General features: G+C 71.2%; 40 protein-coding genes and 2 pseudogenes (2 of these 42 cut by a window edge). 33 read left to right on the top strand and 9 right to left on the bottom strand.

The window, feature by feature from the left end:
- The 16 genes from IE118_RS29400 to IE118_RS29475 all read left to right on the top strand — a co-directional run.
- On the top strand, nucleotides 1-434 hold the 3' end of the coding sequence (locus IE118_RS29400; protein WP_189561128.1) for a condensation domain-containing protein. The gene continues 1,360 nt to the left of window position 1, outside the view; only the last 434 of its 1,794 coding nucleotides appear in the window; the start codon falls outside the window, past its left edge; its stop codon occupies nucleotides 432-434.
- Nucleotides 431-1,393, top strand: coding sequence for an NAD-dependent epimerase/dehydratase family protein (locus IE118_RS29405; RefSeq protein ID WP_189561129.1), 963 nt, complete (start codon nucleotides 431-433; stop codon nucleotides 1,391-1,393). Before IE118_RS29400 ends, IE118_RS29405 begins: the two co-directional genes overlap by 4 nt.
- Nucleotides 1,386-2,942: a glycosyltransferase family 2 protein gene (locus IE118_RS29410; protein ID WP_189561130.1), complete on the top strand. Its 1,557-nt coding sequence runs from the start codon at nucleotides 1,386-1,388 to the stop codon at nucleotides 2,940-2,942. The genes IE118_RS29405 and IE118_RS29410 overlap by 8 nt, the downstream gene beginning before the upstream one ends.
- 4 nt (nucleotides 2,943-2,946) lie before the next feature.
- Nucleotides 2,947-4,860 carry an asparagine synthase (glutamine-hydrolyzing) gene (asnB, locus tag IE118_RS29415; protein ID WP_189561131.1) on the top strand — a complete coding sequence of 638 codons (1,914 nt, stop codon included), beginning with the start codon at nucleotides 2,947-2,949 and terminating at the stop codon, nucleotides 4,858-4,860.
- Nucleotides 4,853-12,775, top strand: a complete 7,923-nt coding sequence (locus IE118_RS29420) for a non-ribosomal peptide synthetase (protein ID WP_189561132.1) — start codon at nucleotides 4,853-4,855, stop codon at nucleotides 12,773-12,775. The genes asnB and IE118_RS29420 overlap by 8 nt, the downstream gene beginning before the upstream one ends.
- Nucleotides 12,756-15,308: an AMP-binding protein gene (locus IE118_RS29425; RefSeq protein WP_189561133.1), complete on the top strand. Its 2,553-nt coding sequence runs from the start codon at nucleotides 12,756-12,758 to the stop codon at nucleotides 15,306-15,308. The genes IE118_RS29420 and IE118_RS29425 overlap by 20 nt, the downstream gene beginning before the upstream one ends.
- Nucleotides 15,305-16,408 (top strand): TauD/TfdA family dioxygenase, encoded by a 1,104-nt coding sequence (locus tag IE118_RS29430; RefSeq protein ID WP_189561134.1) that lies wholly within the window; start codon nucleotides 15,305-15,307, stop codon nucleotides 16,406-16,408. The genes IE118_RS29425 and IE118_RS29430 overlap by 4 nt, the downstream gene beginning before the upstream one ends.
- Nucleotides 16,405-17,817, top strand: coding sequence for a condensation domain-containing protein (locus tag IE118_RS29435; RefSeq protein ID WP_189561135.1), 1,413 nt, complete (start codon nucleotides 16,405-16,407; stop codon nucleotides 17,815-17,817). Before IE118_RS29430 ends, IE118_RS29435 begins: the two co-directional genes overlap by 4 nt.
- Nucleotides 17,814-18,425 carry an MbtH family protein gene (locus IE118_RS34780; protein ID WP_189561136.1) on the top strand — a complete coding sequence of 204 codons (612 nt, stop codon included), beginning with the start codon at nucleotides 17,814-17,816 and terminating at the stop codon, nucleotides 18,423-18,425. Before IE118_RS29435 ends, IE118_RS34780 begins: the two co-directional genes overlap by 4 nt.
- Complete coding sequence (locus IE118_RS29445; RefSeq protein ID WP_189561137.1) at nucleotides 18,422-19,582, top strand: glycosyltransferase family 9 protein; 1,161 nt, start codon at nucleotides 18,422-18,424, stop codon at nucleotides 19,580-19,582. Before IE118_RS34780 ends, IE118_RS29445 begins: the two co-directional genes overlap by 4 nt.
- The gene (locus tag IE118_RS29450) at nucleotides 19,579-21,207 is read left to right on the top strand and encodes a carbamoyltransferase C-terminal domain-containing protein (RefSeq protein WP_189561138.1); all 1,629 of its coding nucleotides are present in this window, start codon (nucleotides 19,579-19,581) and stop codon (nucleotides 21,205-21,207) included. Before IE118_RS29445 ends, IE118_RS29450 begins: the two co-directional genes overlap by 4 nt.
- A complete protein-coding gene (locus IE118_RS29455) occupies nucleotides 21,204-21,470 on the top strand; it encodes an acyl carrier protein (protein ID WP_189561139.1) in 267 nt (88 codons plus the stop codon). The genes IE118_RS29450 and IE118_RS29455 overlap by 4 nt, the downstream gene beginning before the upstream one ends.
- Nucleotides 21,467-22,960, top strand: coding sequence for a D-glycero-beta-D-manno-heptose 1-phosphate adenylyltransferase (gene rfaE2, locus IE118_RS29460; RefSeq protein ID WP_189561140.1), 1,494 nt, complete (start codon nucleotides 21,467-21,469; stop codon nucleotides 22,958-22,960). The genes IE118_RS29455 and rfaE2 overlap by 4 nt, the downstream gene beginning before the upstream one ends.
- The gene (locus IE118_RS29465) at nucleotides 22,960-24,231 is read left to right on the top strand and encodes a coproporphyrinogen-III oxidase family protein (protein WP_189561141.1); all 1,272 of its coding nucleotides are present in this window, start codon (nucleotides 22,960-22,962) and stop codon (nucleotides 24,229-24,231) included. Before rfaE2 ends, IE118_RS29465 begins: the two co-directional genes overlap by 1 nt.
- A gap of 71 nt (nucleotides 24,232-24,302) precedes the next feature.
- Nucleotides 24,303-24,848 carry an ankyrin repeat domain-containing protein gene (locus IE118_RS29470; RefSeq protein ID WP_189561142.1) on the top strand — a complete coding sequence of 182 codons (546 nt, stop codon included), beginning with the start codon at nucleotides 24,303-24,305 and terminating at the stop codon, nucleotides 24,846-24,848.
- A 61-nt stretch (nucleotides 24,849-24,909) separates the two neighbouring features.
- Entirely contained in the window at nucleotides 24,910-26,259 is a 1,350-nt protein-coding gene (locus tag IE118_RS29475) for a condensation domain-containing protein (protein ID WP_189561143.1), read from the top strand.
- A gap of 18 nt (nucleotides 26,260-26,277) precedes the next feature.
- On the opposite strand, the gene IE118_RS29480 is transcribed toward IE118_RS29475, so the two are convergent.
- Complete coding sequence (locus IE118_RS29480; protein ID WP_189561144.1) at nucleotides 26,278-28,053, bottom strand: non-ribosomal peptide synthetase; 1,776 nt, start codon at nucleotides 28,051-28,053, stop codon at nucleotides 26,278-26,280.
- Between the two features lie 317 nt (nucleotides 28,054-28,370).
- Here IE118_RS29480 and IE118_RS29485 point away from each other — a divergent pair, with 317 nt between their 5' ends.
- The 11 genes from IE118_RS29485 (at nucleotide 28,371) to bioB (ending at nucleotide 38,952) form a co-directional block, all read left to right on the top strand.
- Entirely contained in the window at nucleotides 28,371-29,279 is a 909-nt protein-coding gene (locus tag IE118_RS29485) for an aspartyl/asparaginyl beta-hydroxylase domain-containing protein (protein ID WP_229846989.1), read from the top strand.
- On the top strand, nucleotides 29,269-31,200 hold the full coding sequence (locus IE118_RS29490; protein ID WP_189561146.1) for a condensation domain-containing protein: 1,932 nt from the start codon (nucleotides 29,269-29,271) through the stop codon (nucleotides 31,198-31,200). Before IE118_RS29485 ends, IE118_RS29490 begins: the two co-directional genes overlap by 11 nt.
- Entirely contained in the window at nucleotides 31,197-32,468 is a 1,272-nt protein-coding gene (locus tag IE118_RS29495) for a non-ribosomal peptide synthetase (protein WP_189561147.1), read from the top strand. Before IE118_RS29490 ends, IE118_RS29495 begins: the two co-directional genes overlap by 4 nt.
- Nucleotides 32,465-32,731, top strand: coding sequence for a phosphopantetheine-binding protein (locus IE118_RS29500; protein WP_189561148.1), 267 nt, complete (start codon nucleotides 32,465-32,467; stop codon nucleotides 32,729-32,731). Before IE118_RS29495 ends, IE118_RS29500 begins: the two co-directional genes overlap by 4 nt.
- A gap of 2 nt (nucleotides 32,732-32,733) precedes the next feature.
- Entirely contained in the window at nucleotides 32,734-34,332 is a 1,599-nt protein-coding gene (locus tag IE118_RS29505) for a class I adenylate-forming enzyme family protein (protein WP_189561149.1), read from the top strand.
- A complete protein-coding gene (locus IE118_RS29510; protein WP_189561150.1) occupies nucleotides 34,329-35,108 on the top strand; it encodes a thioesterase domain-containing protein in 780 nt (259 codons plus the stop codon). Before IE118_RS29505 ends, IE118_RS29510 begins: the two co-directional genes overlap by 4 nt.
- Nucleotides 35,109-35,169: 61 nt before the next feature.
- On the top strand, nucleotides 35,170-35,751 hold the full coding sequence (locus IE118_RS29515; protein ID WP_189561151.1) for a biotin transporter BioY: 582 nt from the start codon (nucleotides 35,170-35,172) through the stop codon (nucleotides 35,749-35,751).
- Between the two features lie 6 nt (nucleotides 35,752-35,757).
- Nucleotides 35,758-36,438 (top strand): energy-coupling factor ABC transporter ATP-binding protein, encoded by a 681-nt coding sequence (locus tag IE118_RS29520; RefSeq protein WP_189561152.1) that lies wholly within the window; start codon nucleotides 35,758-35,760, stop codon nucleotides 36,436-36,438.
- Nucleotides 36,432-37,031, top strand: a complete 600-nt coding sequence (locus IE118_RS29525) for an energy-coupling factor transporter transmembrane component T family protein (RefSeq protein ID WP_189561153.1) — start codon at nucleotides 36,432-36,434, stop codon at nucleotides 37,029-37,031. Before IE118_RS29520 ends, IE118_RS29525 begins: the two co-directional genes overlap by 7 nt.
- Nucleotides 37,032-37,162: 131 nt before the next feature.
- Nucleotides 37,163-37,645 (top strand): hypothetical protein, encoded by a 483-nt coding sequence (locus IE118_RS29530; RefSeq protein ID WP_189561154.1) that lies wholly within the window; start codon nucleotides 37,163-37,165, stop codon nucleotides 37,643-37,645.
- A 110-nt stretch (nucleotides 37,646-37,755) separates the two neighbouring features.
- The gene (gene bioB / locus IE118_RS29535) at nucleotides 37,756-38,952 is read left to right on the top strand and encodes a biotin synthase BioB (protein ID WP_189561155.1); all 1,197 of its coding nucleotides are present in this window, start codon (nucleotides 37,756-37,758) and stop codon (nucleotides 38,950-38,952) included.
- An 85-nt stretch (nucleotides 38,953-39,037) separates the two neighbouring features.
- Here bioB and gmd read toward each other — a convergent pair whose 3' ends face one another.
- Nucleotides 39,038-40,051, bottom strand: coding sequence for a GDP-mannose 4,6-dehydratase (gmd, locus tag IE118_RS29540; RefSeq protein WP_189561156.1), 1,014 nt, complete (start codon nucleotides 40,049-40,051; stop codon nucleotides 39,038-39,040).
- Nucleotides 40,052-40,266: 215 nt separating this feature from the next.
- On the opposite strand from gmd, the gene IE118_RS29545 reads away from it, so the two are divergent.
- The gene (locus IE118_RS29545; protein ID WP_189561157.1) at nucleotides 40,267-43,479 is read left to right on the top strand and encodes an AMP-binding protein; all 3,213 of its coding nucleotides are present in this window, start codon (nucleotides 40,267-40,269) and stop codon (nucleotides 43,477-43,479) included.
- Here IE118_RS29545 and IE118_RS29550 read toward each other — a convergent pair.
- The 3 genes from IE118_RS29550 to IE118_RS29560 all read right to left on the bottom strand — a co-directional run bounded on the left by IE118_RS29550 (nucleotide 43,416) and on the right by IE118_RS29560 (nucleotide 47,172).
- Complete coding sequence (locus IE118_RS29550) at nucleotides 43,416-45,095, bottom strand: amidohydrolase (RefSeq protein ID WP_189561158.1); 1,680 nt, start codon at nucleotides 45,093-45,095, stop codon at nucleotides 43,416-43,418. The two genes, IE118_RS29545 and IE118_RS29550, sit on opposite strands and share 64 nt — an antisense overlap.
- A gap of 284 nt (nucleotides 45,096-45,379) precedes the next feature.
- The gene (locus tag IE118_RS29555; RefSeq protein ID WP_189561159.1) at nucleotides 45,380-46,048 is read right to left on the bottom strand and encodes a response regulator; all 669 of its coding nucleotides are present in this window, start codon (nucleotides 46,046-46,048) and stop codon (nucleotides 45,380-45,382) included.
- Nucleotides 46,045-47,172 carry a sensor histidine kinase gene (locus IE118_RS29560; RefSeq protein ID WP_189561160.1) on the bottom strand — a complete coding sequence of 376 codons (1,128 nt, stop codon included), beginning with the start codon at nucleotides 47,170-47,172 and terminating at the stop codon, nucleotides 46,045-46,047. The genes IE118_RS29555 and IE118_RS29560 overlap by 4 nt, the downstream gene beginning before the upstream one ends.
- A gap of 229 nt (nucleotides 47,173-47,401) precedes the next feature.
- Here IE118_RS29560 and IE118_RS29565 point away from each other — a divergent pair, with 229 nt between their 5' ends.
- Nucleotides 47,402-47,776, top strand: a complete 375-nt coding sequence (locus IE118_RS29565; protein WP_189561161.1) for a DUF6223 family protein — start codon at nucleotides 47,402-47,404, stop codon at nucleotides 47,774-47,776.
- Nucleotides 47,777-48,916: 1,140 nt separating this feature from the next.
- On the opposite strand, the gene IE118_RS29570 is transcribed toward IE118_RS29565, so the two are convergent.
- Both IE118_RS29570 and IE118_RS29575 read right to left on the bottom strand, forming a co-directional pair.
- Entirely contained in the window at nucleotides 48,917-50,095 is a 1,179-nt protein-coding gene (locus IE118_RS29570; RefSeq protein WP_189561162.1) for a Cmx/CmrA family chloramphenicol efflux MFS transporter, read from the bottom strand.
- A gap of 493 nt (nucleotides 50,096-50,588) precedes the next feature.
- On the bottom strand, nucleotides 50,589-51,401 hold the full coding sequence (locus IE118_RS29575; RefSeq protein ID WP_189561163.1) for an alpha/beta fold hydrolase: 813 nt from the start codon (nucleotides 51,399-51,401) through the stop codon (nucleotides 50,589-50,591).
- Nucleotides 51,402-51,726: 325 nt separating this feature from the next.
- Between IE118_RS29575 and IE118_RS29580 the strand changes: the two genes are divergently transcribed.
- Nucleotides 51,727-52,680, top strand: coding sequence for an alpha/beta fold hydrolase (locus IE118_RS29580; protein ID WP_373303241.1), 954 nt, complete (start codon nucleotides 51,727-51,729; stop codon nucleotides 52,678-52,680).
- A 54-nt stretch (nucleotides 52,681-52,734) separates the two neighbouring features.
- Here IE118_RS29580 and IE118_RS29585 read toward each other — a convergent pair.
- Nucleotides 52,735-52,899 (bottom strand): annotated as a pseudogene (locus tag IE118_RS29585) (aldo/keto reductase); the annotation flags it as partial.
- 564 nt (nucleotides 52,900-53,463) lie between these two features.
- Here IE118_RS29585 and IE118_RS29590 point away from each other — a divergent pair.
- Nucleotides 53,464-53,769 (top strand): annotated as a pseudogene (locus IE118_RS29590) (zinc ribbon domain-containing protein); the annotation flags it as partial.
- Nucleotides 53,770-53,846: 77 nt separating this feature from the next.
- Here IE118_RS29590 and IE118_RS29595 read toward each other — a convergent pair.
- Complete coding sequence (locus IE118_RS29595; RefSeq protein WP_373303242.1) at nucleotides 53,847-54,572, bottom strand: aldo/keto reductase; 726 nt, start codon at nucleotides 54,570-54,572, stop codon at nucleotides 53,847-53,849.
- Nucleotides 54,573-55,149: 577 nt separating this feature from the next.
- Between IE118_RS29595 and IE118_RS29600 the strand changes: the two genes are divergently transcribed.
- Nucleotides 55,150-55,758 (top strand): hypothetical protein, encoded by a 609-nt coding sequence (locus tag IE118_RS29600; protein ID WP_189561164.1) that lies wholly within the window; start codon nucleotides 55,150-55,152, stop codon nucleotides 55,756-55,758.
- 788 nt (nucleotides 55,759-56,546) lie between these two features.
- Nucleotides 56,547-57,671, top strand: partial view of a hypothetical protein gene (locus IE118_RS29605; protein WP_189561165.1) — the 5' portion only. It continues 675 nt past the right edge of the window; the window shows 1,125 of its 1,800 coding nt (coding positions 1-1,125); its start codon is at nucleotides 56,547-56,549; its stop codon lies beyond the right edge, outside the window.

Below are 57,671 nucleotides of genomic sequence, written 5' to 3' on the forward strand. Positions count from 1 at the left end.
GGGTGCTGCGTCGGTCGGGGTACGACCGCCTGTTCGACTCCCTGCTCGTGGTCGAGAACTTCCCCACCTGGCTGGGGCCGGGCACCAGGGTCGCAGGACTGGTCGTCGACCACGTCGACGTCGTCGTCGACGAGGGTTACCCCCTGGTCGTCGAGGTGGCGACGCACAAGGGCCTGGTCGTACGGCTGCGGCACGATGCTGCGAAGGTCTCCGTCGCACAGGCGGAGGACATCGTCGGGGACCTGCGCGCCTGTGCGCAGCTGCTGGTCACGGGGGCCGCCCCTGCTCCCGCCGGGGTGCGTGCCGCGCTGACGGACCGCCTCGCCGCCGCCCGCGACCGGGCCGTCCTCGCCCGCCGCGCCAAGGCACGGGACCTGCTCGGCGCGGCGCGTCGGCGTCCTGCGGACCACGACGCACGAGAGGGCGGGACATGACCCGGGTTCTGGTCACCGGAGCCTCCGGCTTCATCGCCGGCCGACTCGTCGAACGGCTGCGCCGTGACGGTCACCGGGTGCGGGCCGCGGGCCGCCGTCCCGCGGTCGCCGACGAGTTCGTCCAGGCCGACCTGCGCGACGCGGAGCAGTGCAGGCGGGCCGTCGAGGGAACCGACGTGGTGTTCGCCCTCGCCGCCAACATGGGCGGCATAGGGTGGACCCACCACGCTCCCGCGGAGATCCTCCGGGACAACCTGCTCATCACCACCCAGACCGTCGAGGCGGCCCGGGCCGCGGGCGTCACCACGCTGGTCTACGCGTCTTCGGCCTGCGTCTACCCTCGCTACCTGCAGACTCGTCCGGACAGCCCCGCCCTGCGGGAGGACCAGGTCTTCCCCGCGGACCCCGACATGTCGTACGGCTGGGAGAAGCTCACCGGCGAGACGCTGTGCGAGACCTACCGCGACGCCTACGGGATGGACATCAAGGTCGCACGGCTGCACACCGTGTACGGGCCTGGTGCCGCCTGGTCGGGCCCGCGTGCGAAGGCACTGATGGCGCTGTGCGCGAAGGTCGCCGCCATCGACGGGAACGCCGGGACGATCGAGGTCTGGGGCGACGGCACGCAGACCCGCTCCTTCTGTCACGTCGACGACTGCGTGGAGGGCCTGACGCGACTCGCCGCCTCCGGTGTCACGGTGCCGGTGAACATCGGCTCGGACGAACGCGTCACCATCGCGGACGCCGTACGGCTGATCGCGGACGCCGCCGGCAAGGAGGTCACGATGAGCTTCGCGCCGCACCAGCCGGTGGGACCGCTGGGCCGCAGCTCCGACAACACCCTGTGCGGCGAGCTGCTCGGCTGGACTCCCGGTGTTCCGCTGGCGGAGGGCATCCGCGAGACCTACCACTGGGTCGCCACGCGGGTGGCGGGAGAGAGGAGTCGAGCCGGTGTCTGACCACGACCGCACACGCCCGGAGCGGACGCTCGCCCGGCTCCTGCTCGGCCACCTTCCGGGCCGGCGTGACAGGAGCCTCCAGGACCTGGCGACCGCCTTGCTGCGCGACCGGGAAGGGCACAGCCCGGTCCTCGACGCCGTCAACACCACACTCGCCGTGCGCCGCGACCTCACTTACTGGCTGCGGCTCGAACCACGGCGCCACTGGTCCCGGCTGACACACCGTCCGGTGCCGCACGCCGGACCCGACCGCCCACTGTCCCTGCTGTGCCCGAGCCGGGGTCGCGTCGGTAACCTGGGCTCCTTCCTGCGCAGCGTCCACCGCACCGCCGTCAAGCCCGGCCGGGTCGAGGTGATGGTCTATGTCGACGAGGACGACCCCGCGCTGCCCGCGTACCGCCGGATGTTCGCCCGCACCGCGAAAATCTGGCCGGGTCTGGGCGCGTGCCGTCTGCTCGTGGGTCCACCCGAGGGCGTACCCCAGGCATGGAACGCGCTCGCGGCGCGGGCCAGGGGCGATCTGCTGATGATGGCCAACGACGACCAGCTCTACGTCGACCACGGCTGGGACACCACCCTGGACAACCGGGTGACGCAGCTGGCCGCCCTGCACGGCGACGACGTGCTGTGCCTGTACTTCGACGACGGCCAGTACACCGACGGGGGGCGCGACTTCCCGATCGTCACCCGCAGTTGGTACGACACCCTCGGCTACTTCACCCCGACCGTCTTCCAGCAGTGGGAGGTGGAACGGTGGGTCTTCGACATAGCCCTGCGCCTGGAGCGCTGCCACCCGGTGCCAGGGGTGTTCGTGGAGCATCGCCACTACCAGGACTACAAGGCGCCCTTCGACGAGACCTACCAGCGTCACCGGGTGACCCGGGAGAAGTCCCTCGCCGATCACGCCCTGTTCCTCGCCACCGAGTCGCAGCGCGCTGCCGAGGCCGAACGGCTGCGCCGGGTGATGGCTCCCGCACCGGGCCAGGGTTCCGCCCCGACCGCGGGCCCCGCCGTGCCCGGCACGGCCGATCCGATCCCCGCCCGTACCGCGGCGCCCGCGACCGTACTGCCCGATCCCTGGTTCGCCGGCCGGCTGGCGGCGTCCCGAGCCCGGATGGCGGCCGAGGCGACCGCCTGGCGCGACCGCGTCGCACCCGGTACGGCCCCCCACGCGCTGCCGTTGTGGACGGACGGGCGGCCCGCGACCGGCAGCGAGGCGAACTTTCCGGCCACCCTGGACGTGCTCGCCGCGATTCCCGAGATCGGCGCGGCCCGGGACGGGACCGCGGTCCTCGAGTGGTGGCCCGCCGGCAGCGACGCCGCCACCTCCGGGGGTGCCCCGCAGCGGTCGACCACCCTGCTCGCCCTCTCCGGCACGCCGGGCGTCCGCCTCCGGCTCGACGGGTGCGCCCACCCCTTGCCCGCGGACGGCTGTCTGACGTACGAGGCCGCCTCGAACCGGGAGACACGGAACGACGGTCCGGACGGTGCGCTCCTGCTCGCCCTGGGCACCGCCCGAGCGGACGCCGACCACCGGAGCGAAGGATGACGCCGTGTGCGGAATAGTCGCCGCAGTGGACTTCGACGGCTCGCTCGGCGCGGACGCCGTGGCACCCGCCCTGCGGGTGCTGCGGCCGAGGGGCCCTGACGGCGAGGGGACGTGGGTCTCACCGACGGGCCGGGCCGTGCTGGGCCACACCCGCCTGGCCGTCAACGACCCCGCGGGCGGGGCCCAGCCCATGGGCGTCGCCGACGGCGGCCTCTGGATCGTCGCCAACGGCGAGTTCTACGGGCACCGTGCGCTGCGCGAGCGGCTGCGACGCCGTGGCGTGGCGGTGCGCAGCGGCAGCGACAGCGAGGTCGCCCTGCACCTGTTCCACGCGCACCGCGAACGGGCCCTGGACGAACTGCACGGCGAGTTCGCGTTCGTCGTCTGGGACGAGCGGCGGGCGGAACTGACCGCCGTGCGCGACCGCTTCGGCGTGAAGCCGCTCTACTACGCGCGCCTGGGCCGCCGGCTCCTGATCGCCTCCGAGATCAAGGCGCTCCTCGCCCTCGGCGTGTCACCCGAATGGGACACGGCGGCGTTCGCCGATCACCTGAACCTGGCGATGGGGCCGGACGCCACGCCCGTACGGGCGGTGCGCCAGGTGCCCCCGGGCTGTCTGCTCCACGCCGACGCCGGCGGACTGCGCCTGCGCGAGTACTGGGACATCGACTATCCCCGCGCGGAGGAGCACGCCGACGTCCGCGAGGAAGACCGGTCCGCCCACCTGGACGCGGTGGAGACCGCCCTCACCCAGGCCGTGCTCCGGCGCACGGACGTCGACGGGCCCCTGGCCTGCCACCTCAGCGGAGGGCTGGACTCCTCCTCCGTCCTCGCGCTGGCAGCCCGTACCCGTGACATCACCGCCTTCACGGTGGCATTCGAGGGCTCCGGCCTCGACGAGAGCGCCCTCGCCCGCCGTACCGCCGACCACCTCGGTGTCCGTCACGAGGTCGTCCACCACACCCCCGACGGCCACCTCGATCGGCTGGTGCGGACCCTGCATGCCGGTGAGATGGTCCAGGAGAACCCGCACGGCGTGGCGCGGTTCGTGCACGCGGGCGCCATCGCCGCGGCGGGCCACAAGGTCGCCCTGGCGGGGGAGGGCGGCGACGAAGTCCTCGCCGGCTACCCGCAGTTCGGCAAGGACCTGGCCTTGACGCTGGATCCGGCACAGCGGGCGCGCACACGCGCCGCATACGCGCAGCTGGCGGACACCGCCGACCTGCCCCGCCATCTGCGCACCCTCGTGGCGGATCTCGGCTTCGTCCCTTCCTGGATCGTCGAACGCCATGCGACCGTCGCCCGGCCGATCGCCGCCCTGCTCACCCCCGACTTCGCCCGGCTGACCCGCGAACGCGACAGCGCCGCCGCGCTCCTGGCCCGGGCCGGGGACCGGCTCGTCGACCGCACACCACTGCACCGGTCCCTTTACCTGTTCGCCCGCAGCCGGTTCGCGAACTACATCCTGATGGCCGAACGGCTCGACGCCGCGCACGGCGTCGAGGTCCGGCTTCCCTTCCTCGACGACGGGCTCTTCGACGTGCTCCGGCGCACTCCGCCCCAGTGGTACGCCCACGACGGCCGCACCAAGCACCTCCTGCGCGCCACGGTCGGCACCCAGATGCTCACCGCCGAGGTCCGAAGCGGCCGCAAGCGCGGCTTCATGGCACCGCCCGCGATCGGCGACGAGGCGGCCTTCGCCGCCCTCCGCGGCGCCATCACCCCGGCCGCGCTCGACGACAGTCCGTTCTTCGACCGCCGGGCCGTCCTGGCCTGGCTCGACCGGTTACGTGCCCTGCCCGCGGCGCGACGCGCGGTCCACGACCCGATCGTGCAACTGGTCGCCGGGGCGCTCCTCCTGACGGACGTCTTCCGGCAGGCCGGGCGCGCCGCCCACGAAAGGAGCGTCCGTGTCTGACGGCACCACCGCCGACGACCTCCGCACCCGCATCGCGGCGCTGCCCCCCGGACGGCGCGAACTGCTGGAGGCACTGCTCCGGCAGCGGCAGGAGGAGAACAGCGCCGGCATCCCGCGCCGTCCCGACCCGGCCCGTCCCGCCCCGCCCTCCTTCGGCCAGGAGCGGATGTGGGTGTTGTCCGAACTCGGCCAGCACGCCTACCGGTACGGCGCCGCCGTACGGTTGCGCGGCACGCTCAACCCCGCCGCCCTGCGTACCGCTGTCGACCACCTCGTGCGCCGGCACGAGGTACTGAGGACCGTCTTCGACGCCGAGGGCCGCCAGGTCGTGCGGCCCGTGGCCCCGCAGGACCTGCCCCTGGTCGACATGGCCGCCGCCGCGGGCGGACCGTCGCCCGAGGCGTTCCTCACCCAGGTGCTGCGCGCCGCCTCCCTGCACCCCTACGACCTCGCCGCGGGACCACTGCTGCGCCCCGTCCTGTTCCGGCTCGCCCCACGCGAGCACGTCCTGCTGCTCGCCGCGCACCACGCGGTCACGGACGGCTGGTCGCTGGGCGTGCTCGTGGCTGAGTTCGCCGCGCACTACCGCGAGGCTCTGGCCGGACACCCCTGCGCACTGCCCGAACCGCCCGTCCAGTACGCCGACTACGCGATCTGGCAGCGCCGGCGGGCCGGCGGAGCCGAACGGGAACGACTGCTGGACTTCTGGCGTCCCCGGATCGCCGAGCACGCCGTACCCCGACTGCCCTGGGACCGCGCCAAGCCGGACACCCCGCGGGCCGGCGGCGGCACCGAGGTGCGGACGGTCACCGGCCCCCGCCTCGACGCGCTGCGGGCCGTCGCCGCCGCCGAGGGCGCCACCGCCTTCATGGTCGCCACCACGGCACTGCTGACCGTGCTGGCCTCCGTGACCGGCCGGCGCGATCTGGCCGTCGGCACCCTCGTCGCCGGTCGCACACGACCGGAACTGCGCGGTCTCATCGGCTACTTCGCCAACGTGCTGCCCGTGCGGCTGGATACCGGCTCGCATCCCACCCCCCGCCGGCTGCTGCGCGCCGTGCGCGACGAGACGCTGAACGTCCTCGCCCACCAGGAACTGCCGTACGAGGTGTTGCTGGAGGAACTGTGGCGCACCGGCGACCGCGCCGCATTCGCACGTCCCCTGAACGTCCTCTGTGTGGGGCAGCAGCCTGTGGCAGCCGTCGACCTGCCCGGGCTGCGCGCGGAACCGGTCGACATCCCCCTGGGCGCGGCGGAGTTCGATCTCACACTGGAGCTCCGTGACCACGACGACGCCTGGCAGCTCGCCCTTCAGTACGACCGAGACCTGTTCGACCCCGCCACCGCGCGCGCCCTCGGCGCCCGTCTGATGACCGCCCTGGACGCCCTCGTCGACGCGCCGGACGAGCCGACGACCGGGGCGGTCCGCACGGCGCGTGCCGCCGGCGCCCCCGACGGGACGGACCACACCGCCGTCGTCCACCGGATCTTCGAACGGCGGGCCGCGGAGGTCCCCGACGCCGTGGCCGTCGTGGACGGCACCCGCCACCTGACATACCGCGGCCTGAACGGCGCGGCCAACCGCCTCGCCCGTCTGCTGCGCCGGCACGGCGTCGGCCCGGAGGACCGGGTGGCGCTACGACTGGAACGCTCCGCCGAAAGCGTCCTCGCCATGCTGGCCGTGCTCAAGGCGGGGGCCGCTTTCGTCCCCCTGGACCCCGGCTTCCCGGCACGGCGCGTCACAGCCCTGCTCCGTGACGCCCGCCCCTCCTGCCTGATCACCACCGAGGCGCTCGCCGCCGGCTGGGACGGTCCTGAAGCGGCACTGCCCAGCGTGCTGCTCGACACCCACCGGGCCGAGCTCGACCGGCTCCGGGTGGACGACCTGCGACTGCCCGTCCACCCGGCCCAGGCCGCCTACGTGATCCACACCTCGGGTTCCACCGGCGAGCCCAGGGGTGTCGTGGGCCTGCACTCCGGCCTCGTCAACCGCTGCCGCTGGGCGGCCCGGACGATGCCGTACGCTCCCGACGACACATGCGCGGTCCGAGCCCCCCTGGGCTTCGTGGACTCCGTGGCCGAGGTCTTCGCGCCCCTGCTGGACGGCGCCCGCTTGGACATCGTCGGGCCGGACAGCGGCGCCGACCCCACCGCCCTCGCCGACCACCTGGCCACCCGGCGGGCCACCCGGTTGCTGACCGTGCCCTCCCTGCTGGAACCGCTCCTGGCCACGGTGCCCGACCTGGCGACGCGGCTCGCCCCGCTGCGCCTGTGCGTCACCAGCGGCGAGGCACCCGGACCCACCCTGGCGCGCCGCTTCGCGCATGCCGTTCCCGGAACGCGGCTGTTCAACCTCTACGGCAGCGCCGAGGTCGCGGCGGACGCCACCGCCGTCGAACTCGCTCCCGACACCCCGTACGCGGTCGTGCCGATCGGAAAACCGGTCGACGGCGTCCGGGTACACGTCACTCACCCCGCGACAGGGCACCACGTCGACGATCTCGTCCCGGGCGAACTGCTCGTCGGCGGTGCGGGACTGGCGCGCGGGTACCACGGACGGCCCGCTGCCACGGCCGAGCGCTTCGTGCCCGACCCGGCCGGAACGCCCGGCGCCCGTGCCTTCCGCAGCGGTGACCTGGCCCGCCGCCGCCCCGACGGAATCCTGGAACACCTCGGCCGCACCGACGACCGGCTGAAGATCCGTGGCATGCGTGTGGAACCCGCCGCCGTCGAAAGGGCGCTGTGCACCCTGCCCGGCATCCGCGAGGCCGCCGTTCATCCCGCCCTGGACGCCGATGGCGTGCTGATCCTCGCGGCCCTGCTGATCACCGACGGACCGCTCGACCGCACAACGGTGCGCCGCGCCCTGGCACGCCGACTGCCCGCACACGAGGTCCCCTCCCGGCTGCGGGCCGTCGACGCCCTGCCGCGCACCCCCAGCGGGAAGCTGGACCGTGCCGCCCTGGCCGCCGCGGACCCCGCGCCGGGCCGCCCCAGCCGGTCCGGCCCCGCCGGCCGGACGACGGGAACACCGCACACCCACGACACGGCCCCCTCCGCGCCGCGCACCTCCCGGCTGGTGTGCGAGGTCTTCGGCGCCCTGCTGCCGGACGCCGACGGCCACGTGGGCCCCGACGAGGACTTCTTCGAGCTGGGCGGCCACTCGGTCCTGGCCGTGCGTGCCGTCCACCGGCTGCGCGCCCGCACCGGGGCCCGTATCGCACTGCGCGACCTCATTGAGGCACCCACCCCCCGCGCTCTGGCCGCACGCATCAGCGCCATGATCCGCCACGCCTCTCCTGCGGGCGCGAAAGCGGAGCCCGTGCCCACGGCACCCGACGACCACCACGCGCCCTTCCCGCTCACCGAGGTGCAACAGGCCTACTACATAGGCCGCTCCGCCGACATGGAGCTCGGCAACGTCTCGACCTACGGCTATGTGGAGATGACGACCCAGGGCCTCGACGTGCCGCGCTTCAACCGCGCGCTGCACCGGATCATCGAACGCCACCCCATGCTGCGCGCCGTGATCGACGCCGACGGCACCCAGCGCGTCCTGCCGACGGTTCCCGCCTACGAGGTCGTCACATACGACCTGCGCGGCCTTCCGGAGGCCGAGGCCGAAGAGGCACTGCGCGCCACCCGCGCGGTCATGTCGCACCAAGTCCTGCCCGCCCACCGCTGGCCCCTGTTCGACGTCCGGGCCTCCGTGCTGCCCGGCACCACCACCCTCCTGCACATCGGCCTCGACTCCCTGGTCTGTGACGCTCACAGCTTCGGCCTGCTCCTGGCCGAACTGGCCGACGTCTACCGGGCTCCCGACACCCCGCTCCCGCCGCTCGCCCTGACCTTCCGCGACTGCGTCCTCGCCCGCGCCGCCGAACGGGACGGTACGGAACACCGGCAGGCCGCCGCCTACTGGCGCGACCGCCTCCCCGACCTGCCACCCGGGCCGGAACTCCCGTTCGCCCGTGCCCCCGAGGACGTCGACCGACCCGTGTTCCACCGCCGCGCCGCGCGCCTGGAACCGGCGCGCTGGGCACGGCTGAAGCAACGCGCCCTGCGGCACGGCCTCACCCCGTCCGGCGTGCTGCTCGCCGCCTTCGCCGAGATCGTGACCCTCTGGAGCCGTCGGCCTCACTACACTCTGATGCTCACCTTCTTCGACCGGCTGGTCGAGCACCCCGACGTGGACGCCGTCATCGGTGACTTCACCTCCCTCATCCCCCTGGAGGTCGACCACCGCGAGCGGGGCGCCTTCGCCGGACGCGCCCGGCGTATCCAGCACCGTCTCTGGGACGACCTCGACCACGCCCAGGTCAGCGGTGTCACCGTGATGCGCGAATGGCTCAGGGAACACGGTGAGGAACCCAGGGCCGTCACGCCGGTCGTCTTCACGTCGAACCTGGTGACCTCCCGCCCCCGCCCTGGACGGGCCGAGCCGGGTACCGGTCAGCCCTTCGGCCCGGTGGTGTACGCGGTCAGCCAGACACCCCAGGTGGCCCTGGACCACCAGGTCGCCGAGGTGGACGGTGCGCTGGAGTACAACTGGGACGCCGTCGACGCCCTCTTCCCGAGCGGCCTCCTCGACGAGGCCTTCTCCGCCTACGCGGCCTTCCTGGACCGGCTGTCCGATCCCGAGCACCCCGACTGGGACGCGCTGCCGGCACCGGAGCCGCCGGCCGGGCAGACCGCCCGCAGGGCCGCCGTCAACCGCACCGAGGCGCCCGTCCCCGACGTTTGTCTGCACGACCTGGTGAACGAAAAGGCCCGCACCCGTCCCGACGACCCGGCGGTGATCACCGACACCGTGCGGCTGACCTACCGGGAACTCGTCGACGCCTCCCTCGCCGTGGCCCGGGCTCTGCACAACCGGGGCGTGCGCCCGGGGGACCTCGTCGCCGTGGCCGCACGCAGGGGATGGCAACAGGCCGTCGCCGCCCTCGGAGTGCTCCAGGGCAAGGCTGCCTTCCTGCCCCTCGACCCGGACCAGCCGGCTCAGCGCACCAGACGTCTGATCGAGGACAGCGGTGTCCGGCACGTCCTCGTCGAACGTGCCGGAGGGGCCGGGTTCCCCGGCACCGGCGGCGTCGGCGTCATCGCCGTGGAGGACTGTCTGACCACCGCCGGCTCCGGCGGCGCGCCCGGCGAGCCCTGCACGCCCGGCGACCTCGCCTACGTGATCCACACCTCCGGCTCCACCGGCGTTCCCAAGGGCGTCGTCATCGATCACGCGGGCGCCGTCAACACGATCGTCGCCGTCAACCGCCGTTTCGGCGTAGGCCCCGCCGACCGCGTGCTGGCGGTGTCCTCCCTCCACTTCGACCTCGGCGTGTACGACCTGTTCGGCACCTGGGCCGCGGGCGCGGCGGTCGTTCTGCCCGAACACGGTCGCCGCACCAGTCCGGCCCACTGGACCGACCTGATGCGGCGTCACGGAGTGACCGTGTGGAACTCAGTGCCGGCCCTTGCCGGCCTCCTCGTGGAGTACGCCGAGCACGCCGACGGCTCGGCGGCCACCGCCCCGGCCGGCCTGCGCGTGGCGCTGCTCAGCGGCGACTGGATTCCGCTGGACCTCCCCGGCCGGCTGCGATCGGTCGCACCCGACTGCCGAGTCATCGGTATGGGGGGCGCGACAGAGGCGTCCATCTGGTCCGTGTGGTACCCCGTGGAACACGTCGACCCGGCCTGGCGCAGCATTCCCTACGGCCTGCCCCTGGACAACCAGACCGTGCACGTCGTCGACGACCACGGCAGGCCCCGTCCCGACTGGGTGCCCGGCGAGCTGCAGATCGGCGGCCGGGGCGTCGCGCTGGGCTACTGGCGTGACCCGCAGCGCACGGCGGAAAAGTTCCCGCAATGCCCCACCGGATCCGGTGCTGTGGAACGCCGTTACCGCACCGGCGACATCGTGCGCTTCCTCCCCGACGGCCTGCTGGAGTTCCTCGGCCGTGAGGACACCCAGGTCAAGATTTCCGGCCACCGAGTGGAACTCGGTGAGATCGAGACCGCCCTCTCCCGGGTCCCGGGCGTCCGCGCCGCCGTCGTGGTCGCCCCCAGCACGGCTGACCGGCAACGCAGACTGGTCGGTTACTACCTGTCCGACCCCGGAGCCACCCCGGGCCCCGCCACGGTGCGCGAGCGGCTCCTTGAGGTGCTTCCCGGCCACGCCGTCCCACCACGCCTGATCCCGCTGGAGCAGTTCCCGCTGACGACCAACGGCAAGGTGGACCGGGGGCGGCTGCGCGACCTGCCCGTCAGCCACGCGGCCGGCGCCCCCCGGCGCCGGGCGGACGCGTGGGAGCGACGCGTCGCCGCCGTCTGGGCGGAGGTGCTGCGCGTGGACGACGTCGCCCCGGACGACGACTTCTTCGCCCTCGGCGGAACCTCCCTCGCGGCGATGCGTCTGACGACCAGGATCCAGTCGGAGTTCGGCGCCCGGCTAAGCCTCCTCGACCTCTACCGGGCCCCGACCGTCGCCGCCACCGCGCAGCGCCTGGCCGCCGCCAAGGACGCCCCCGCGTCCGCGGCACCCGGCCAGGCGCCCGACCCGGCCCTCGAACTGCGCCCCGACCCGCTCGGCCGGCACGACCCCTTCCCCCTCACCGATGTCCAGCATGCCTACTGGCTCGGCCGGCTGGCCTCGGCCGAACTCGGGCGTGTCGCCACCCACACCTACGCCGAACTCGATCTGGAAGAGCTGGAGGTCGACCGGCTGGAGGAGGCCGTGCGTCGGCTCGTGGCCCGCCACGACTCGCTGCGGACGGTGATCCTGCCCTCCGGCCGGCAACGCGTCCTGGAGCACGTGCCCGACTATGCCGTGGACCACCTCGACCTGCGCGGCCGAAGCCCCGAGGACACCGCGGAGCTTCACGCCCACACCCGCGAAGAACTGTCGCACCGCGTCGCCCCCGCCGACCGGTGGCCGTTGTTCGCGCTGCGCGCCCACCGCCTCGACGAGGGCCGCACCCGGCTCTTCGTCAGTCTCGACCTGCTGATCGCGGACGCCCACAGCGTCCACGTACTGACCGCCGAACTCCTCACCCTCTACCGGGACCCTCAGCGAGAACTGCCCCCGCTCGGCGTGACCTACCGGGACTACGTCCTGGCCGCCGAACGGGCCCGCACCTCACCGCAGCGCGCTCGGGCCCTGGAGTACTGGCGAGCGGAAGCCCACCGGCTGCCCCCGGCCCCCGAACTCCCGCAGCGCGTCCACCCGCGCTCCGTGGACCGGCCCCGCTTCGAGCGGCTCACCACGTCCTTCGGACCGGAGGTGTGGGGCACGCTGGTCCGGCGCGCCGCGGCGGCCGGTCTCACGCCCTCGGTGGTGGTGTGCACCGCCTTCTGCGACGTGCTGCGCACCTTCAGCGGCAGGGAGGGGGGCTTCACCCTCAACCTCACCACCTTCAACAGGGAGCGGGTGCACCCCGACATCGATCAGGTGATCGGCGACTTCACTACGCTCACCCTGCTCGCCGTAGGCCCCTCGCTGCCCCGTTTCCGCGCCCGTGCCCAGGACCTGCAACAGCGGCTCTGGGAACGGCTGGAACACCGCGCGGTCAGCGGCGTGGAGGTACTGCGCATGCTGCGCGAGGACGCCCGTCGCCGGCACGACAGCATGATGCCCGTCGTCTTCACCAGCATGCTGATGCCGGAGCTGATGGCGGACGGTGAGGAACCCGTCCCGTGGCGCGGCGAGACCGCGTACGCGGTCAGCCAGACGCCGCAGGTGCTCCTGGACCACCAGATCAGTGAGCGCGCCGGGATCCTCACCTGCACCTGGGACTACGTGGTCCAGGTCTTTCCGGACGGCCTCGTCGAGGCCGTGTTCCACGCCTTCGACGAGCAGATGCGACGGCTGGCGACCGACGACGACGAATGGGGAACGGACACGCATGTCCAGTACGACGCGTAACCAGCACGACCCGCTGCCGGCCGGACCGGTCGGCCATGAGGCCGCGGGACCGGCGCAACCGCCGTCGGTGACCGCCCTCCTCCACGCGGCGTCCGTCCGGTGCGCCGACCGGACCGCCCTGATCAGTTCCCGTGCCACCCTCACACACCGCGAGCTGGGTGCACGCGTCACGGGGCTCGCCCGGCGCATCGCGGACGCGGGTGCCGGGCCGGGCAGCCGGGTCGCCGTGTGCGCCGAACCGGGCTGGGAGCACGTCGTCGGAGCGCTCGCCGTGCTGTGGACCGGGGCGACGTACGTACCGGTGCCCCCGGATCTGAACCGTGCGGCCCGCTGGCAGCGACTCGCCGCCGTGGGCGCGGACGTCGCCGTCACCCAGCCCTGGTTGCGCGAACGGATGGACTGGCACGCCGACGTCACCGTGCTGACCGTAAACGGCGCGGACTCTCCCGAAGCGGTCGGGCCCGTCGAGCCCCCCTCTGCCCACGGCGGCACCCTCGCGCTGATCGGCGCGCCGGAGAGCGGCACGGTCCCGTTGAGCCTGTCCGTGGCAGCGGTCGCCCGTACCGTCGAGGACGTCAACCGACGCCTCGGCCTCACCTGTGAGGACCGTCTCCTCGGCGTGACCCCGTTGGCCAGCGAACGCGCCCTCTACGACATGCTGGGACCGCTCACGGTCGGCGGCGCCCTTGTCCTGCCCGACGACATAGATCTGCGTAACCCGGCCGCCTGGGTCGCTCTGGCGGCCGGCCACACGGTGACGGCCTGGTCCGCCACCCCCACCCTGACCCGCATGTTCCTCGACTTCGCGGAGGGAGCCGACGGCACACTGCCCGTCCCGCCACGCCGTTACGCGATCAGCGGCGAGCCGCTGCCCCGTGCCACGGCCGAACGGCTGCGGGCCCTCGCCGGCCCCGGCGGCCGGGTGCTCTACCTGGGGGAGGGGGCCGATCCCGGCATCTGGGCCACCTGCATGCCGGTCGGGGATCTGGACGACGACTGGGGCTGGGTCCCGCTGGGCGGAGCGCTGACCCACCGCGAGGTGCGCGTCCTGTCGGACTCCCTCGCCCGCTGCCCGGTCTGGGTGACCGGCCGCGTGCACCACGACGACCCGGACGCGTCCGCCCCGGACGGGCGGCTACTGCCCAGTGGCTACTTGGGGCGCGAACTGCCCACCGGAATCGTCGAGTTTGCCGGTGACCGGGCGGCCCGCATGTGGCTCAACGAACGCCCGCTGAACCTGCTCGACGTCGAACTGGCCCTGTGGCGACATGCCTCGGTGGCCGCGGCCGTCGTCGTCAGCCCCACCGGCACCGGGACCGTGGCCCACGTCAAACCGGAACGGGGCGCCGCGATCAGCGGCGAGGAACTGCGCGCGTACCTGCGGCGCATGGTCTCTCCCTACCTGCTGCCCGAGCGTGTCGAACTCGTCCTCGACTTCCCGACGACGCCGGACGGACGCGTCGACCGGGCCGCCCTCGCCTCCTCCGCCCCCACCGCACCCCTCCCCGGCACCGGTGCCGACACCGCCGTGACCGCTCCGGCACCCGACGCCGAACTCCTGGAACGGGCGGCGTCGGTGGCGACCCGGCTGCTCGGTGTGAGCCCCATCGAACCGCACATGAACCTCCTCGACCTGGGGGCGACCTCTGTCGACCTGGTGCGGCTGGCCACCGTCGTGGAGGAGGAGCTGGGCATTGTCGTGGACATGCCAGAACTGCTCCAGTTCCCCTCCCTCGCCGTCCTGGTCAGCGGACACAGCACACGCGACGCCGACGACACTGACACCCCGGACACCCCGGACACCGCCTCGGCCTCCGTCGCGGACCCGTCCGCGATTCCGGTCACGGACGACGTACTGCACCGTCTGCAGGACCGCCAGGCCTTCAAGGACCGGCGCCCGGGCCTGCGGCACGACCTCGACGACGCCGAGGGCATTGACCTGGCCCCCGAACACACGGAGCGCATAGCACTGCGCCGCACGGTCCGCCGCTTCGGCAGCGGACCGGTGCCCGCCGCCGCCCTCGGGGCGCTCCTCGCCGCGCTGCGCGAAACCGACACCGGCGAGGGACCCCACCGCGCCTATCCCTCCGCGGGCGGCGCCTATCCCGTCCAGGTGTACGCCGTGGTCAGAGCCGGCGCAGTCGACGGACTGCCCGGCGGCTGCTATTACCACCATCCTGTGCGCAACCGACTCATTCCCCTCACCCCCGCCCACGCCCTGCACCCCGAGGACCACCACGAGGTCAACCGCGCGGTCGCGGAACGGGCCGGATTCGCCCTCCACCTGGTCGGTCGCACCCAGGCCGTCACGCCTCTCTACGGCGAACTCGCCGACCACTTCACCGCGTACGAGGCGGGTGCCATCGGCCAACTCCTCATGACGCTCGCGGCGGAACACGGCATCGGCCTGTGCCCGGTGGCCGGCGTACGCCCCGGCGCTCTCGTCGGGGCGCTCGACCTCGCCGTCGGCGACGTAGTGCTGCACACCCTCCTGGGCGGCCCCGCCCCCGACACGGACGGTGACGCCCAGTGAACCTGCGCCACGGCCCGGGACGGGTGCCCCGCCGCCCGGTCGAAGAGCGGCCTGCCGCCCTGGTGCAGACCGGCTCCACCCCTGCCGGCCGCACCCTGCCGGTCGTCGTGGAGGCTGTCGACGACGCCGTCGACCCGGCCGCGTGGGCCGCCCGCGACACCGGCCGGCTGCGCGATCTGCTGGACCGTCATGGAGCGGTGCTGCTGCGCGGCTTCCAGACGACGCCGGGCGACCTGCCCCGCCTGCTGCGACCGCTGGGCGGGGACCCTCTGCAGTACCGGGAGCGCTCCACGCCGCGCACCGCGCTGGGCGGCGGTGTCTACACCTCCACCGACCATCCGGCCGACCAGGTCATCGCCCTGCACAACGAGAACGCCTACCAGTCGGCCTTCCCGGGGCTGCTGGCCTTCCAGTGCACCGTGCCGGCGCGGGCCGGGGGCGGTACCCCCCTCGCCGACTGCCGGCGCGTGCTCGCCCGGCTCGCCCCGGCCGTCGTCGAACGCTTCGTCCGCACAGGGGTGTGCTACCTCCGCACCTACCACCCCGGCGTCGGCCTGTCCTGGCAGGACGCGTTCGGCACCGACGACCGCGACGAGGTGAGCAGCTACTGTGCCCGCGGAGGCATCGAGGCCCACTGGCGCCCCGGCGGCACGCTCCACACCCGCCAGACCCAGCCGGCCCTCGCCCGCCACCCCCGCACCGGGGAGGACGTCTGGTTCAACCACGCGGCGTTCTTCCACCCGGACGGTCTGGACCCCGCCCTGCGCGCGGCGCTGCGCGCCCGCTACCCGCGCGAGGAGGACCTGCCCCACCACGTCACCTTCGGCGACGGCGGCCCGATCCCCGCCGCAGACCTCGCCCACATCCGCGCCGCCTACGCCGCCGAAGCCGGCGTCGTCCCGTGGCGCGCCGGGGACGTCCTGCTGGTGGACAACCTTCTCGCGGCACACGGCCGCGAGCCCTACCGGGGCGAACGACGGGTCGCCGTCGCCATGGCCGGCCTGCTGGACCGCCAGGCCGTCCGCGCGGACCGCCGGACCGTTCGCGAGGGCCGCCAGGTCATTCGGGAGGACCGCCAGGCGGGAGAGGCCGCACCATGAGCCACCACTCGCCGGCGCAGGCCCTCTGGCCGCTGCAGAGCCGCTACTGGCCCCTGCTGGAGGAGACCTCCTCCGGCACCCCCGTGCGCTGCCGCGCGCTGCTCCTCACCGGTCACGTCGACGTGCCCCGGCTGGTGGAGGCCGTGCGACGCGTCGTCGACCACCACCCCGTCCTGCGGGCACGACTGTCCGACGACGACGGCACCCTGCGGCTGCGCACCGCCGCCACGCCGGCACCCGTCGCCGTGTGGAGCGCGGACCGCGCCGACTGCGCCCGCGCCCTGCGGGAGGCCGCCGCGACTCCCCGTGACCCGCGGCGGGATCCCCTGGCCACGTTCGACGTCGTACGCATCGGGCCCGACCAGTTCGTCCTCGCCGTGACCGCGCACTTCCTCGTGGCGGACCTCGGTTCGCTCTACGCCACCCTCGGCTCCGTCCTGCGCGCCTATTTCGGACGCCACCGGCCCGGGGGCGTTCCCCAGCAACCGCCCGCCCTCGGTCCGGTGCCACCCGCCCGGAAGGCCTGGTGGGCTCGGCGACTGGCGCGGTGGCAGGGTCAGGGCACACTCGCTGCCGCCCTCGGCGCCCGACCGTCGGACCGCCGGATCACCGCCACGCAGGTTGAGCCCGTGTCCGGTGCCGCGTGGAACCGCCTGGCCGCACGGGCCGCGGACGCCGGCTGCAGCCCCGATCTGGCAGTCGTCGCCCTGCTCGCCTCCTGGCGCGCCATGATGGCACCGGACATCACAACCGCCGTGTTCGCCGCCTGGACCGACCTGCGCCACACCCACGGAGGAGACGGGCTCATCGGCCCGCTCTCCGACCAGATCGCCTTCGGCGTCGAACTGGAGCGCCACGCCGGGATGACGTTCCCGGACCTGCTGCGCCGCACCCATGCCGGGCTGCTCGACACCATGGTTCGCCACGTCCCCTACGACGAACTGCGCCACCTGCACCGCGCGGAGCACCCCGGCGCCCTCCCGGTATGGGACACCCGCGTGCACTTCTGCCGCATCCCGCCGCGCAGTTCGCTCACCCGTGACGAGCCGTCACTCGCAGAACTCGGCCTGTCCGTCGAGTTGTTCGACGAAAGCCGGTTGCTCCCCGTCGCACCCCCGGCCGACGGTGCCGCCTGGGACGGGGTCAACGCCGACCTCCACCTCACCGAACACGGCGTGGACGACGTGGCGTTGACCCTGCACTACAACGCAACGGCCCTAGACGATCGCGCCGTTCGCTTGATGCTGCGCTCCATCTCGGACATGATCACCGAGGTCGGCGAGGCTACCGAGCAACGCCTGCCCGACCTCTGGCGGTCCCTTGGAGTGCCCGGTCACGGCGGGCGGGATCGCCAGGAGGCGCCGACGTGCGCCGTGCCCCCACACCCAGCGAAGGGACACAACCGATGACAGCCATCTCCGAGGACGAGGACAACCGCGCGTACGCCGTGGTGGTCAACCACGAGGAGCAGTACTCGATCTGGCCCGTCGACCAGGACCTTCCCACCGGATGGCGGACCGAGGGCACCACAGGTAGCAAGGATGCCTGTCTCGACCACATTGAGCGAGTGTGGACCGACATGCGCCCGCTCAGCCTGCGGCTGTTCATGGAGGAGCAGGCCCGCCGCCTGGAGGCGGACGAACCGCACGACCAGGATCTGGAGGAGGACGAGGTGCCCTCCCTGCTGGACCGACTGGCCACGGGAGACCACCCGGTGGAGCCCGGACTGCGTCCGGAGCGCACCGCCGTGGCGCTGCGCGAAAGCCTCGAACGCGGCTACGTCCTCGTACGGTTCACCGAGACCCGCGGCGGCAGCGAACTCGGAGTCACCGTCGACCCCGAGGCCACGGACACCTCCGCCGCCGACTTCGACGCGGGCACCGGGACGTTGCGTCTCGTCGGTGACCTCACCCTCGACTTCGAGTCCGCCCGCTGCCACGCCGACATCGATCTGGCCACTCTCCAAGGCCACGGCCGGCTGGAACGGACGGCTCCCGTGGGGCAGCCCCTGACATGAGCCGTATGGGGCCCGAACGCGCCGGGAGCGTCCGACGGCTGTGCGTCTTCGCGCGGCTGGACGCTCCGGGCATGGGCGACCTCGTCCAGCGCAACATCTTCCTGAAACTGCTGCGCGAGGCCCATCCGCACGCCACGCTCACCCTGGTGGTGGGTGAGACCGTCGCCCGTGTCCACCGCACCCTGCTGGAGCGCCACGGCTACGCGGACGACCTCCTTGCCTGCCCCGACCCGGTCCACGCCCCCGGTGATCCGGCGCCGCCGCCCGCCTTCCTGCGGACGCTGCGCGACCGGGCGTTCGACCTGTGCCTGGTCGACCCGGACAGCACCGGCCTGGACGCCTTCCACGCCCGCGCCGCCGGCATACCGCGCCGCATCGCTCTGCCCACGGGCGGACCGGGGGACGCCTCCATCACTCATCCGGTCCGCCTGCCGCCCCCGCTGCTGGGCCGCTCCGACCTGTACGAGTACGCCACCGGCCTGGCAGCCGCCCTCGGTCTGCCCACCCCTCTGCGCGCCGCGAGGGTTGTCCCGCCGTTCCCGTACACCCCGGTCGCCGACCCGTTCCCGACCGGGGACGGGAGACGGGTCGTCGTCCATCCTGGCGGCGCCCCCCACTGGAACCGACGCTGGCCCGCCGGACGGTACGCGGAACTGTGTGATCGGCTGCTGGCGGAAGGCGCCCGGGTGGCACTCATCGGCTCGCCGGACGAGCGCAGTGAACTGGAGGCACTGCGGGACACCTGCGCGTCCGGGGGCGAGCGTCTCCTGATCCTGGTGCCGCACAGCCTCGACGCCCTGGCCACGGCCCTGGCCTCGGCACGACTCGTGGTCGGCAACGACTCCGCCCCGGCGCACATCGCCGCCGCGCTGCGCGTACCCACGGTCGTCATCTACGGACCGACCGCCACCGAGTACCTCTGGTCCCGCATCTACCCCCTGCACCACGGGGTGTCCTTGCGCTACCCCTGCCGCACCTTGCGGCGCTCCGCCCACGACCCAGCGGCCACTCGCTGCGACCGCGGCTGTGCCACCGCCTACCGTCCGGACGGCGGATACCCCCACTGCCTGACGGACCTGGACGTCTCCACCGTGTGGCCCGTCGTCACCGCCCGGCTCGGCACCTCAGACGAGCACGAGAGGGAAGCAACGCCATGACCGAGGGACCTCCGCCCGGTTCCGTGCGGACGCTGCTGTCCGTCAACTTCAACCACGACGGCGCCGCCGTTCTGCTGACCGACGGCCGAATACGGGCCTTCGTCACCACCGAGCGCCTCTCCCGCCTCAAGAAGCACCCGGGGTTGCGCGAGGAGGATCTCGACGAACTGCTCGACCAGGCCGGTGCCGACATCGGCGACATCGACCATGTGCTGCTGTGCAATCTCCATCTCATGGACTCGCCTGACATCGCCACCCTGCACGGCAGCGACCTCAAGGACACCTGGCTGGAATTCTGGGTCAACCAGCGCAACGACACCGTGCTGTTACGGGGCCGGCGCATCCCCTGCACGGTCAATCCGGATCACCACCTGCTGCACGCCGCCGCCGCGTTCTACACTTCACCGTTCCCCTCGGGGGTCAGCGTCGCCATCGACCCCACCGGCTGCCGTGCCTTCCTCGGCCGCGACAACCGGCTGTACCCGCTGCGACGTGACTTCGACAGCTGGTTCGACGCCAACTACGGCTACGCACACGTCGCCCACCACCTCTTCGGCTCGGCGATCGTCGGCGCCGGCAAGGTCATGGGCCTCGCCCCCTACGGCGCGCCACGGGACGGCGCCCACGCCCCGCTGCCCGAGGTCTCCTCCTTCGCCGAGCTGGTCGCGCTTGCGGACGCCGACCCCGTCGTCGTGGAATCCGACGGCCGGCCGCTCAACGCACGCCTGGCCTACTACATCCAGCGGGGCCTCGAAGAGCAGGTCGACCGGCTCTTCACCGAGCTCGAGCCGCTGTGCCGGCGCAACGGATACGAGCCCACCATCTGCCTGAGCGGCGGAACCGCCCTCAATGCCCCCGCCACCGAGAAGGCGTTCACCCGGTCCGGTTTCACCGGGCTGCACCTGCACCCGGCCTGCGGCGACGACGGCACCGCCCTGGGCGCGGCCCTGTGGTACTGGCACGACGTGCTCGGCCAGCCCCGACGTGAGCACGCCAACGCCGAGTTGATGTACGGGCGGCGCGACCACGGGCGCCCCGCGGTCGAACGCGCCCTGCGCGCCCTCGCCGGTGCCCTGCACGTCGAGGTCACCGAGGACCACGCCGGACGCGCCGCGGAACTGGTCGAACAGGGCGCAGTGGTCGGCTGGTTCGAAGGCGCCGCGGAGATAGGTCCCCGGGCCCTCGGGCATCGCAGCATCGTCGCCGACCCCCGCGACCCGCACATGCGCGACCGGCTCAACACCCGGGTGAAGCACCGCGAGCGGTTCCGTCCCTTCGCGCCGTCAGTGCTGAACGAACACGCCGCCGAGTGGTTCGGCATCAGAGACAGCCCTTTCATGCTCCGGGCCGCCGCTGCCCGCCGTGACGGCATCCCCGCCGCCGTCCACGTCGACAACACCGCGCGCATCCAGACCGTGGAGCGCGCCGACAACCCCGCCTTCCACCGGCTCGTCGAACGCTTCGCCCACCGCACGGGCGTCCCGATGGTCGTCAACACCAGCCTCAACACCCGGGGTCACCCGATCGTCGAAACCCCCGAGGAAGCGCTCGGGACCCTGCGGGAGTCCGGCCTGACCCATCTGGTCTTCCCCGGCTACGTCATCGCCAAGGAGGCGCCGAAGTGACGGGACGCCCGACCACACCCAACGAGGAGCGGCTGGTCGAACCGCTGCGTGCCATCTGGTCGGAGGTGCTGCAACGCGACGTGGCGCCCGGCGACGACTTCCTCGACCTCGGCGGCGGCTCCCTGCACGCCATCCGCATCGTCCACCGCGTCGAGGAGCGGTACGCGACGGAGCTGTCGGTCCGCAGCGTCCTGGAGACCCGCACCGTCGCCGCCATGGCCCGCCATCTCGCCCACGTCCTTGACCGGGACCCGCGCTCATGACCGTGGACCTGTCGGAACTCGCCCGGACCCTCGCCGGCCGCCGCCTGCTGGTGATCGGCGACGTCGTCCTGGACACCTACGTGCGCTGCGCCGCGGACGGCCTGGCCCGCGAGGCTCCCGTGCCCGTGTTGCGCGCCGAACGGACCGTGCACCACTGCGGCGGTGCCGCCAACCTGGCGGCCAACGCCGCCGCCCTCGGCGCCGAGGTGGAGATCGTGACCGCCTGCGGAGCTGACGAGGCGGGCGACCGCCTGGTGGAGCTGCTGCGCGAGGCCGGCGTGGGCACCGAAGGTGTCCTGCGGGTGCCTGGTGGCACCACGCCCGTCAAACGCCGCCATACAGTACGCGGACAGCTCCTCATGCGCGTGGACACCGGTGACGGCCCGGTCGCCCCGCCGCTCGACCAAGACCGCTGGACCGCGCTGCTGGCCGGACGCATGGCATCCGCGGACGCCGTGGTGATCTCCGAGTACGGCGGCGGGCTCCTGTCCGGGCCCCTGGTCGCCGCGCTGGCCGCGCTACGCCCGGTCGGCCCCGAGACGCTGGTCGCCGACGCCAGGGACATCGCCGCCCTCGGGAACGTGCGTCCCACCGCCGTCACGCCCAGTCGGGAGGAGGCCGCGCGACTGCTACCCGTACCGGACGACGGAAAGGGCGGGGACCTGCAAGAGCCGCGCCGGCTCGCCGAACGTGTCCTGCACCTGTCCGGAGCCCGCATCGCGGTGCTCACCCTGGGCGCCGACGGCGCCGTGGCCGTCGAACGCGATCGTCCCGCCGTACGCACCTACAGCCGCAGGCTGCAGATCCGCAGCACCGTCGGCGCCGGCGACACCTTCGCGGCCGCGCTCGCTCTCGCCCTCGCCTGCGGGGCCGACACCGCACCCGCCCTGGAACTGGCCTCCGCCGCCGCGGAGGCCGTCGTCGCCCGGCCCGAAACCGCCGTATGCACGGCGGACGACCTGGCCGCACGACTGGGCGCCACCGGCAAGGTCATCGCCTCCGGTGGCCTCGCGGCATGGCAGCGCGCCCACGACCGCCCCTACCGCCGTCTGGTCTTCACCAACGGCTGCTACGACATCCTGCACGCCGGGCACGTCTCCAACCTCAGCCGCGCCAAGGAACTCGGCGACCTCCTGGTCGTCGGCGTCAACAGCGACGACAGTGTCCGACGGCTCAAGGGACCGGGGCGTCCGCTGACTCCCCTGGACGAACGGATGCGCATCCTCGCCGCCCTGAGCTGTGTCGACGCCGTCGTGCCCTTTCGCGGGGACAGCCCGGTGGACCTCCTGGAGGCGCTGCGTCCCGACGTCTATGTCAAAGGCAGCGACTACACCCCGGAGACCCTGCCCGAATGGTCGCTGGTGACGCGACTGGGCGGACGCGTGCACCTCCTCGACAACGTCGAGGACCGCTCCACCACCCGTCTGATCCACCGGATACGGGCCCTGTCCGGTCCCGGCGTCCCCACCTCCGACGAAGGGAGCCCGTGATGACCGCGATGGGGCCGGGTGAGTTGCTCTCCGCGACGGCCGACGTTGTCAGGGAGGACCCCGACAAGCGTCTCGCGATCTACGTCCACGTGCCGTTCTGCCTGTCCAAGTGCCACTTCTGCGACTGGGTCGTGGACATCCCCGTACGCCGGCTGCGTTATGACGAGGAGGAACGCCGAGACTATCTCGATGCGCTCCGTACCCAGATCCGGCTGTACGGACCGCTGCTCACCGGTCTGGGATACCGTCCCGAAGTCATGTACTGGGGAGGCGGTACCCCCACACGGCTCACCCCGCGGGAGCTGACGCACCTGGCGGAAACGGTCCGGGAGTCCTTCGACCTGTCCACACTGCGCCAGTGGTCGGTGGAGACCACCCCGAACGACCTGACCGAGGACCGGGTGGCGGCGCTGCGCGAGGCCGGGGTCGATCGCATGAGCATCGGCGTGCAGTCGCTGAGCGAGTACCAGCTACGGGTCTCGGGCCGAGCCCACGGCCCGGACGACGTGACGCGGGCCGTGGAACTGCTGCGTGCGGGCGGCATCGACAACTTCAACGTGGATCTGATCTCCGGCTTCCCCGGTGAGACCCTCGATGCGCTGGGTGAGACCTTCGACCGGCTGCTGGCCCTGGATCCGCCGCACGTGTCGGTCTACCCCTACAGGGCAACCCCCAAGACGGTGATGGCCATGCAGCTGACGCGCCGACAGATCGAGGCGCACGACAGAACCGCCATGACCCGGGCCTACGAGTTGTCCATGGAGCGGCTGCGCGCGGCGGGGTACCACGAGTACTGCCACGGGTACTGGGTCCGTGACCCCGCCCACGAGGACCGGGACGGCAATTACAAGTACGACCTGACCGGGGACAAAATCGGCTTCGGCAGCGGCGCCGAGTCGATCATCGGCCACCATCTGCTGTGGAACGAGAACCGCAAGTACGACGAGTATCTCGGCCACCCCGATCGATTCACCTTCGCCCACCGCTTCTCCCTCGACGAACCCTCCCGGCTGACAGCCACCGTCGGCGGGGCCCTGATGACCCGCGAGGGCGTGGTCTTCGAACGGTTCCGCCGGCTGACGGGACTGTCCTTTCACGACGTCCGCGACACCCCGTACTTCCGACGCTGGCTCACCGTGCTCACCGACTGCGGTGCCCGGTTCGCTGAGACACCGACCGCCCTGCGCATGGAGTCGGACACCATTCACCGCGCCTACATCACCCATCTCGCCTACACCATGTACTCGGGACTCACCCCCGAGCGCGCCTGAGCGCCACCACGACCGGCGGCGCACCCGCCCCGCCGTCGGCGACACACAGATATGACGAGGAGCGAACGACCTTGGAACACCTGCCAGAAGCTGCCGCGCGTCTGTTCGCGGCCGTACAGGCGGCGGACGCCGCCGGTGCCCGCACCGCCCTGGCCGAGGACGCCTCGACCGCCGCGCGTGACGCCCACGGATGGACCCCGCTGCACTGGGCGGCCGGCCGGGGGAGCACGGAACTGGTGGCCCTGCTTCTCGAACACGGCGCCGACCCCCGTGCCGCGGCCGACGGGCGCACACCCTACGACGTCGCCCTTGCCGCGGGGCACGTCACCGTGGCCCGCGCGCTGGCCCGTTTCCGGGACGGCGGCACATGGCAGCCGTACTGCCGGGCGTACCCGCTGGGGGAGCTTCGGCGGTTCCCGGGCTGGCAGGACTCCACCGGCGAGGACGACTCCGCCGTCGTGTACCTGCACGACGACCTGACCGTCACCGCCTCTGTGATCCCCGGCGACCGGACCGTCTTCGCCGGGGACGCCCCCGGCTGGAGCGACTTCTGCCGGGACGCCCTCGACTTCGCCGTTCCGGACGAACTCGATCTGTGTGCCGGAGGGCCCGCGTGAACGGGCCGTTCGTGCGGCGCGCCGTGGCCCACGGCAGGACCGCCGGCGGGGGAGCGGCCCGGTGAACGTCCACGACCTGGACGCACACCCCCTGACCGCCAACCAGGAATGGGAGTGGGACTTCGACCACAGCATCGGGTCCGCCGCCTATCACCGCCCCGTCCTGCTCCGCCTGCGCGGGCCGTTGCGGCCGTGTGCCCTGCGGGAAGCCGTCGCCGCGGCCGTGCGACGCCACCACAGCCTGCGTACCCGCTACCCACTGGTCGACGGCCGCCGCATGCAGGTCGTCGACCCGCCCGGGTCCCGGCCCCTGCCTCTCATCGACCTCACCTCGCTGCCCGCCCGCGCACGCGAGGACGCCCTGGTGCGTATCGGGCGCGACGATGCGGCCAGCCCTTTCGACATGGCCGGCGGTACGACGGTTCGCTGGGGCCTGGTGCGCCTGGCGGCCGACCACCACGCCCTGCTGGTCTCGCCTCACCATGTGGCCGTCGACCTGTGGTCCCTGTCGGTCCTCGCCGCCGACATCGCCGCCCACTACCGCCACGCCGCCGCCGGCGAACCCCTGCCCGCGCGCCCCGCGCCACTCCAGCCCTCCGAGTGGGCCCGTGCCGAACGGGAGCGCTGGACCTCCGAACACCTCGACGCCGCTCTGGCTCCCTGGCGGGAGGCCCTCGCACGCCTGCCCGCACTCGAACTGCCCGCCGACCACCCCTCCACCCCGGGCCCGCCGTCCGAGGGGTGGCTGCTGTGCACCCACCTGGATGCCGGACTCAGCGACGCCATAAGGGCACTGAGCCGACGGCACGGCGTCACCGTCTTCGTCACGCTGCTCGCGGCCTTCCACAGCATGCTCGCCCGCGTCTGCGACGTCGACCGGCTGGTCACCTACAGCCTGACTGCCCGCCGGCACAGCCGCGCCATGGAGGACGCCGTCGGTCTCTACTCCGACTATCTGCGCGTCTTCGCCGATCTGACCGGAGGTCCACCGTTCGCCGAGGTGCTGGCCCGCACCGCGGACCGCGTGCTGGACGGTCAGGACACCCAGCGGCTGCCCAACGAATGGCTGTTGCGCGGTACCGACGACGGGACGCGACCGCATCCGCTCGAACGAGTGGGGTTCACCATGCACAACACCCCGCCCGTCGGGTTCCCCCTGTCCGAAGGGATACGGGCGGCGGCGATCGACTTCGACGCGCACGGACAGGGCCCGGTCACCGCCTACTGGCGGGCCCACCTGTTCTTCGACACCTTCGACTTCGGCAGCGGACCCATCACGACGGAGATCTTCACGGCCAAGGAGTTGTACGCGAGCACGGGACCGTCCGACTGGGCGCGACGGTACTCCGCCGTGCTCGCCCGGGTCGTCGAGGACGACCAAGTGCCGTTGTCCCGGCTGCCGGGACGATGACCCCGCCGCCTGCCGACCTCACCTCGGGACGCCGGCCCGTCCCGCGGCCTCCTCCACCAGCCCCGCGAGCGCGGCCACCGTAGGCTTCTCGTAGAACCGCCGGGCCGGCACCTCGACGCCGAACACGTCCTGGATCTCTCCCGCCAGCCGCATGCCCAGCAGTGAGTTGCCGCCCAGTTCGAAGAAGTCGTCGTGCGTACCTACCTCGTCCAGACCGAAGAGATCCGCCCACAGCCCCGCCAGCAGCCTCTCCAGCCCGGTCGTCGGCGGAGTGTACGTGGTTCCAGCGGCGCGACGCGGCAGGGGCGGCGACGCCTCCAGTGCCGCCCGGTCCACCTTCCCCCCGACGGTCAGCGGCAGGGCGTCCATCACCCGCACCGCGGTCGGCACCGCGTAATCGGGCAGGCGCTCGGCCAACTGCTGTCTCAGCGCCAACGACCCGTCGCTGAAAGGGTCCTCGTACACCACGAACGCGGTCAGTTCGCGCTCACCGTCGTCCCGGCGGGGCGCCACCACCGCTGCCTCGCCCACTCCAGGCAGCCGTGTCAGCACGGCCTCCACCTCGGCCGGTTCCACCCGGAAGCCGCGGATCTTGACCTGCCGGTCCATCCGGCCCTCGAACTCCAGCACACCATCACCGCGGTCCCGCACCGCGTCCCCCGTGCGGTACGCCCGGCCGCCCACCGCGTCAGGGGCCGGCACGAAACGCTCGGCGGTCAGCCGGGGATCCCCGAGGTAACCCCAGGCCACCCCGGGCCCCCACGCCAGCAGTTCGCCGGTACGCCCGGCCGGCAGCGGGGCCAGCGCCGCGTCGACAACCCGCGCTCCGGCACCCGGCAGGACCGCTCCGATGGGCACGGCGGGGCCTGACACGGGCTCGGTCACGGCGTGCAGACACGTGAAGGTGGTGTTCTCCGTGGGGCCGTAGCCATTGACCAGCGAGGCGCCCGGCAGCGCTGCGATCGCCCGGTTCACCTGCCGCGGCGAGACCACGTCGCCGCCCGCCAATAGTCTGCGCAGTCCCCGCAGGCCCGCCAACTCGGCGTCCGAGAAACGGTGGAACAGTCCGGCGGTGAGCCACAGGAGCGTCGCACCCTCCCGGGAGACGACCCGCCCCAGCTCCCGGGGCGTGCGCTCTTCGCAGTCGGGCAACGCCAGTCGGCCGCCGTTGACCAGGGCAGCCCACACCTCGAACGTGGAGGCGTCGAAGGCCGGTGACGAGGCATGCACCACCACGTCGTCACGCCGGGCCCCGGCCGCTTCCGGATCGGCGACCAGATGCAGCACCGCACGGTGCGGCACAACAATTCCTCTGGGAGCGCCGCTCGTTCCGGAGGTGAAGGCGACATAAGCCGCCGCCTCGGGGTGCGTCGTCGTCCTCGGCGCCCGCTCCGTGCGCTCGGACCATCCGTGGCAGTGCGCCGCCTCCGGAGGCAACGCACGCCGGCCCAGACTCTCGTCGCCGTCCGTCACGAGCACCGAGCAGTCCGCCGCGTCGAGCACCGCCCGTCGCCGGGTGAGCGGCGCACGCGGGTCCAACGCCACATAGCAGCCACCACTCTTCAGCACCGCAAGCAGTGCGACCACGGTGTCGGGGGAGCGCTCCAGCAGGACGCCGACCGCTTCACCGGTGCGCACCCCCGTCGTCCGGAGCGATCCCGCCAGCCGGTCCGCGCAGCGCTCCAACGTCCGGTACGTCAGTTGCCCACCGCGCCAACTCACAGCCACCGCATCGGGAGTGACACGGGCCCAGTGCCCGACCGCCTCGTGGACACCGTCGAAGGCCGTGGGCATGCACGCTCCTTGATCACGGGGCCGTTTGACCCGAGCCTGCCAGGCGCGAAGCGGCTGTGGCAAGGACGTTTCAGGGCCACCGCGGTGATCGGCAAGGCTGGCTGTCGTCATCGACCCTTTGCTAGTGTGCGGCGAGTTGGCGCTGCGCCGGACGGGGGACCTCGTGCGCGGAACCGCTGGGAGCGTGACCCGAACCGACCACCGGGACACCCCGAGCGTCACGCCGCTCGCATGTCGTGCGCTCCGCCCCGGGTCCCCGGACAATGGACAGGAGACCTGACATGGCTGGGACGGCTCGCCCACATCACCGTGAACAGGTGCGCCGACGGTACGCCGATCTCATCGACGTCCTGCTGGCCGAGGGCGAGCCGCAGGCGGCCGCGGACTGTGCCCGGCTCGCCGTGGAGCAAGGTGTGTGGCGCGATCCCCTGCAGCGCCCCGTGCACTACCTGCCGTCGCTCGACCCCGTGCCCGTGCACGACCCGGCCGACTTCTGGTTCGTGCCGTATCTGGAGGAGAACTCCCGGCTGATCCGGGCCGAACTGGAGCGTGTGCTCGGCGCGGACGACAATGGCTTCCTCCCCGTCGAGGAACCGCTCCTCGGCACCGGTGACTGGAAACAGGTCACCTTCTACGAAGGCGGCCAGCGTTTCGACGACGCCTGTGAGCGTTTCCCCGTCACCGCCGGGATCATCGAGGCCATCCCCGAGGCCACCCTCGCGGGACCCGGCGTCGTGACTCTCTCCCGCCTCCAGCCCGGCTCCCACATAGTGCCGCACTGCGGTGCCTCCAACGCCAGGCTCCGGGTGCATCTCGGCCTGCACGTGCCCCAAGGCCCTCGTATGCGGGTCGGTGAGCGCACCCTGCACTGGCGTGAGGGCTCGTGCCTGGTCTTCGACGACTCGTTCGAACACGAGGTGTGGCACACCGGAGACACCCCGCGCGTCGTGCTGCTCATGGACGTCTGGCACCCACGCCTCGACCCTGCCGTGCAACGTCTGATTACCGAGGACCGGGGCTCCCTGGCCACCCGCGTGCGTGACTTCATGCGAGCTCAGGGCATCACTCGCGTCGAGGACACCGGTGACGCGATCCTGCTGCATCCGGACGAGCGCGTCGAAACCCTCGTCCGCCGCCACATGCGGCAGGCGGACACCCGTGTCATCGATCTCCACGACGAACAGACCGCGCGGCAGGAACCCGACGGACCGGATCATGACGGCTGACCCCGCCACCACCGTTCCCCTGCCCCGCGGACACTTCCACGCCGTCTACCACGCGGTAGACCTCCCGGAGGAGCAACGCCACACCCTCGTCGTGACGCTGTTCGCGCCGCTGCCGGACGGTCTCGCTCCGCACCAGGTGGACCAGGCGCTGCACCTGCTCGTCGCACGCCACGACGCCTTGCGCTCCCTACTTGTACCTCTCCCCGGAGGCAAGTGGGCCCACCAGGTCAGCCCCCCGGACAGCCAGGCCTCCTTCCCCAGGGCGGAGCTGAGCGAGCTCGGTCCCGACGGCGTGATCGGCCTGTCCGTCGCCCTCGGCGACGAACTGCGGGACTGGCACGGCACCACCCCGCTGCGCGCCGCCGTCCTCACCGACGCCGGCGCCGCCGTGTACGTGCTCGTCGCTCTTCACCACTGCATCGTGGACCTGGAGGCGCTGCGCCGGCTCCAGGACGAGTTCGGTCAGGTCCTGCTGAACATCGTCACGGGAGCCGACCCGCGGACAGGCCTGCGACCGGCGCTGCCGCTGGCCGCCCGCACCGCCCTGGAACACTCCGAGCACGGACGACGCGCCGACGACGAGGCGCAGGCCCACTGGTCACATCTGCTGAGCGACGCAGCCAACGTCTCCTTCCCCTACCGTCGTGACGACCGCTCGCCGCGTACCGCCCGCGTCCTGTCCCTGACATCCCCGGCGATCGACCACGCGCTGGCCCGCCTGTCCGCCGACGCCGCCCTCACCCCCACGGCGCTCGTCCTCGCCGCCGCGCACATGATGCTCTCCGCCTACACCGGCGGTGCGATCACCTGGTCCGTCCTCATGGGCAAACCCGCGCCGCTGAGCGGGGCCACCCTGGTCGAATGCGCACTGGAAACCGTGCACGTCCTGCTCCCGGCCGTCCCGCCCGAGCCCGCTGACGAGCCGTCGCTGCCGGAGACCGCTCACGACGCGCTCACCCGTCTGCTGGAGGCGACCCGCCACCGCGACTACGACTACGCGCGCTTCCTGGAGTCCCGCGCCGCCCACGCCATCGAGCGCGGTGCTCTCGTGCAGTGGGAGACCACGCTCAACAGCCGCCTCCAGCCCGCTCCCGTGCACCACCCCGTCGGCACGCCGTCCCCCACCTCCGCCGGTCTGCTTCCTCGCTCGCGCACCCGCTGGTCGCTTCAGCGCACCGCCCGGCCGACCGTCGGCGTCTCGGCAGGCTCCGACGGCCGGGCCACGACCCTCGACCTCGCCTGCGACACGGATCTGCTCGGCAAGGACACCATGACGGCCGTGCTGCGAGGTGTGGAATCCCTTCTCGTCGCCGCCGCCGACGGCGATCCCGCTCCGTTCCGCGGCAACGCCCGCTCCGCGGGCTGGCCCCGCCGTCCCGACTGGGTTCTCGTCGACGGCAGAACCTGGACCGATCTCACCGCCTCCCGCGATCTGCTCGCCTCCCACCCCGGGGTGTGCGCCGTTGACCTGACCGTCACATCGGAGGAGGTCCCCGCGCTGCACGCCGCCGTGCGCGCCCGCTCCGGCACGGTGACCGGAGAGGATCTGAGGCGGCACGCCCTGCAAGCGCTGGACCGTCCGGGCCTGACGGTGCCGCACACCATCGATGTGCGCCCGTGCGCGCACCCCCGCTGCCCCCGGTGTGTCACCGGTCATTCCGTCGGAGATCCGCGCCCGCGGCAGCCGGACGCCGTCGCCGCGCTGATCCGTGCCGTTGCCGGTGTCCTGGGCCGCGACTCCGTTGTCGCCGAGGCCGGGTACCTGGAACAGGGCGGTCGGGCCGAGGCCTATCCGGAGGTCAAGGCTTCGCTGGAAAAGGCCGGGTGGTGCGGACTCACCGGCGAGGCACTCCTCGGACCTCGCTCTCTCACCCATGTCGCGGTCTCACTGCACCGGGAATCCCGATGGGGCTGCACATGACCTCGGCCCGCGTGACCTCGGTCGTGTTCCCGCCCCTGTACGTGCTGCTGGGCCGACGAGCCCGGCTCGTCCCGGACGCCGTGGCCGTCACCAGGGCCGACACATCCCTGACGTACCGTGAACTTCTGTATCGAGCGACGCGGTTGTCCCGGCTGCTGCGTGCGCGCGACCTTTCGTCGGGGGCGCTGGTGGGTTTGCGCCTGCCCCCGGGCCCCGACGCGGCGACAGGCATCCTCGGCGTGCTCGGCGCGGGCGCCGCCTTCACGGTGCTCGGTCCCGACGACCCGCCGTATGGCGACATGGTGCTCGACAGCGCTGACCTCGCGCTCGACCACGTCCCCTTCCAGGTGCCGTTGCCCGCTCCTCCGGCGGATCCGGAGCGTCCGGTGTGCGCGGTGGCCGGTCCGGGAGGGAGGCCGTCGATCCGTCTCGTCGAGGGTGACCTGACGCCCGCCCTGCTCGCCGAGCGCGACGCCCTGGATCTGGCCCCCGGCGACACCGTGCTGCATCGCACACCGCTCCACGAGACGTTCGGCGTCGTCGAGGTCCTGCTGAGCCTGCTGTCCGGCTCCCGCCTCGCCGTCCCCGACCTCCCGGACCACGACGACATCGCCACCGCGCTCGACACCATGACGCAGCAGCACGCCACCCACACCCGGCTGTCGGCGGCGATGCTCCTCGACAGTCTCGCCCTCAGCAGCATCACGGCCTTCCACCTCCTACGTGCCGGCTTCTCCCACAAGGTCGTGTGGACCACCCCCGACCTCGACCCGGTCACCCGCGCCCGCATCGAAGCCCGCACCCGATTCCCTCTGCGCCCGATCGCCGACAACACCGCCGAACCCTCCGGCACGGCGGCCGCCACCGGCCTGGCACGCCTGCTCACGCCACCGCCGTTTGCTCCACCGGTCGAGGAAGGACAAGGGCCCGCGAAGCCCGCCGGACCCTCGCAGGCCCACGCGGGTGTCGATGCGACGGTGGTGCGCGCGGTCATCCACTGCTGGGAGGAGGTGCTGGAACACACCGGTGTCACCGCCCACGACGACTTCTTCGCTCTCGGGGGCAACTCCCTCACCGCGGTTCTCGTCACGGACGCGGTGGCCAGAAGACTCGGCCACGACATACCGGTCGACCTCGTCTTCCGGCACCGCACACCGGCGGCGTACGCCGCCGCCCTCGCCACCCCGCACCGGACGGACCGCACCGGTACAACCCCGGCTCCGACGCAAGGAGACACCGTGCCCCCGACCGAAGGAGACGCCTCGTGAGCGAGACGGCGCAGACCATCGAGCGTCTGGTCCTGGAACAGTTCCGCACCTGCTCCGGCAACAACCGGATGACCGCGACCGACGACTTCTTCAACACCGGCGGTGACTCCTTCACCGCCGTCCAGGCCGCCACCGCCATCGCGGCCCTCACCGGCCGGGACCTCGACCCCTCCCTGCTGTTCGCCCACCGCACGGCCCGCGCACTCGCCTGTCGGCTCGTCGAGGATCCGCCGGCGACGGGCGCAGCCGGGGGGAACGGCTGACCATGCCCTTCGCATCCCGTGTGCTCCGTGCCGGCCTCAGCGATCCGGACAGCGTGGCGGTCGTCCTCGACGGCACGAGCACCACCTACCGAGAACTGGCCGGGCGAGGCGCCCGCGTCGCACGGGCCTTACGCGAGTTGCCTCGCAGGCCGCGTGCCCCCTTCGGCGACATCCACCTGCCGTCTCACCTAGTCGCCGTGCTCACCGACAACGCCCCGCAGCTACCCGAACTGCTGGTCGGTGCCACCTCCGGTGACGGGGCATGCGCCCTGCTCGACCCCCAGTGGTCGGCCGCCCAGACGGCCGAGGTACTGCGCCGTCTGGGACCCGACCTGCTTGTCACCCAGCGGGCCCGCAGCGCCGCGGCAGACGCCGCAACCGCCCTGCACATCCCCGTCGTCATGCTCGACGGCGATGCCTCGGCGCCGGACTCCTTCGACGGCTGGCTCGCTGCGCATTGCGACGCCGATCCGGAGAGGGAACTGACCTCCGGCGACGACGACTCGGTGTTCTTCGTCGGGTTCACCTCCGGTACCACCTCCACCCCCAAAGCGTTCGCCATGGCGCGCGGATGCTGGCGCACCAGTCTCGCCCTCGGCGCCCCGTTCTTCGACACCGCCACCGCCCAGGTCTCCGCGGCCCCCGGTCCCCTCCAACACGGCGTCACCCTCTACGCCCTGGCCGAAGCCCTCGACGCCGGCACCACCTTCGTCGGTGCGCGTCGCTTCGAGGCGAGGGAACTGATGCGCGCAGTGCGCGCCCACCGGGTGCAGAGGCTCTCCCTGGTGCCCAGCATGCTGCACGCCCTGTGCCGAGACACCTCTCCCGGCCAACCGCCCCTGGAGACGGTCACCGTCTGCATCAGCAGTGGGGCCCGGCTGGATGCGGACCTCGTCACCAGGGCCGCCCGGTTGTTGCCCCGGGCCCGCTTCGTCGACTATTACGGCGCTTCCGAGACCGGATTCATCAGTGTTCTCCAGCACCCTCTCGGAGACAGGGGCAAGGGCGTCGGGCATCCCTTCCCCCGCGTCGAGATCGAAGTGCGCGACCCCCACGGCCGGGTGTGCGCTGCGGGTGTCCCCGGCGAGATCCACGTCCGCAGCCCTTATGTGAGCCGCGGCTACCTGTGGGCGGCCGACGAGACGCGAATGTTCGCTCCGGGCGGCTGGGTCACCGTCGGCGACCAGGGGCACCTCGACGCCGACGGCACCCTCCACCTCGTCGGCCGCAAGGGTCGCATGGTCATCACCGGTGGCTGGAACGTCTACCCCGACGAGGTCGAGGCCGTGCTGCGCACCATTCCCGGCATCGACGACGCAGTGGTTGCGGGAGTCCCCGACGCCTTTCTCGGCACCGCTCTGGTCGCCGTGACCGCTTGCTCCGGCCCCGGCGGTCCGCCCGCGTACCCCGACGTCGTGCGGAGCTGCCGCGCCGCGCTGCCGTCCTACAAGGTCCCCGTCCGGGTCTACACCGTGCCCGCCCTGCCGCGCACCACCAGCGGCAAGGTCGCCCGTGCCGAGGTGGACGACTGGCTCGCACGTGCGCACGGCGGTGACAGTCCCCTCACCGAGCTCGCGCCGCGACCGGGGAGGCCGTCATGACGGCCCGCGCGGTTGTCGTGCCGCTCAGCGACAGCCAGAGCGCCGATACGGCGCACTTCCTGCCCGGTGTCGACGGCGGGCTGCGTCCCGCCTGCACCTTCGCCGACCTCGTACGGGGCCGACTCGCCGTGCACGGTGTGATGCTCACCGGTCCTGGCCGTCCCGCCGACCACGGCGTGGAGCGACATGCACGGCTGGCCCTCGACGAAGTGGTCCGCAAGACCGGCCGCGGGCCCGACCGGCTCATCGGATACTCCTACGGCGCGCTGGTGGCGGTAGAGATGGCGCATCAGGCCAAGGCCCGGGGCTTGCCCGCCCCACGGCTTCTGGTGCTCGACACCCCCATCGCTCCGGGACCCCAGAGCGCCCCCTCGCCCGTCACCATGTTCTGGTACATCGGCCGGGGCGCGGGACTGGACCTCACCCTGGCCCAGTTCGCCGCACTCGATCCGGAGCGCCGGGCTGCCGAGGTGGCCCGCTGGTGCGCCACCCGCTCCCCGGGGTTCGACCTGAACGCCGCCCGCACGGTGTACGCCACCGTCGAAGCCAACTGCGCAGCATGGGCGGGCCACGAGGCCCGCCCCTACCTCGGGCCGGCCGACGTGGTCGTCGCGGAGGAATCCGCGGAGACGAGCGGTGACCGGGCCGACTGGACCGCAATGTTCCCCGGCGGCTACCGCGTCCGAACCGTTCCCGGCGGACACCTTGACGTGCTCTCCGAAGCCGGCGCACCGGCCCTCGCCCGCGCGGTGTCCGACCTGACGGCGCTCGACTGACCGGGCTGCCGCCCCCACCACTTCCCCACGCGCCCGTGGCCGTCCCCGGAAGGAAACCCCAGTGAAGACGAAGGACCTCGTCTACATCGCCCTGTTCGCGGCGATAGTGGTCGCGCTCGGCCTCTTCCCCGCCATTGAACTGCCCTTCAGTAAGGTGCCCATCACCGCTCAGTCCCTCGGCGTGATGCTGGCCGGCAGCATCCTCGGCTGGCGGCGCGGCGGCCTCGCGCTGCTGGTGTTCGTCCTCCTCGTCGCGGTCGGCCTCCCCGTGCTTCCCGGCGGGCGCGGCGGCATGGGCATCTTCTTCCTGCCGAGTGGCGGCTTCGTGCTGAGCTGGCCCCTTGCCGCCGTGGTGGTCGGCTATCTCACCGAGCGGCTCTGGGGCCGCTACAACCTGGCCGTTGCCCTCGTGCCCAACCTCGTCGGCGGCGTTCTTGTGGTCTACGCGATCGGGCTGCCGTTCATGGCCGCCGTGGCAAACATCAGCCTGGGCCAGGCGTTCACGATCATGTGGGCGTTCGTGCCGGGTGACGTCGCCAAGTGCGTCCTGGCCGCGTTGGCCGCCGTCGCCGTGCGCCGCACCCACCCGCTGCTCGCCCCGGTCGCGACGGCGTCCAGCCCCTCCCGTTCCGGCACCAGGTAGGCCGGCATGTTCCGTATCGAGGAAGTCGAGCACCGCTACGGCGACCGCACCGTGCTGCGGGACGTCTCCGTCGAACTGACGGAACGCAGGGTGGCCGTAGTGGGAGCAAACGGCTCCGGCAAGAGTACGTTCGCCCGGCTGCTGAACGGGCTGGTCGTGCCCACGTCCGGGACGGTCACGGTGGACGGCCTGGACACGCGCAAGGACGGCCGCCGGATCAGGGCCAAGGTCGGCTTCGTCTTCCAGGACCCCGACCTTCAGATCGTCATGCCCACCGTCGCCGAGGACCTCGCGTTCGGCCTCAAGCACCGCGGTCTGAGCAAGGCCGACATCGACCAACGGGTCGAGCAGGCCCTGGAGGACAACGGTCTTCGCGATTTGCGCGACCAGCCCGCCCATCTGCTCAGCGGTGGCCAGAAACAGCGGCTGGCGATTGCCTCGGTGCTGGCGACCGCACCCCGGTACGTCGTCTTCGACGAACCGACCACCATGCTCGACCTGCGGAGCAAGCGCCAGATCGCCCGTGTCATGGCGGAGTTGGAGCAGCCCGTGGTCGTCGTCTCCCACGACATGGACCTGCTGGAGGGGTTCGACCGGGTGCTGGTGTTCGACGAGGGGCGCCTCGTAGCCGATGGCCCGCCCGACGTCTCGATCGCCTTCTACCTGGAGCTGATGGGCGCGTGCTGAGCCTCTACCGCCCTGGTGACAGCGTCCTGCACCGCGCTCCTGCCGGGCCCAAGCTGGTCGTCCTGCTGGTCACCTGCCTCGCTGTGTTCCTGGTGGACGAGCTGTGGTTCACGGCCGTCTGCGGGACGGTCGTCCTCGTGCTGTGGAGAATCGCGCATATCCCCTACCGCGAACTGGGTCGCCAGCTACGCGAGTTGTGGGTGATCGCACTGCTGCTGGCCGTTTTCCAGGTGTGGGCCAACGGGTGGCACGAGGCCGCGATGACCGTTCTGCGGCTGCTTGCCCTGCTGCTGCTCGCCAGTCTGGTGACGATGACCAGTCGTACCTCGCACATCGTGGACGCGCTGGAGAGCGCAGCGCGCCCCCTCGCGCTCGTCGGGATGCGCCCCGGCCGGATAGCCTTCCTGATCGGCCTGACCCTGAGGTTCATCCCTCTTATCCGGGAGAAGGCCGAGGAAATCCGCGCCGCCCAGCGAGCCCGGGGTGTCGAACGCCGGCCGCTGGCCCTGCTGCTGCCCCTGCTTCTCAAGACGTTGACCATGGCGGATGCCATATCGGAGGCGCTGGACGCCCGGGGTTTCGAGAGCACCTGAACGTCTGGACGCTGGTTTTTCGCGTGCCTCCTACCGCGTGTCCGGGAGGAAAATCTTCGGTCACACGATGGCTGGGATCAGGTCTTCCTTCAAGATCGACGCAGTCGTAAAATTTCGCCGGGAGGCAAGGTATGGCCGTACTCGACGCCGGACCGCTCAAGAGCAAGGCGGTAGTGGCTGATGCGTTCGCCCTGTACGCGCTGGCGACGGAGCACACCGACCCGGCCGAGGAGATGCGCGCCAGTGTGGGCCGGGGGCGGCTCACCGTGACCGTCTCGGCTCTTGCCGTCGCCACCGCCAGCGGTATGCGCACCTGCTGGGACGAGTACTGCTCCCGAAACCACCGGCCGGACGTCGCCACCTTGGTGCGCCGCCTGTGTGCAGGGCCAGGCGTCGAGGTCGTCGAGATGGATTTGAACGCGTCCATAGCCGCCGGACGGCTCTACGCCTCCAGTTCCGCAGTGCGTGTCGAGGGCCCGGAGGTTCTGGCGGGCTGTCACTCCGCACTAATGGCACAAGAGTTGAGCTGCAGAGTACTCACCGTGGCACGTGCCGCCTACTGTTACACCAGTCCAGCCGTACGAGAACTCGGCTGTCGTCTCATGCTGCTCTGAGGCCGTCCCACTCCGCGGCAGGACGTTGCCGTGGTGGACGTCGCAGCGGGGATGAGCCATATTCTCCCGGTCCCTTTGCCAACCGGCGCCAGTGGGTGAGGATCGACGCCATGAATCTGCTGAGCACGCTGGTGGACAAAGGGCTTCGGCGCGAGCTGCCGACCCGCGAGGAGGCGCTGGCCGTCCTCGCGACGTCCGACGACGACCTGCTCGAAGTGGTGGCCGCGGCCGGGAAGGTGCGGCGGCACTGGTTCGGCCGGCGGGTGAAACTCAACTATCTCGTCAACCTCAAGTCCGGCCTGTGTCCTGAGGACTGCTCTTACTGTTCCCAGCGGCTCGGCTCCAAGGCCGACATCCTGAAGTACACCTGGCTCAAGCCCGACGAGGCCTCCGAGGCCGCCGCCGCGGGCCTGGCCGGAGGCGCCAAGCGCGTGTGCCTGGTCGCCAGCGGGCGCGGTCCGACCGACCGGGACGTGGACCGCGTCTCCGAGACCGTCAAGGCGATCAAGGAGCAGAACGAGGGCGTCGAGGTGTGCGCCTGCCTGGGCCTGCTCTCCGACGGCCAGGCGGAGCGGCTGCGGGAGGCAGGCGCGGACGCCTACAACCACAACCTCAACACCTCGGAGTCCACGTACGCCGGCATCACCACCACCCACACCTACGCCGACCGTGTCGACACCGTGCAGAAGGCGCACGCGGCGGGTCTGTCGGCGTGCTCGGGTCTGATCGCGGGCATGGGCGAGAGCGACGAGGACCTCGTCGACGTGGTGTACTCGTTGCGTGAGCTCGACCCGGACTCCGTGCCCGTGAACTTCCTCATCCCGTTCGAGGGCACCCCCCTGGCCAAGGAGTGGCACCTCACCCCGCAGCGCTGTCTGCGGATCCTGGCGATGGTCCGGTTCGTCTGCCCCGACGTGGAGGTGCGGATCGCGGGCGGCCGTGAGGTGCACCTGCGCTCGATGCAGCCGCTTGCCCTGAACCTGGCGAACTCAATCTTCCTGGGCGACTACCTCACCAGCGAGGGCCAGGCAGGCAAGGCGGACCTGGAGATGATCGCGGACGCCGGGTTCGAGGTGGAGGGCACCGGCCAGGTGACGCTGCCCGAGCACCGCGCGACGGTCGGGGGCGGCTGCGTCTCCCACGAGAGCGGCGACTGCGGGTCCCACAAGAGTGCCGGATGCGGGTCCCAGGCAGGTGGTGGGGTGTGCGGTACGGCTGCCACGGCCGCACCGGCCGCCGAACCCCGTACCGACCTGGTGGCGGTACGCCGCCGGGGCGCCGGAACAGACCACGCGCCCAATGCCTGAACCGGTGTGACGCGCAGGGCTCGGCCGTGCGCGTCACACCGTCGCCGTCAACGCCGACGTGTACTCAGCGACACATCGCAGTGGCTCATTCCCGCTCCTCGGGGAGCGGTCCTTTCCCGCGGCCTGCGGCCTCCAACTCCGCGTCAGTCATGATCCGTGCCAGTTCGGGCGCGAACACCTCCGGTTTCCAGCCCAGAACGCGCTGTGCCTTCGACGCGTCACCCACCAGCTCCGCCACGTCCGCCGGCCGCACATAGCGATCATCGAAACGCACATGCCGTTCCCAGTCCAGCCCGACGTGCTCGAAGCAGAACGTCACGAAGTCCCGCACGCTGTGACTGGTTCCGGTCGCCACCACGTAGTCGTCGGCGCGGTCGCGCTGGAGCATCCGCCACATCGCCTCGACGTACTCCGGTGCATACCCCCAGTCCCGCCGTGCCTCCAGGTTGCCCAGGTCCAGGAACCTCTGTTGTCCGCACGCAATGCGGGCGGCCGCCCGGGCTATCTTCCGGGTCACGAAAGCCTCGCCGCGCCGGGGTGACTCGTGGTTGAACATGATTCCGTTGACGGTGTGCAGGGCGTAGGACTCCCGGTAATTACGGGCCATCCAGTAGCCGTACGCCTTGGCCACCGCGTACGGCGAACGCGGCTGGAGGGGCGACCCCTCGGCCTGAGGGGGAGGCGTTGCCCCGAACATCTCCGAACTCGACGCCTGGTAGTACCGGGCCGGCAGACCGGTGATGCGCAGCGCCTCCAGCAGCCGCGTTGTGCCCAACGCCGTGATTGCGCCGGTGTACTCGGGCTGCTCGAAGGAGACATGAACGTCCGACTGGGCCGCCAGGTGGTAGATCTCGCTGGGTACCACCCGGTCGAGCAGCGCGATCAGCCGTGCTCCGTCGGAGAGATCGCCATGGTGCAGACGCATCCGGCCCTCCTCGTCGCGCTCGTCACCGACCAGATGCGCGATACGGCCGAGACCGGAACCGGAGGAGCGCCGGATCACACCGTGCACTGTATAGCCCTTCGAGAGCAGCAACTCCGCCAGATAGGAGCCGTCTTGGCCGGTGATACCCGTGATCAGCGCCGTTTTCGAGGTCATGCCCGGAGACTATGCGAAGGGCGCGATGTGCCTTCCGCTCACCGGGCCGGATTCGGCTGCGCCGACGTCTCCGCCGCTCCACGTCATGGTCGACTTCACACCCCGCTGCTAGGCTGACGCGGTCAACGGCCCGTGCCCTCCCTCCGGCGCGCCGACCGGGCACGCGTCGCCCCCAACGCCAGGCCGCCGCCGAGGCAGCGCAGGACGGAGTGCCGATGCAGGACCGCGATCCCATCGCCCCGTCCACTCACGCAACCCCCCGCGAACGTCCCGCACGTGCCGCAGAACGTGCCCTCTGGCTGCTGGACCGTGTCGCTCCTGAGCGCGCGGCGAGCAACATCGCTCTCGCGGTCCGCAGCGCCGCACCGCTGGACGTCGCGCACGTGCGCCGCGCCCTCGGGACGATCATTCGCCGCCACCCTGCCCTGCGCAGCCGGTTCGTTCTGGTCGACGACGTGCTGACACGCCGGGTCGACGCCGTCGGCGACGATCCGTCCATCGAGGTCCTCACCGTCGCGCAGGAGGATGCCGACGAGACCCTACGGCGCTTCGCCGAGCGTCCCTTCGCGTTTTCCCCCGACCAGCCAGCTGCGGGAGAGCTTCGGGAAACCGATGGCGAGCCACTCATTCGCGCCGTTCTCGTCGTCACCCCGGCCGCCGACACTTTCTGCGTCGTCTGTCACCACACGATCTTCGACGGCACCTCCGCGCTGCTGCTGACCGGAGAACTCGTCCGCGCCTACGCCGCGCTCTCCACAGGCGGACAAGTCCCGCCCGACCTCCTGGCCGAAGCAGCCGACTTCACTCCGCCGCCTCCCGGTACCGACAGCCTCGCCTACTGGCACGAACAACTGGCCGGAGTGAACATCCGCTCCATGGACCTGCGGTGCGACCGTACCCGGCCCGCGCAACCCACCTTCCGCGGTGAACAGCACATCCACCCGCTGTCCGAGGGCGCCCACGACCTCCTCGGCAACTCAGAAGCCGCACTCCAGGCCACGCGCAACATCATCTTCCTCGCCGCCTATCTCCTCGTGCTCGCCCGTCACGGCGCCGGACCCGACGTCACCGTCGGGGTACCCGTCGACGTGCGCGGCGGCCGGGGACGCGGAGCGATCGGCTACCACACGCATACCGTCGTCCTCCGGCTCGACATGGAACGTCCCGGAACGTTCCGGGAGCTGGTTACGCTCACACGCGACACGTTCCTCGCCGCCCTCGGGCACGCCGACGCCTCGATCGACGACGTGATCGACCGGTACGGCACATGCGGCGGCAGCGCGGAGAACCGGCACTTCCACCATATGTTCAACTACTTCGACTTCCACACCTCCGTGGAGAAGGCCAGCTGGACACCCGGCGGCGCCGACGTCGACATCGTGGAGGTCGCCCCCCGGCACAGCGTCGCCGACCTGGAGATCGTCGTACGCACCCGGCACGATCGCACCGAGCTCGTCGTCCACCACGGCACCGACGTGCTCGACCGCACCGACGCCCGTGCCCTGGCAGGCCGTTACGACGCCCTGCTGCACTCCGCCCTGCGGGCCCCCGACACCCCGCTCCCCGATCTCACCTGGCACACCGACCTCGATCGGCGAGCCCTCACCCCGCCCCCGGTACGCGCCACCCCGTGGCGCGGAGGCGTTGTTGCGGCGATCGCCGCCCACGCCCGCGCAAAGCCGGACGCGATCGCTGTCGTTGATGCCGACACCGGCCGCACCACCAGCTACGCCGCACTCGTCGACCGGGCCGCCCGCATCCGCGACGACCTCGGTGACGCCGGCATCGGTCCCGGAAAGATCGTCGCCCTCGACTCCGCCCGCACCGCCGCCACCCTTGCCGGTGCCCTCGCCGTCTGGTCACTGGGTGCCGCGTACCTGCCCGTCGACCATGCGCACCCCGCTCCGCTGACCGCCCGCCGTGTCGCGGGCGCGCGCATCGCGGCGGTTCTTGGTCGCCCGCTGGATTCGGCCACGCTCCCCGACGTGCCCACGATCCCTCTGCCCGTCCCCCGTGCCACGGGTCCCTGGCGAGACCTGCCCGACACCGGCACACTCACCGCCGGCACACTCGCCTTCGTGATCCACACCTCAGGATCTACCGGCTCGCCCAAGGGAGTCCGCCTCACCCAGGGCAACGTGCACCATGCCGTTACCACCCTCGCCGCCGGCCTGGGGCTCGACGCCGGTGCGAGCGCACTGTGGTTGACCACGTTCACCTTCGAGCCGTCGTCCTTGGAGGTCTTCACCCCCCTCGTACTCGGCGGACGAGTCGTCGCCGCCCCCGACGCGGCACGACACGACCCGGCTCGCCTGACGGCCCTGCTCGCCCGCCACCCCGTCGACCTCGTCCAGGCGACACCTACCGTGTGGAGCGTGCTCGCCCCAGCACTGGAGGGACGATGCGAGGGCGTCCACCTCGTCACCGGCGGCGAGCTCCTGAGCGCAGCCACGGCTCGGGCCCTGCTGTCCACCGGTGGACGTGTCCTCAACGCCTACGGCTGCACCGAAACAGCCGGCTGGCCCGTGATGGGCGAGATATCCCCCGCCTGCGTCGCGAACCAGCCCCCCCGTATCGGCCGCCCCACCGGCGGGCACCGCGTTGACATCGTGGACGACACAGGCCGCCCCCTGCCCCCCGGCCTGCGCGGCAACATCCGAATTACCGGCCCCGCGGTCGCCGACGGGTACCTGAACGCCCCCTTGCGTCATCCCACCGACGACACAGGGCATCGCACCCACAGCACCGGCGACATCGGCCGTCTGTGCGCCGACGGAACACTCGAAGTCGTCGGCCGTGCCGACCGGCAGATCAAACTGCTCGGGCTCCGTGTCGAACCGGCCGAGGTCGAGGGCGTTCTGGAGGATCACCCGTCCGTCAGCCGCTGCGGCGTGATCACCGCCCGTGACGCGGAGTCCCCGTCACTCGTCGCTTTCGTAGAAACCACGGCAACCGTCCATCCGGCTACCCTGCGCGCGCACGCCGCCCGTCATCTTCCCGCGCCTGCCGTGCCCTCCCGCATCGTCGCCGTGTCGGCCCTGCCCCGTACCGACACGGGCAAGGTGGCCCACACAGCCCTGCACGAATTGCTCGACACGTTCCCTCCCGACACCGCTCCCGCAGACCCGCACCGACCGCAACTCCTCGACGGCCACGTCACCGGGGAGGCGCTCACCGAACGGCTCACCAGCGCATGGCGTGCCGTCCTGGCCGACGACACGGCCGACTCGTCCACAGACTTTTTCGCGGCCGGCGGCAACTCCCTGCTCGCCGTCCTGCTCAGCGAGCGTGTCGAGGACCTCACCGGTCACCGCGTCTCCCTGGGAACCCTTCTGATCCGGGTCACCCCCGCCGCCCTCGCCGCTCACCTTGCTGAGGCACCCTCGCCGGCGACACCACCATCGACGACGAAACCCGGCGCGTCGTAGACGAACCGACCGCCCACCAATGTCGCCAGCACCGCGATGTCCTTGATCGTGTCCGGCGGCACGGTCGTCGGATCACGTTCCAGTACCGCCAGATCCGCCAGCTTTCCTGGCTCGATGCTGCCTTTGACTCGCTCGTCGAACCCGGCATGGGCGGAACCCATGGTGTACGCGTACAGGGCCTGCGCAGGCGAGACGACCTCGCCCGGCCCCAGCACGTCACCGGTGTCCGTCGTACGGTTCACCATGGCGTGGATGCCACGCAGCGGGGATCCCGGTGCGATCGGACGGTCCGAACTTCCGGGAACCGTCAGACCCGCATCGAGGAAACTCCGGTGACGGTGGGCCCACTCGGCCCGCTCGGGCCCCAAGGCCGTGACCAAGGCGTCGCCCGTCCGCTCGATGAATACGGCCTGCGGCACGGGCACGACGCCCAGGGCCCGCAGTCTGGCCAACTGGTCGGGCCGGGTGAGCCCGCAGTGCTCGATGCGGGGACGCACATCGGTTCGCGGGAACGCGTGCTGCGCGGCCTCAAAGGCGTCCAGCACGACGTCGATGGCGCGATCCCCGAGGGCGTGGACGGCCACCTGCCACCCCGTGGCGTGCGCCTGGACGACGTGTCGCGCGAGTTCCCCGGCAGTGAAGCGCAACTCCCCGCGATGAGCTCGGGCGCCCGCGTAGCCCCGGCTCAGTGCGGCGGTCTGTCCGGACAGTGAGCCGTCGGCGAAGATCTTCACTGCGCCCAGCCGCAGCCACTCGTCGCCGAAACCGGTGTGAAGTCCCAGGTCTAAGCGTGCGCCGGCGGGATCGTCCGCGTGAGCGTCGAGTACGTGCAGAGCCTCATGCGCCACCATGAGCTGAATGCGCACGTCGAGTGCATCCGTGGTACGCGCCTGCTGGTAGGCCGCCACCTCGATGGGGGAGTGCCCCACCCAGCCGGTGCCGACGCCTGCCTCCGTACAGGATGTGATGCCCTCCTGCACATAGTCGCGATTCGCCCGGCCGATCGCCTCGGCGAGCTCTGCCGTCGAATGCGGGTAGGTGAGAGCACGAACAAGGTCGATGGCTCCCTCCTCGATCAGCCCGGTGGGTTCTCCCTCGTCGTCGGTGACGATCCGTCCCCGCAGGGAGACGGCGCGCTCGGCTGCGGACGGGCCCATACCATCAAGGACACAGGAGTTGACCACGGCGAGATGCCCCGAGACGTGCCGCAGCCACACGCGGTGCCGCGGGGCGATCCGGTCCAGAACGACCCGGTGCGGATGCCCTCCCAGTCGGTGCTGGTCGTAGCCGAATCCCATCAGCCACTGGTCCTCAGGAGTGCGCCGTGCCTGTTCCGCGACCGCGTCGTACAGGTCTTCAAGCGTCCGCACTCGCACGTCGGAGAGATCGATCTCACGGCGCGTCAGCCCGTACAACACCATGTGGTTGTGGGCGTCGTTGAACCCGGGAACGACACATGCTCCGAGCAGGTCCAGTTTCTGCCTCGCCCGGACGTGCGCCAACTCGTCGTCCAGCCCGATGATCCGCCCTTGGTGGATTCCGATGACATGGGCTGTTGGACGATCCGGGTTCATGGTGTGGGCTGTGAGCCCGGTGAGGATGGTGTCAATGATCATGCGTCGCTGCCTCCGCCTGGGCCTATTCGGTCCGAGTCGATCACGGAGGTTACTGCGGAAGCGAGTTCGGGGTGATGACAGGACTGGCGCGGGTATGTCGGCGCTACGCCTGCGCGGTCTCCCACGTCCTGCTCCGGCACCGCCGAGCTTCACTGCGGCAGCACCCGGGCCCTTCGGCGTGCCACGCCATCAACGGAAACGGGGTCCACTTCCGGTGCTCACCGAGTCCGGGACGTTAGCCGTAGCCCCGGATCCCCGGGGAGGGCCGCGGCGGTGCGTCGGATTCAGGAGGTGCCCGGGGTGACCAGGCCGGATTCGTAGGCGAGGACCACGAGCTGGGCGCGGTCGCGGGCGTGCAGCTTGGCCATGGCCCGGTTGATGTGGGTCTTGGCGGTCGACGGACTGATGACCAGGTGACCGGCGATCTCGTCGTTGGACAGGCCTTGTGCGGCCAGGGCGACCACCTCGCGTTCGCGGCCGGTCAGTTCCTCCAGCCCGCTGCCGGCACGGGCCGGCCGCGGCTGCCCGCGGCTGACGTACCGGTCGATGAGCCTGCGGGTAAGGGCGGGGGCGAGCAGGGCGTCCCCCCGGGCGGCGACGCGTACGGCGTGCAGGAAGTCCTCCGGTAGCACGTCCTTGACCAGGAAGCCGGCGGCGCCCGCGCGCAGCGCCTCGAAGACGTACTCGTCCATGCCGTAATTAGTCAGCATGACGACGTGTACGCCGGCCAGGGCCGGGTCCGCGGCCATGCGCCGGGTCGCTTCGATGCCGTCCATCACAGGCATCCGGATGTCGACGAGAGCGACGTCGGGCAGCCGCTCCTTGACGAGTGCCAGGCACTCTTGGCCATCGGCGGCCTCGGCCACCACCTCGATGTCGTCCTCGAGGTCGAGCAGCGCGCGGAAGCCGCTGCGGATGAGGGGCTGGTCGTCGACCAGCAGGACCCGGATCACGAGGCTCCTTCCATGGGGAGTTCCGCCTGCACGGTGAAGCCACCCGTGCCGCGCTGCTCGGTGCGCAGCCGGCCACCCAGGGCCGTGACGCGCTCCCGCATGCCGAGCAGCCCGAGGCCGGGTGTCGGCGCGGAGGACGAGGTGGCCTTTCCGTCGTCGTCGACGCGGATGGCGAGAGAGTCCGGGCGGTAGTCGATGCGCACCGAGGCGGAGGTGGCGGCGGCGTGCCGGGCGACATTGGTGAGCGACTCCTGAACGATCCGGTAAGCGGTACGGCTCACCGCAGTCGGCACGGCGTGCGGATCCCCTTCGATCGTCAGCGTCGTCTCCAAGCCGGTCGCCCCGAACCGTGTCACCAGGTTCGGGATGTGGTCGAGGCCGTGCGGCGGGGTGGTGTCGTCGTCGCGCAGCGCCTCCAGGGTCGCCCGCAGTTCCCGGCTCGCCTCCCGGCCGGCCTCCTGGATCGCCAGCAGGGCCTCGGGCACCTGCTCGCCCCGCCGCCGGGCCACATGAACCGCGACCTCGGACTGCACCTTGATGACGGAAATCTGGTGGGTGAGCGAGTCGTGCAACTCCCGTGCGATGCGCAGCCGTTCATCGTCGGCCCGGCGTCGCGCGGTCTCCTCGCGGGTGCGCTCGGCCTCCTCCGCCCGCCGTTCGGCCTGCCGCACAGCCTCCCCGGCGGCGAACGCGGCGATCAGCCAGGCGAGTTCAAGGGTGCTCCGGGCCTGCGCCACGACCTCGCGCACCGCTCCGTCATGGAAGACCAGGGCCGTGAGGTGGAGCACGGCCAGCAGGCTGACGGAGGCGGCCAGCGTGACGGCACGGTGCCCGGCGCGTACCGCGCCGTAGACGGCGACCAGGTACGGGACGGCGAGCACCTCGAAGCCGGCCCCCAGGCAACCCACCGCACACAGCCCGGTGACGGCCAGGACCGTGAGAGGCGTCCGGCGTCGCGCGGCCAGCGCCAGCCCGCCGGCCGCCAGCAGCACGGCGCCGAGCTGCTCGCGGCCCCCGGCCGGGTGCGGTCCGGACAGCCCGGTGCCCAGCAGCAGCGCCGCCACGCCCAGGGCGGTCGCCCAGTCGATGCCCCAGGCCGGGACAGCGAACCGTCCTGTGTCCATGGGGGCACGGTAGCCGGACGTGGTGGTGCGCGGATCCCGCTCGTGGACGAGTGGCCGGCTACCGCGTGCGCGGTACCACCGGGCCGTCTGCCGCGTCCGCGGTACGCGAATCCCGCAGCGGCGGCAGCGGACGGTGCCCACGCCTGCTGGACGACCGGCCGGGGGTCCGGCGCGCATGCTCGGAGCACATCGAACCGCGCTTTCACCGACGGAGAAGGAGGAGAGCGGCATGAGTGCTTCAGCAGCTCTGATCGCGGCCGCCGAGGGCGGCATCATCGGCGACGGGCGTACCGGGGCCAATCTGGCCCTCGCAGTGGGGGCGTTGGGGCTGGCCCTCGGCGGGCTGGCCTTGGCCCTCGTCGGCCGCCGGATCAGCACCGGCAACGTGCGTACCGGCGCGAGGTCGGCCATCGCGGTGGGAACGGTCGGCACGGTCCTCGCGGTGCTGCACGTGGCCACCGCCGGTGGCGGTCCCGGCACCGGCAACGGACTCGTCGGCGCCGTCGTGGCCATCCCGCTGGGACTGGGCGCCGTACTCCTCGGCCGCCGGGCTCTGACCCGCTGCCGCCGCACCGGCCGGCCCGCCGATCGGATGACCGTTTGAGCGCCGCCCGGTCACTACGCGCGTGCGGCCACTGCGCGCGGGACCATGCAGGCGGTTACACCGAAGGCCGGCACCGTAGCCCCGGAAACCGGCCCGCTCGAAGTGCGCCCCGCCTGGGGGACCGGGGGAGGAGAGCATGAGCATGGACAAGGGGTCGTAGAGGAAGTCGCCCGCGCGGCGGCCCCGTGACGCACTTCTCGCCGTCGTACAGCTCCAGTTGCCGGAGAGGAAGGTCAACTCCAACCCGTTCAGGCCGAACTCGCCGCCGGTCGACACGTTTGTGGCGAGGTAGCGGGTAGGAGCCCGGTGAGGAGACGTCCGGTGGGCTGTCGGCCGGGCGGAACGCCGCGTTGCCTTCGCCCTGGGCTCTAGATCATCGGCGTAGGCGCCGGTACATTGCCACCATGGCTCACCACCGAAGGGGCAATGCCGCGTAGGCGCCCATCTGCCGTACGGGGCGATCTCCGCGCACGCCTCCCCAGACACTTCTTCCGCTACCCGTACCCGCCGATCAACAGGCTGTCCGGTGCATGCAAAGCCCACATTCGCAGGCTCGAACATCAGCGCTTCTGGCCAGGCGCCACAGAGAAGGCTTTCTGGTACTGGGCTGACTTGGCGCACGGCCCGCTCAGGGCGATCGGTAATCCTCTGACCTCGACCCGGTGTGGCATTCCGGAGTGCGGTTGCGATCCCGGCTACTCCCGCGATCATCTCGAAGAGGTCATGCATGCCCTCCCGAAGAAGTCAGCACGAGAGCTGCGCAAGCTCGTCCGGGACCTCGATTCCAAGATCCTTCGACGAGCAAAGGTCATCCGCGCCGCATCCCCTGATCTCCCGTGGTGGCGAGACCAGCTCTGAACCCATCTTGGGCCGCCTGGGGGCCGTCCCAGGCCGCACAACGACGACCGACGCTGACAGTCACCGACAGCCAAGCCGCAGGTCGCAGCGTTGTTTGCGACTACTGATCGATGCGGCGGGCCTCAGTCGGCCCGCCGCGCCAGCTGGGCGTAGCTCGAGCTCCCCCCTCGCAGGCGCTCGCGTGAGGACGCCAGGGAGCGGTGTAGGGCACGGCGTCGGGAGGACGGTCCCGTAGGCATGTTTCGTTGTGTGTGTGTCGTACTGAGGGGGTGTTCGCGAGGGTCACCGGAGAACCTGGGTGCCTCGGGCGGCCGTGATGCGGGTGAGGAGGGGGAAGGCGATGAGCAGCGCGACCGCGACGAGGAGCCCGCTCGTCCAGAGCGGCCCGAGGGTCCCGGCCCGCGTGCCGAGGGTGGTTGCAGCGAGGATGGGGCCGGTGGCGGCACCCACGTTGAGCGCCGTTGTCGCATACGAACCGGCCATGGTGGGGGCACCCGCGGCCTCGTAGAGGACCCGCGTGATCAGCGTCGCTCCCAGCGCGAACGACAGTGCGCCCTGCACGAACACGAGGATTGACAGGGCGACCGGTTCGTTGACCAGCACGGCAAGAGCCGGCCAGCCGATGAGCAGCAACGGACCGCCGATCGCGATGACCTGGCCGGGGCTTCGGTCGGAGAGCCGTCCGGCGACGGTGACGCCGATGAAGGAACCGGCGCCGAAGAGCACCAGAGCGACCGATACCCACCACTCGTCCAGACCGGCGCTGTCGGTCACCACGGGGGCGAGGAAGGTGAGGCTTGCAAAGGTTGCCGCGTTCACCAGCGCGCCGAGCAGCATCACCAGGATCAACCGCGGCCGGGTGAGCTGAGCGAGTTCCGCTCGCAACGCCGGCCTGCCCGCGGCCTCAGCCTGCTCACATGTCGCCGGGATGCCCTTCAGGATGGCGATGGCTGCCGGCAGGCAGAGCGCGGCGACGGCCCAGAATGTGGCCCGCCAGCCGAGCGCCGTGCCGAGTACCGACCCACCTGGGACACCGGCGATCGTGGCCACCGTGGTGCCGGACAGCAGCACGGCCAGGGCGCGTCCTTTCCTGTCGGGTGGAACCAGCCCGGCCGCGGCCGTCAGTGCGACGGCGAGGAAACCCGCGTTGGCGAGGGCGGCGACGACCCGGGTGGCGAACAGGATGGGGAACCTCTCGGTGACGGCGCCCACGGCGTGAGCTGACGCGAACACGAGGACGAACCCGAGAAGGGCCGGGCGCCTGGGCCAATGGCGGGCCAGGGCGGCCACCAAGGGTGCGCCGACGATCATGCCGATCGCGAAGGCCGAGGTGAGAGAGCCTGCTGTCCCGACGGTGACGTCGAGTTCCGAGGCGATGTCCGGCACGAGGCCGGCGAGCATGAACTCCGAGGTGCCCATGGCGAAGACGGCGAGGGCAAGCAGGTACAACGGGAGAGGCATCGAGTAGCTCCGAGGTGAGGAGAGGCACGAGAGGTCATCTCGTCACCGCGGCCAGCCCCCGACCGCACCTACGTCCCACCGCGGAAAGCGGCACGACGACAGGGCTACGAGTTCAGTGGTTCAGGGGGCTGACGGCGTGACCGAAAGCCCCCACCTTGTCTGACCCAGGACTCGACATGGCTCGCACGCTACCCGACCGATGCCCGCGGAAGCACCCTGCTTTTCTGCCGCATCGGCCTGCGTCACCCATGCTCGGTGCCCACATCCCCGCACTGCAACGGCCACCATCCTCATCAGGCCCGGGACAACTCCCTGCCCGCGCCCAGGCGCACCCGGCGCCCTCGAACGACCTGGCACTCCCGTCGACTCCTGCACACCCGAGGACTCGGCGTCACCCATGATTACACGCACGCGGACTGACCGGCAGCGATGGCCGAGCCACTGACCCGGCGTGCCGGTTCGTGGGAGCGGTCAGGCTCTGGGTTGCTCACGGTCAGGCGGTGCGGGGCTCCGTCTCCCGCCAGAACGCGTCGACGCGGGCGTTCCATTCGTCGGGGATCTCCTGGAAGGGCTGGTGTGCTTCCTCCTCCATGACCGCGAACCGGGCGCCGGGGATCGCGTCGGCGACGGCACGGCAGAGTTCGGGCCGGCTGGTGGAGTCGCGGCCGCCGGCGAGCACCAGTGTCGGCACTGCGATGTCCGGCAGACGGTCCGTCGTGTCGTGCTGGAGGACGGCGTCGAGGAAACGCTTCAGGTCCTCGGGCGTCTGCTTGTGCGGGAAGGCAAGCGCGTCCTCGATGAACCGGTCCACCGTGCCGTCGTTGTGCGCCCGGGCCGTGTAGATGTCCAGGAAGAAGCTCTCCAAGAACGTGCGTTCGTCGGGGACGGTGTCGACCAGCCGGCGGACGAACAAACCCCACCGGCGCAGGTAGGCGTCCGGCACCGACCAGGTGCTCTGCAGGACCAGGCTGCGCACCAGTTGAGGGTGGCGAAGGGTCAGCTCCTGGCAGATGAGGCTGCCGCCGGAGAACCCGGCGACGTGGGCGGAGGGAATGTCCAGTGCCCGCAGCAGCGCGGCAGCGTCATCCGCCATCGCTTCGACCGAGACTGGGCCCTCGGGCATGGCGGTCCGGCCCGCTCCCCGGTTGTCGAACGTGGTCAGCCGATAGCGGTCGGCCAGCCCGTCGAGCTGGAACTGCCAGGACTCGACGGTGTCACCAAGCCCTCCGACCAGCAGGACGTCAGGCCCGGTGCCGACCTGCTCGGTCCATAGGTCCAGTCCGTCCGCGCGCACATACCATCCCATTCGTCCGCACTCCCTTCACCGCTCTTCAAGGGTCCACACGTCGTTATGTCGGTTTCCTCGTATAGCACAGGTCAGAGAGTCGGCTCCGACCAGACCACCGACCACGAGGGTCCGGCCCTGAGTGAACAGTCTCTGCCGTGCTCGGTCAGATACTTCCGCGAGCGGCGCCGGTCCTCACGCATGCACGGACATTGCTCCGGACGTGCCTCATGGGCCGTTCCAACGCCCTGACCCCAACTTCACTCGGCCGGACCATCACGTCGCGCCGTACGGGTGGGGTGCAGGCAGTGTCGTCAGCAGTCATCCCTCCGGAGAAAGAGTGGACATGAAGCGCATACCGCGTGCTACCGCCGGACTGGCACTCCCCGTGGCCGCCCTCGTTCCCGCCCTCACGCTGACGGCGGCCGCCCCGATCATGGCGTCTGAGAGCAGCCACAGCGCCAAGCCGACTGTGGTGCTGGTACACGGTGCCTTCGCGGACGCCTCGGGCTGGAGCAAGGTCGTCCAAAACTTGCAGGCGCAGGGGTATCCGGTGATCGCCGGCGCCAATCCGCTGCGCAGCCTCTCCGGCGACTCCGACTACCTCGCCGCACTCCTCAAGACGATCAAAGGTCCCGTCGTCCTCGCCGCCCACTCCTACGGCGGCGCTGTCATCACCAACGCGGCGGCCGGCAACCCGAACGTCAAGTCCCTCGTCTACATCGCCGGATTCGCGCCGGACAAGGGCGAGACCACCCTGGAACTGGCGGCCAAATTCCCAGGCAGCCGGTTGACTGACGACCCCCAGGCACCCGTCCCCACCGCTCTGAACGCCGTTCCCTTCGGCGACGGTCCGAACGATGTCGATCTGTACATCAAGCCGGAGAAGTTCAGCGATGTCTTCCTGAGCCACCGAGTGGATCGCGACCGGGCCGCTGTACTGGCCGCCTCACAGCGGCCGCCGGGCACTCTCACCGGAAGCGAACAGACCAAGGCCGTGGCGTGGAAGTCGATCCCGTCGTGGTATCTGGTCGCCACCGACGACCGCACGATCGGGACCGACAATCTGCGCTTCATGGCCAAGCGGGCCGGCTCGACCACCGTCGAGGTCGACGCCCCGCACGATGTGATGGAGACGAACTCCGGCGAGGTCACCGACCTGATCCTGCGGGCCGCACAGGACTCCCGGCCCAGCCTCGCCCAGACCGGCACCGGCGAGCGGGCTACCGTCCTCGGGGGCGTGGCGGTCGTGGCCATCGCCGGTGGCGCGTTCCTGGTCGTCCGGTCGCGCCGCGCCTGAGGGGTGTGGGCCGAGACCTGTCGAGGACAGCGGCTCCTATAACCACCATGGCCCGAGATACGCGGTATCGATCAGTGTGATACCCAGCTCGACGGCCCGCCGGGCGATTGCGAGAGAGGTCTCGCGGCCAGGGCCCGGTTCCGTCGGCAAGTGCATGGCCCCGAAGCCCAACCGCCGTACCTTCAGATCCCCGCCGATACAAAACGCAGTCGATGTCACGTGCTGTCGTCCCCCTCGCTCGAACCGCAACGCTAACAGCGCAGTTGTTGCGACAAGGGTGTACTGGCAGGGATTGGCCACCGATCAGAACACCGCTGCTTGATCGACGACTGGGGCCAGGATCGGCTCCGGACAGTCCTGCTGACGTCGGCTGGGCCGTTGGCGCAAGGCCGACAGCAGGTGCGACGTCGTCTGCGGGCACCGGACAGGACACCGGTGCTCTTCGGCGAGACCTGCCGGCTCGCCCGCGTGGGCCTCGCGCCCAGAACCGAGAGGCGTCGGTGACCTCCTCAGGCGTTTCCTGCACCTCGACAGCAAGCTGGAGGGCAAGACCGTCAACGCCCTGCTGGACCTGGCACTGCCTCCTTCGCCCGAAGAAGCGAGGAGTAGTGACGCACGGCCTCCAGCGCCGCATCACCTGTTCCGGTGATCTCCGGCCCCGTCGTCTGAATCGCTGTGGCCGTGATTACGGGCGATCGGGTGGTGGCAGGCGGTGGGAACGGGCCGGGGTGGACGGGCAGGCTGAGTGAGCGTCTGCGTTGCTGTGTCTGTGGTGGGTCGACTGCCCGCAAGGCCGCAGACGCCGCGATCGGCGCCAACAAGGCTGCACTGATCGAGCAGGCCCGCAAGCACGGCCGCGCCGTGCACCTGGTCGACCCCGCGCACACCACCATGGACTGTGCGCACTGCGGTGTGAGAGCCAAGCACCGCCTGCCTCTTTCCGAGAGAACGTACACGTGCACCGCGTGCGGAGCCGTCTCGCCCAGAGACAAGAACTCCGCCCGCGTGATGCTCGTCTGGGCTGGTCTCAACCCGGCTAGTGCTGAGGGCGTAAGACCCCCGGGGGCGCTGCTCCCGGAGGCCGCCTGAGCTAGAAATCCCCCTCCTTCGGGAGGGGGAGGACGTCAATGGCCTCCCTCATGACCGGACGACCGGAAGGCGGAACCCTATGCCACCGCGGACAGATTGTCGAGACGATCGCGGTGCACCGGGGTCATTTCGAGGCGCTCAGCGAGGAGGTTCTCCTCCAGGTGATCGATCCGGGCGGTGCCAGGGATCGGGAGGATGACGGGTGAGTGGCCCAGGAGCCAGGCGAGCGCGACCTGCGTGGGGGTGGCGTCGAGCTCGGTCGCCATGGAGGCGATCTCGACCTTGGCCCCTGACTTACCCCAGGCGACGGGTCGCCATGGCAGGAACGCTATTCTCGCGGCTTCGCAGGCCGTGAGCACGGGCTCGTGCTCACGGTCGAGCAGGTTGTATCGGTTCTGCACGCTCGCGATGTCGACGATTTCGCGTGCCTGGTTCAGTTCGTCGACGGTGACCTCGGACAGTCCGATCCGGCCGATCTTGCCCTCGGTCTGCAGGTCCCGCAGTGTGCCGACCTGGTCGGCGAGCGGCGTATCGGGGTCGATGCGGTGCAGCTGGAGAAGGTCGATCTGCTCGACCCGCAGTCGGCGGAGGGCCTGCTCGACCTGCTCACGCAGCACCGCTGGCCGCCCGTCGAGCTTCCACGCGCCTGAGGAGCCCGATCGGGCAATGCCGACCTTGGTAGTGATCAGCAGTCCATCCGGGTAGGGGTGCAAGGCCTCAGCCAGGAGTTCCTCATTGGCTCCACCGCCATAGAGATACGACTGATGGATCCGAGGACTACGTGCTCGTCGAGGTGACGGCACAGTTCTCTGGAGCTCGCCAATGGCTGGGGGCGCATGCGGAGCACCTGAACGCTGTGCTGGCAGACGGGTTCTCTGTGGAGGTTCACCAGATGTAGGGATTGCTCACTGACGGGATTGGGCTGCCTTCGGGGCGTAGGGGGTGCTACCGCGAAGCATCGCGAGCAAGTCGTCGGCCCGGCGCCTGGCGAGGCAGAGCAGAACCTGGGCGACGCTCGCTCTGGGTGATCTTCTTGTTCGTAGTGGGCTCGCGACGTTGGATCGCCCAGGGCGGCGAACGTGGAGAGGGGAAGGCTGGCCGCCAGCTCCTCGAACGGTATATAGGCGACATCTAACGTAAACCCTCTTTTGCTTCCTCCGTGCCACGCAACGCACCGAAATGCAATCGCGAGTTGATCTCCAACACCATGGCGAGGGATACTATCTGGCGGGTGCGTGTTCCCGGCCGAGTGGCGCTCGCCTCGATATCCTCCCGTGCGGGACGTCGGAGGCCATTTACCCAAAGATTACTGGGCAGTTGACCTCAGAATTCCGTGGTAGCGTCTTTAGTCGGAGGACGGTGCAACCTGAAAGGGAAATCGTGAACACGGAGAAGATCGCCGCTCGTCGCCTCTCGCTGGACGAGGTCACGAAGCTCGGCGTGAAGGACAGGCTCTACGTTTCCGCCGACACGGCAGAACTCGAACTTCCCGACTGCTATGTCGCTGCTTTTCTGACCAAGTCCGGTGAGGATTTCGAGGGCGGCTCGGTCACGGTGAGGACCGTATTCCAGGAAGAGATCTCTTGCCTTCCCGACGACGAAAATGAAGTCGGCATCTACGTGGCCGACGAGAACGGATCGGTGACCATCGAGGTCCTCCAGTCCGCCGGTGTCGTGCTGGACCTGGCACTTTTCGTCCCCGGCGGGGACAAGGGGTCCCTCTCGGCCCTTTACGCTGCGGCCCGGCAGGCGTTCGGTGCCGACATCGTGCAGATCTGGCGCCAGGGCCTCAAGGAGGTTCCCGACGTAAAGGTCGACATCTTCGAGGAGCAGATTCCCCGGGGACGCAAGGGGGGCGACAACCCCAAGCGTGACCGTCGCGCGATCGACACCTACCCCACCCGTGCGGACTTCATCGAGTTCTCCGCAGGGTGGAAGCCGGTCGTTGAGATCCACAAGCCGATTGTTGACGACACCCCGACCATCTGAGTCAGCAGGCAGCGTTACCTCTCGTCTCGGCCTGAGGGAACGCCGAGAACGCGTGCGCCGGAAACCGTCGACCCTGAGCGGCGTAAGGAGCCGTCGGGAAAGAAACTCAGGAACGTCGAAGCGTGGTTCCGCTCGACGACTTTGGGCGAGGCAGTCCGTCCCCCCAGCGTGGGCTGCGGGAGAAGCATCCGCGTCCGCGGATCGTGGACGCGGTCTTCTCCGTGGTGCGGACGGGTGTGCCCGGCGGCCGCTGCCGAAGTACTCAGCCCTGTCGTGGGCGACCAAGTACCGGTACTTCACGTGGTGGCATGACGACGGCAGTGGGCGGTGGAGCGCAGCTTCTCGTGGCTCACCGCCCACCGGCAACGTCGGTGTAGTGCGGGGGTGACCGGCACGACGGCCTGGCAACAGGTCACCACCCCGGAGGCGAGGTACTTCGGCATCGCCGCGCCACGCGGGTGAACCTCCCCGGCATGCGGTCAGTCGGTTGTCCGAGGCAGAGTGTGCAGAAATGTCCGCGGTTGCCTGCCAGCCACCGCATGAGGGATCGCCATGGACGGCACTCCGCCCGTTGGAGACATCCAGCGGGGTGGGCTGTTCCCGCCCACGATCGTCGCCGGCAGGCGCGAGCATGACGCGGAAGGTGCCGCTCGCACACAAGCGCAGATGGTGAAGGTCGCCCTCGGGGAGCGCGAAGGCTTGGCGGGAGCAGAGCGACGGGAGGCCAACCGATGGCCACGACAGCTCGGCGCGACCCGTTGTCCGTGCCGTCCGACATGATCGGACCCATGAACGAGATCCCCACGGCCGCATCGCCAACTCCCCGCGCTTGGAGCGGGTTCGCCGCAACCGCCGCCCTGCAGGGACTCGTCGGGGCCTGGGGTTCCTGGAACGAGGACTCCTTCGCCGACATCCGGCGCATCGGCCGCTACATCGAAGGCAGCTGGCGGCCCGAGCCGGGTGGACGAGATGTCCGACCGCCCGCAGCCGGTAGCTGGACGGAACTCATAGGACGCACGGGGGCCCTCGCGCTACGCGCGGCCGCCCCCGCCACCAGGCCGGAGCGCCGCGAAGTGCTTCTCGACTTCCTCCAGATGTGGGCGCGGACGCCGTTCGCCGACCCGGCGTACCGCTTCCGCCTGGGCCGACTGGCCGAGCCGACTTCGTTCACCGTTCGCGATCACCAGGGTGCCTCCTTCAGCCTGCATCTGCCGGCTGCGGGTGAGACGCTCTACTTCGAGGCCGTGCTCCCCGGCGGCGAGGCCGCCCCGTGTCCCGAGGAACCGCTGTACGTCGCGGACTGCCACCGCGGGTGGGGCGACCCGCGGCAACTGCTGCGCCTGGTGGAGCTCGTCCGGGAGCGCGGCCCTGCCCCCTGGGACACGGAGGCGGCCCTCGCGCTGAGCGAGGCGACCGGCCTGAGCCGCCCTGCCGCGTCCCTCGTCCTGGCCGGCAACCCCGGCGCGGGCAGCTACTACCAGCCCTTCCTCGACGAGCACGAGCGCGCCACGTTCGGCTTCAAGGCCGGCGAACTCGAAGCGGCACAGGACGAGTTGTCGATGCTGAAGAACGACGACCGGCTCGCCCTGCTCGCCGACGTGATGCCCACGGACCCTGGAGACCTGTGGGCGCCGGGCGGCCTGGGCCGCGTAGCGGAGCGCATCGCAGCGACCTGGGCGAAGCAGCACGGAACCCGTCCGCGGCCTCCGTGGAACACCTGGCAGGCCGCGGTCGCCCTGGAGACGCGGATGCCGGCGACCCACCTGTGCCACCTGTTTCTCGACCCGGCGAACGCCACCCTGCCGCCGGGCTTCTACCTACGAGCCCGGCCCTGCCCTCCGGAGCACCGCCACCTGCGCACCGCGTGGGACGTCATGAGCAGCTACGACGCCGAGACCGTTGCGGACGCCCTC

This window comes from Streptomyces pilosus, from assembly GCF_014649835.1.
GTDB classification, from domain to species: Bacteria; Actinomycetota; Actinomycetes; order Streptomycetales; family Streptomycetaceae; genus Streptomyces; species Streptomyces pilosus.

What these genes read in the sequence shown, in the direction of transcription:
- IE118_RS29405 (WP_189561129.1), top strand. Translation starts at nt 431, where the DNA reads ATGACCCGGGTTCTGGTCACCGGAGCCTCCGGCTTCATCGCCGGCCGA.
- IE118_RS29425 (WP_189561133.1), top strand. Translation starts at nt 12,756, where the DNA reads ATGTCCAGTACGACGCGTAACCAGCACGACCCGCTGCCGGCCGGACCG.
- IE118_RS29435 (WP_189561135.1), top strand. Translation starts at nt 16,405, where the DNA reads ATGAGCCACCACTCGCCGGCGCAGGCCCTCTGGCCGCTGCAGAGCCGC.
- IE118_RS34780 (WP_189561136.1), top strand. Translation starts at nt 17,814, where the DNA reads ATGACAGCCATCTCCGAGGACGAGGACAACCGCGCGTACGCCGTGGTG.
- IE118_RS29445 (WP_189561137.1), top strand. Translation starts at nt 18,422, where the DNA reads ATGAGCCGTATGGGGCCCGAACGCGCCGGGAGCGTCCGACGGCTGTGC.
- IE118_RS29450 (WP_189561138.1), top strand. Translation starts at nt 19,579, where the DNA reads ATGACCGAGGGACCTCCGCCCGGTTCCGTGCGGACGCTGCTGTCCGTC.
- rfaE2 (WP_189561140.1), top strand. Translation starts at nt 21,467, where the DNA reads ATGACCGTGGACCTGTCGGAACTCGCCCGGACCCTCGCCGGCCGCCGC.
- IE118_RS29465 (WP_189561141.1), top strand. Translation starts at nt 22,960, where the DNA reads ATGACCGCGATGGGGCCGGGTGAGTTGCTCTCCGCGACGGCCGACGTT.
- IE118_RS29480 (WP_189561144.1), bottom strand. Translation starts at nt 28,053, where the DNA reads ATGCCCACGGCCTTCGACGGTGTCCACGAGGCGGTCGGGCACTGGGCC.
- IE118_RS29490 (WP_189561146.1), top strand. Translation starts at nt 29,269, where the DNA reads ATGACGGCTGACCCCGCCACCACCGTTCCCCTGCCCCGCGGACACTTC.
- IE118_RS29495 (WP_189561147.1), top strand. Translation starts at nt 31,197, where the DNA reads ATGACCTCGGCCCGCGTGACCTCGGTCGTGTTCCCGCCCCTGTACGTG.
- IE118_RS29505 (WP_189561149.1), top strand. Translation starts at nt 32,734, where the DNA reads ATGCCCTTCGCATCCCGTGTGCTCCGTGCCGGCCTCAGCGATCCGGAC.
- IE118_RS29510 (WP_189561150.1), top strand. Translation starts at nt 34,329, where the DNA reads ATGACGGCCCGCGCGGTTGTCGTGCCGCTCAGCGACAGCCAGAGCGCC.
- IE118_RS29520 (WP_189561152.1), top strand. Translation starts at nt 35,758, where the DNA reads ATGTTCCGTATCGAGGAAGTCGAGCACCGCTACGGCGACCGCACCGTG.
- IE118_RS29530 (WP_189561154.1), top strand. Translation starts at nt 37,163, where the DNA reads ATGGCCGTACTCGACGCCGGACCGCTCAAGAGCAAGGCGGTAGTGGCT.
- bioB (WP_189561155.1), top strand. Translation starts at nt 37,756, where the DNA reads ATGAATCTGCTGAGCACGCTGGTGGACAAAGGGCTTCGGCGCGAGCTG.
- gmd (WP_189561156.1), bottom strand. Translation starts at nt 40,051, where the DNA reads ATGACCTCGAAAACGGCGCTGATCACGGGTATCACCGGCCAAGACGGC.
- IE118_RS29545 (WP_189561157.1), top strand. Translation starts at nt 40,267, where the DNA reads ATGCAGGACCGCGATCCCATCGCCCCGTCCACTCACGCAACCCCCCGC.
- IE118_RS29550 (WP_189561158.1), bottom strand. Translation starts at nt 45,095, where the DNA reads ATGATCATTGACACCATCCTCACCGGGCTCACAGCCCACACCATGAAC.
- IE118_RS29560 (WP_189561160.1), bottom strand. Translation starts at nt 47,172, where the DNA reads ATGGACACAGGACGGTTCGCTGTCCCGGCCTGGGGCATCGACTGGGCG.
- IE118_RS29565 (WP_189561161.1), top strand. Translation starts at nt 47,402, where the DNA reads ATGAGTGCTTCAGCAGCTCTGATCGCGGCCGCCGAGGGCGGCATCATC.
- IE118_RS29570 (WP_189561162.1), bottom strand. Translation starts at nt 50,095, where the DNA reads ATGCCTCTCCCGTTGTACCTGCTTGCCCTCGCCGTCTTCGCCATGGGC.
- IE118_RS29575 (WP_189561163.1), bottom strand. Translation starts at nt 51,401, where the DNA reads ATGGGATGGTATGTGCGCGCGGACGGACTGGACCTATGGACCGAGCAG.
- IE118_RS29580 (WP_373303241.1), top strand. Translation starts at nt 51,727, where the DNA reads ATGAAGCGCATACCGCGTGCTACCGCCGGACTGGCACTCCCCGTGGCC.